The organism is Nocardia thraciensis (genome assembly GCF_054782435.1).
In genome coordinates this window covers 115,344-171,859 of sequence record NZ_BAAGSM010000017.1, presented here as the reverse complement: position 1 = coordinate 171,859, position 56,516 = coordinate 115,344, and the positions used below count along the sequence as shown (strand labels likewise).

The window sequence follows — 56,516 nt, the reverse complement described above, 5'->3', positions numbered from 1 at the left end:
CGCGCCCACCGCGCAGAGCGCGCACGCCCTGTTCGACGCGGTGTTCGGGCTCGGGAGGCCCCGGCACCTGGCCATGGAGCATCCCGACGCCGACGTGATCCCGCCGAACCGATCCTGGTGGGACGCACCGCCGTTGGAGATCGCCCGCACCCTCGCCGAGACCGGGCGTCCCCCGTCGCCCGGCGCCCCCTCCCGCATCCAGCGCAACGACGCGGGCGTCCGGCGGCTGCGCCAGGAGCAGCTGGACAGGCAGCGGGCGCGGGCGGACGCGGCGCGGGCGCTGGCCTCCGCCGACGTGCACGAGCGCGAACTCGACCAGCGCGAGACCGAGGTGCTGCTGCGGCTGCTGGACGCCGCCTCGACCGCGTGGGTGCCGGTGAGCGGACGCGTCGGCGCGAGCACCGGATCCGACAGCGGGGTGACCCTGACCGTCCGCGAGCACACCGGCTCCACCGTCGTGCGCACCTCGCGCGGCCTGCTGCACCTGAACAACCGCAAGCTCGAGGTGCGCGAGAACGGCCGCACCGCAACCGCGTCCCGGCGGTCGTGATGCACGCCCGATCGATCGATGCGCTCGCACTGGACAACTACCAGCGCGCGGCCCGGGTGATCCTCGCCAACCACCTGGTGACCCGCACCTTCCCCGACCGGATCGCGCTGCCGCTGCTCCGGCGCTGGGCCACCGAGCTGCGCGAGGATCTCGCCGAGCTGTTCGGCTACCGGCTCGAGGTCACCGAGACCACCGCCCGGCTGTTCCCGGTGCAGGACCGCCTCGACGCGGACCGCCCCGCGCGCACGCCCGCCGAGCGCGTCTTCGATCGGCGCCGCTACGCCTATCTCGCCCTGGCGCTGGCCGCGCTGGGCCGCGCCGGGGACCAGATCACGCTGTCGGAGCTGGCCGATCAGGTCGCGTCCTATGCCACCCGGGTCGAGGGGCTCGCGCTGGCCACCGACCGGGCCGCGGACCGTGACGCTTTCGTCGACGCGGTCGCCTGGCTGGCCGCGCGCGGGGCCGTGGCGCTGGCCGACGGCGACGCCGGTGGCTGGGCCGCCGACCCGGACGCGGGCGAGGCGCTCTACGACATCGACCGGTCGGTGGTGTTCGCGATCTTCCGGCCGCCCCGCGTGCTGCAGCACCTGCAGAGCGTGCGCGGGCTGCTCACCGACGAATCCGAGGGCGGCGCAACGGGTTCCGTGCCGCAGGCGCGCGCCGCGGCCGCACGCCGCGTGCGCCGGGCCCTGGTGGAGCTGCCGGTGGTCTACACCGAGGAACTACCCGAGGACGAACGCGCGCTGCTGGGCACCGAGAAGCTGGTATCCGAAGTCGAGTTGCTCACCGGGCTGCGTGCCGAGCGGCGCGCGGAGGGCGTCGCGCTGATCGACGTCTCGGGCCGGTTCTCCGACGTGCGCTTCCCGGGCACCGGCACCCTCGCGCAGGTCGCCCTGCTGCTCGTCGGGGAGATCGCGGACCTGGTGCTCGACATCGACAATCCCGTCGCGCGCCGCCCGCTGCCCCCGCCCGGTACCGCGCTGGCCGACCAGCTCGACGCCGCCATTCCGGAGTCGACGGTCTTCGCGCCGCTCCTGGTCGAATCGGAACCCGATGCGGCCGAGGAGGATTCGGATGAGCCCGGCGAGACGACCGAGATCCCGGAACATCCGGTCGTCACCACCGAGTGGGTTCGCGAGACCGTGCAGGCGCTCACCGACCGCTACGGCTCCACCTTCGCCGCCCAGTGGCAGGCCGACGTGCCCGGGCTCACCAACGAGGTCGTGGCCCTGCTCGAGCGCCTGCACCTGATCGAGGTCCTCGACGACGGGCTGCTCGTCCTGCCCGCGCTGGCCCGCTACCGCGGCGCGGTCGTGACGGTCCGCACCCGCGCCGAATCCGAATTGTTCGCCTCCGCAACCAAACTCGGCGCCCACGCACAGGCGACGCCGGAGCCGGTGGCGGCGGTACCGCACAGCGGCGAGACACAGAAGGGGACGGCGTAGCTGATGGAGTCCATTCATGGTGGCGTGCGGTTCGCTCCGACCCGGGCGGGGATCGTCAATCTCTGGGACTACCGCGACCAGGAGTTCTGCTTCGCCGACGGGCGGCTGGTGCTGCGTGGGCCCAACGGTTCGGGCAAGACCAAGGCGCTCGAGGTGCTGTTCCCGTTCGTATTCGACGGGCGGATCGAGCCGCGGCGGCTGAATCCGTTCGCCGGTGAAGAGCGGACGATGAAGTCGAACCTGCTGTACCGCAAACAGGAATCGGCGTACTCCTATGTCTGGATGGAGTTCGCGCGCGGGCGCTGGGCGGATCCGGAGGTCGTCACCGTCGGCATCGGCATGCGCGCCACCCGGTCCAACGACAAGGTCACCCGCTGGTACTTCGTCGCCGACGGCCGGGTGGGCGTGGACTTCTCGCTCATCGGTCCCGACGACCGGCCGCTCACCCGCAAGCAGCTGGCCGAGCAGATCGGCACCGATGCCATCACCGACCGCCCCGTCGACTACCGCGCCGCCATCGACGCCCGCATGTTCGGCCTCGGGTTGCAGCGCTACGACCAGCTCATCAACCTGATCCTGACGCTGCGCCGCCCGCAGCTGGCCAAGAACCTGGACCCGCGCGGGCTGTCACAGGCGCTGACCGACGGCCTGCGGCCGCTCGACGATCAGCTCATTCTCGACGCCGCCCGTTCGTTCAGCGATATGGAGGAGGTCGGCCGCACCCTGGAGGGCCTGGTCCAGGCCGACACCGCGACCCGCGCCTTCGTCGACGTGTATCGCAAATACCTCGGTGTGCAGGCGAAGTCGGACGTCGAGCAGGTTCGTTCCCGCCTGGACACGGTGACCCACAGCAGTACGGCGCTGTTCGCGGCCACCGCGCTGCGCGAGCGCCGCGAGGCCGAACGCGCCGCCGCCGAGGTCCGTGCCGAGGAGGCCGACCGCGCCTACGAGCAGGCCCTGAGCGACCGCGAGACGCTGCAGCGTTCCAGCGCCTACGAGGGCAAGCAGCAGCTCGACGATCTCGCCGACGCAGTGCGGCGGCTGGAGACGTCCGCGGCCGTGCACCGGGACAAGGCGACCAAGGCCCAGCAGGCCGTCGACCAGCGCGCGGGCGAGGCCGAACGCGGCCGCGCGGCGGTCGAATCCGCCGTCGCGGCGCTGTCCCGGGGCGAAGACGAACTGCGTGCCGCCGCCGAGGAGGCCGGGATCTCCTGGGCGGCACTGCCCGAGCAGGCGCGCGCCGAACAGCTCACCACCACGGTGCGCAGCCACGCCGAGGAGCGTGACGCCGACGTGCGCGCGGTGCGCCAGGCGCTGACGTGGGTCGATACGGCCGCCGCCGATCGGGCCCGGGCCGAGCGTGCCGCGCAGCGCGCCGCCGAACAGCGCGATGCCGCGGCCGCCGCGCTGGCCGAGACCGAGGCCGCCGTCACCCTGGCTCGCTCGAATACCGCTGCGGCCCTGCGGGATTGGTGGGAGGAGCAGCGCGACACGCACGCCCCCGTGCGCGAGGGCCTGTACGAGGCGCTGGACGCGGCACTGGCCGAGGCGGGCGCCGACGACGCAACCACCCTCGCCGAAGTGCTGGCCGAACGCACCGAACCGCTCACCGATGAGGTCCGCGCCCGGCGCCAGCAGGCACGCTCCGCGGTCGAGCAGGCCGTGGCCCGCACCGCGCAGCTGCGGACGGAACAACAGCAGGTCGCCGCCGAAAACGACGACGCGCCACCGCCGTTCGCCGCTCGCACCGATGCGCGCGACGACCGTCCGGGCGCACCGCTGTGGCGCCTGGTGCGCTTCGCCGACGCGGTCACCCCGGAGCAGGCCGCGGGCCTCGAAGCCGCGCTGCAGGCCGCCGATCTGCTCGACGGCTGGGTGTGCGCGGAAGCCGAACTGCCGCCGCACGATTCGGACCAGTTCCTGCTGCCGCTGCCATCCGAGGCCCGGCCGTCCGGACGCACGCTCGCGGATGTACTTATCGTGGAAGACGATTCGGCCGATCTCACCGTTCCGAAGCAGGTCGTCGGCGACATCCTGGCCTCGATCTCGCTGACCGACACCGGGGCCGACACCGACTCCAACGCCGGAGCCGGACCCGGCGCCGGGGCTCACCCCAGCGTCGGCGCCGACGGCCGCTTCCGCCAGGGCGTGCAGCTGGGCCGCCACACCAAACCGCACGCGGAGTTCATCGGCGCCACCGCCCGCGCCCGCCGCCGGGAACTGCGCCTGGCCGAGATCGCCGCCGCCGTCGAGGCCGCCGCAGAGGCCGAGCAGACCGCGCGCGACGAGGAGCAGGCCACCACCGCCGAGCTGGCCCGAATCTCGGCCGCCGCCAAGGCATTGCCGCGCGCCAACGCCGTCACCACCGCATTGCGGGCGGTGTCCGAGGCCGCGGGCATGCTGCGCTCGCGGTCGGAGACCGCCGCCCAGGCCGATCGCGACCTCGATCAGGCGGTGGCCGAATTCACCGCCGCCGACAAGAAGGTTCGCTCCGTCGCCGCGGCGCACCGGGCGCCGCGCGATCCGGCCGAACTCGACGCCCTGGCCGCCGCCATCCGGCACTTCGAGAACACCGGCACCGCCCTGCTGCGGCTGCGCGGCGACCACCAGCGCGAGCACGAGCGCGCCCGCGAATCCGACGACCGGCTCGCCGAATCCCGCGACCTCGCCGAGGCATTCGCCGAGGAGGCCGAGGCGGCCCGGGTCGGCTACGAGGAACAGCTGCGCAAGCTCGAGACGCTGCGTGAGGCGCTCGGCGCGGGCGCGGCCGATATCGACCGCGAGCTCGACCAGGCGCGCGAACGCATCGATGCGGCCCGCGCGGAGCAGAAGGCGGCTCGCAAGGCCGCCGCCGACGCCATCGAGGGCGTCGGCACCGCCGAGGGTGCCTACAAGGCCGCGCGCGACTCCCTCGGGACCGCGCTCACCGAGCTGCTCGCCGATGTGAAACAGCTGGCGCCCTATGCCCGCCCGGATCTGCTGAGCCTGCTCGGCGCGCCCGAGGACAGCCGGTGGCCCAGCAGCGACGCGGCGTGGTCCACGCCCGACCAGCTGCTGTACCGGATCGAGACCGCCGGTCCGGGCGGCTCGGGAGGTGCGGCGGCGCAGCCGCGGGTGCTGCCCGACGAGGTCCACGAACTGTTCCAGAATCTTTCCGCCGCAACGGCTTCCGTGCGGGCGGGCGAATCGGTGCGCAAGTCCACCCGCAGCGCGGTGACCGCGGCCCTGCAGGAGTTCGATGCCGCGCTCGCCGCCGCCCGGCAGGACTACCGCCTGCAGTGGGACGCCGCCGACGGGCTGACCGTGGTGCAGGTGCACGACGATCAGGGCGCCGCCGCGCTCGCCGACTTCGCCGACCGCATCGCCGCGGCCCGCTCCGATCAGGAACTGCTGCTGACCGACGCCGAACGCCGCATCCTCGAGGACGCGCTGCTGACGGGTCTGGCGCAGCAGATCCACGAACGTACCAGCGACGCCCGCGATCTGATCACCCGCATGGGCGCCGAGATGAAGCAGCGCCGCATGTCCTCGGGCAATACGATCGGCGTGCACTGGGTGCTGGCCGACAACCTGTCCGACTCCGCGCGCGCGGTGTGCAAACTGCTCGACCGCGACTCCGCCGACCTGTCCCCCGAGGATCTGGCCACCATCCGCGCGCACTTCGCCTCGGAGATCCGCGCCGCCCGCGCCGCGCACCCCGAGCGGTCCTATCCCGAAATCCTCGCCACCACACTGGATTACCGCACATGGCGGGTGTTCTCGTTCACGCTGATCACCGCGGACGGCGCCGAGGACCGGCTCACCGTCGCCCGGCACAGCACGCTGTCGGGCGGGGAGCAGTCGGTCTCGCTGCATCTGCCGCTGTTCGCCGCGGCGCACGTCATGCTCGACTCCGCCGATCCCCAGGCGCCCCGCCTGCTGGCGCTGGACGAGGCCTTCGCCGGTGTCGACGACAACGGCCGCAGCGAATTGCTGGGCCTGTCGGTCGATTTCGACCTGGACCTGTTCATGACCGGCTACGACCTGTGGATCACCTACGACCACGTGCCTGCCTGCGCCCACTACGACCTGGCCCACTCGGCGGCCGAGAACACCGTCAGCGCGACGCTGCTGGTCTGGGACTCCAAGGACCTGCTCGCCGAGCACGACGGATCGGACCTCACCACCGCGTTGGGCTCGCCGAATCGGCGGCGCACGCCACATACGGTCGAGGGCGGCATCACGCTGGACGAAGCGCTGGATCCCGTCTGATCAGACGGTGATGCCGAGCGCGCCCGAGACCGCGGGTCGGATGGTCGGTGACCACCGCGCCATTCCAGTGCCGGTGTTCGGTGAGGTCTCAGTTGATTACGCTACAAATGAGAAGAACTCCTCATTTAGGGGGTGTGATGCGGGCAACCGCACTCGATCCACTCGGCCTGCTCGACCCCGGCACGATTCTCGACCACTGATACCGGCCGCGGGACCCCGTCGGGGTCACATACCGTGCTGCAGCCGCACCCACCACAGTGGCCGCCAGTTCGGCCACTGCCGCGGCCCCTCGTCGCCGCGCAGGCAGCGCACGCGGTACTCCGCCTGCTCCCGGTAGACCCCGTCGCGCGCGGCCGCCCGTGCCGCCGCCACGGCCAGATGCAATTCCCGGATATCGCGCAGGAGGTAGAAACCGGCCCACCGCAACACATCTGCCCCGTAGACCCGGCAGAATTCCTCGTACTGCTGGGCCGTGATCCACCCGAACGAGGTCAGCTTGATCGCCGTGCACACCGCGTCCCACTCCGGCGGGCCGATCGCCAGGCTGTCCAGGCCGCGCAGCAGCACGCGGCCGTCGTCGGCGCGCACCACCGTCCCCGACCGCGCGTCGCCGTGGACAACGCCCCAGGGCAGACCGGCGGGCAGCGCGGCCCAGCGCCACCGCAGTCCGGCCGCATGCTCGGCCAGCCACCGTCGGTTACCGACCTCGAGCGTCCGGCAGGCTCGAATGTGCTGCTCCACCAGCGACAGCGGTTGTATCGGGCCGAGTTCGCCGCCGACCGGCGGGGGCATTCGATGCAGCCGCGCCAAGGCCCCGGCCACCTCCCCCGCCGTGCCCGAGCGATAGGGTGGCAGAGCGCGCCAGAACGTCACCGCGTACCCGCGCACCTCCACCGGCTGCTCGATCGACGAAACGCACCGCACCGCATCGACATCCGAGGATTCCAGCCACCGGGCCAGCGTGAGCACCCGCCGCGCCACCGCGGTCCGCCCGGGAGAATCCACCCGCGCCACGACGTCGCCGGGTAGCCGGACGTACGCCCGGGATCCGGACCGGACCGGCCGCAGGGACGAGGCGTCGACCCCCGCCCGCGAGCAGGCTTGCCGCACCACCGAGACCACCTCGGCACGCTGACCATCCGCGGTTGTCCGCTCCCACGCCACAGCCATGATCTCGCTCGATTATCCGTCGGACCGACCCGTGCCCATGGTCGCACACGGAGCCCGATCACGAAGCGAAGCAACGAAATCCGGCGGCGAGCCGATATCTTGAGCCCGGCTACCCCGAGCCCCGCAGGGCGCGGTCGGCGCGATCGCGTAGGCCGCCGACCGCATCGGCGAGTTCCGGTGAGGCGTGCACCTCGAACTCCGCGCCCAGCGAGACCAGACGGGCGGCGAGCCAGTGCGGGTCGTCGTCCCGCTCGGCCGTCATTCGGCAGCGTCGCTCATCCAGCGAACGGACGGCGCCCGGGTCGTCGCCGAGACGGCCCTCGACGCGGTGTGCGGGCGCGTGGATCGTGACGTCGACCCGGTATTGCGTTGTGCCCCAGTCGGTTCGATGGCCCGCCATGTACGCGGCGGCGTCCGCGGCGGGCAGGGGGCGCGGGGTGAAACGCGCGCCCGTTGCCCGGGATCGCGAGAGGCGGTCGACCCGGAAGCTGCGCCAGGCGTCACGGTCGAGGTCGTAGGCGACCATGTACCACCGGCGGCCCGCCACCGCCAGGCCGATCGGCTCGACATGGCGGCGGCTGTCGTTTCCGGCGGCGTCGCGATAGGTGAACCGCACCCGCTCCCGATTCGTCGCGGCGGCGGCCAGCGCACCGAGCGTCTCGGGATCCGCCAGAGGTCCGTCACCGGCGGACGCGGCGGACGCGGCGCTCACCACGCGGACGCGGCGGCGCAGCCGCGAGGGCAGCACCCGCTCCAGCTTGGCGAGCGCGCGGACCGACGCCTCCTCGATGCCCGCCACCGCTTGGCCCGCGGCCGCGCGCAGGCCGACGGCGACCGCCACCGCCTCCTCGTCGTCCAGCAGCAGCGGCGGCATGGCCGCGCCCGCCGCCAGCCGGTACCCGCCCGCCCCACCCATGGTCGCGTCGATCGGGTAACCCAACTCGCGCAGTCGATCGATATCGCGGCGCACCGTGCGATCGGTGACACCGAGCCGCTCGGCCAACTCGCTCCCCGGCCGGTCACGAGGTGTCTGCAACAGCGACAGCAGCCGCAACAGCCGGGCGGGTGTATCGGTCATACCCAACCCTGACATACGACTAGGACCAAAACAGTCCTAGATGCCTATCGACCTCGAGCGCTGTCCGGGACCACGGCTCGCCCTGCCCGGTTTACCGGGGAGGGTCCGGGACGACGGGATCGGTGGGGACGACCAGGGCCGGCGTGGGCGCGTCCACCTCGGCTGGGCCGGGCTGGGTGTAGCCAAGCCAGCCGGTGCCGACGAATACCGCCACCAGCACCGCGGTCGGCAGATCCAGCAGTAACCAGGTCGGCGAGAAGTTCAGGGCCGCTGCGAACTTCGGGCTGCCGGACGGCCGGGCCGCCCGCTCGATCGGAATCGACCAATAGCCCGCGCCCGAAACCCGCCTGCTCACCGAACCTCCATCGCGTCGCACCTCATCGTGGCGCCCGGCCGTTTGCCAGAACGCCGCCAGCTGTCCAGGATGCTCGACAGCGCCGACCGCCACGCCGGTAATGCGCAGGACAGTCGGCGTGTCAGCCGAAGTGTGCCGACAACCGGCCGTTAGCTACCGCCCGACCGGTCGCATTCGAAGCCATCGCGGGCGCCTGTCGCTCGTCGACCGCCCGGCACCTGCAAGCTAGTGCAACCGGGACTCATCGCGTCAGCGGATGATCCGGCGCGAGACTCGCAGGGCGTCAGCGCACGCTGGCGTCGGGGATGCGGGGCGGGCACTCGCCACCCGGCGCCGTCGCCAATTCGAAGTGCCAGTACTCGTTGTCGAAGGTCCGGCACAGGCCCCAGCGGTTGCCGTTCTCCTCCAGCCAGCGGGCCCCCTCCTCGGGGCCCACATCCACCGCCTTGCCCTGCACATGCGTGGACTCCTCAGGCGGCAACACCCATCGCCGCGCCGCGTCCGGACCGCCGTAGGTCGCCAACCCGTCCTCCCACAGCTCCTGCTGCTGCTCGTGAGTGCGGTAGCCCGAGGTGACCCACAGCGGCACCCCCTGCTCGTGCGCCTCCCGCTCGGCCAGCGTGTAGGCGGTGGCCAGCACCGGATCGAGTCCCGCTGTGCCGGTGGCGGATTCGGACGCGGCGGGCGCCGCGTACGCGCCCGGCGGCACACCCCAGCCACCGACCCCGATCCCGACAACCAGCACAGACCCCGCAACTCCTCGCAACATGCGGACGATCCTAGCCACGCCCGCAGCACCCTCGATGGTGCCCAACGCTTTCGCCTGTCGGGCCCGGCGTGCCGGGTTCACTATGTCCTGGACCCGATCCACGCATTGGGCATCTTTGCCGCAATCCCGGGCCGCGAGCGACCACCTACCGATCGAACACGCATTTTGCCCGTCATCACCTGCTTGTTGCCGACAATTCGCGTGTCCACACCGGCAATCCGCCATCCACCAGCTACCGTTGCTGGCGGTCCGTGGTCTGTGGCCCGACGACGAGGAGGGTGTCATGACTTTTTCGATGACCGCGCACGTACTGGTTCCTCTCGCGGCGGCGGCCGGCGCCGCCGCGGTGATCGCACTGACCTCCTGCTCCCCGGCCCGCACCGACTCCGGCGCCCGCGAGCACTTCGCCACGGCCTTCCGGTCTCGCGGCAGCTGAGCCCGTACCGCGGCGGCTGTTCGTGCCGCATACCTAGGCGCATGACACGGTGACGGCGGACCCGGCATCATGAATTCGATGGCGAAACAAGCGAACCCGGCCGCCCTCCCGCGACGTTCCGTGCTGTTCGGCGCCGGGGCGGTCGCCACCGCCGGTCTCGCCGGATGGCTGTCCCCCGGCACCGCCGCCGCGCCGACGGTGGACGAGAGCGCCTGGGCGGCCCTGCGCCAACAGTCGCGGGGGACGCTGACCCTGCCGGGCGACGGCGAATTCGATTCCGCGACGGCGTTGTTCGACCCGCGGTTCGATACGCGTGCCCCGGCGGCAGTGGTCGCGGCGGCCACGCCCGACGATGTGCGCTCCGCCACGGTTTTCGCACGGGCACACGGGCTTCCGATCGCCGCGCGAGCGGGCGGCCACTCGTACGTGGGCGCCTCCGCCGCCACCGGCGCGCTGATCATCGATGTGCGCGGGCTGCACGAGATCACCCTCGACGGCGAACTGGTGACGGTCGGCGCGGGCGCGACGACCTTCCCCGTCCAGTCGGAACTCGCGCGAACGGGCCGGGCCCTGCCGGTCGGCACCTGCCCCACGGTCGGGCTCGCGGGCCTGACGCTGGGCGGCGGGATCGGCGTCGACTCCCGGCGATACGGCCTGACCTGCGACCGGCTTACCGCCGCCGAGCTGGTCCTGCCCACCGGCGCCACCGCCCGGACGTCGGCCGACGCGCTGCCCGAGCTGTTCTGGGCGCTGCGCGGCGCGGGCGGCGCCACCGGGATCGTCACGTCGATGACCTACCGCACCTGCCCCGCCGCCGCGAAAGACATTGTCCGGCTGACGTTCCCGGGAGATTCCGCCGCCCGGGTCCTGACCGGCTGGGCGCGGTGGCTGATCGCCGCATCGCGATCGGTGTGGGCGAATGTCGAAATATCGGCAGCGGGCGGCAATCTCGGGTGCGCGGTACAGATCGTGGCGGCGGCTGGTGAAGGCGCCAGGGCCGCAACGGAATTGACCGCCGCCACCGCGGTGGTTCCGATATCGGCGGACCACCGGACGCTCGAGCCGCTCGACGCGGCGCTCCGGCTCGGGGGCGGCGCGACGGCCTCCCGCGCCACCAAGGTCGCCGGTTCCGATGTCGTCGCCGACCTCTCCCCCGCCGTCGCCGAGTCGATCGTCGGGATCGTCAGCGCCCGGTTACGCGGCGGCGCAACGGGTTACGTCCTGGTCGACCCGCTCGACGGCGCGGTCCGCGACCTTCCCGCCGAGGCCACCGCATTCCCTTGGCGCAATCACGTCGCCGCGCTGCAATGGATCGTCGAGGCGCCGGACGATCCCGACGCGGCCCGCCGGTGGATCCGCGACGCGCACCGGACGCTGGGCGCGGCCTCGTCCGGCGCGTACGTCAACTACCTCGAGCCGGACGAGATGCCGGAGCGGTATTACGGAGCCAACCTGGCTCGGCTGCGTGCGTTGCGTCGCGCGGCCGATCCCGGCGGCCGACTACACCTCGGCCTCGCGCTCTGAACTCGTACCTGGCGTGGACACGCTACGTCAGACCCGTTCCTTGGACCGGGTGCGCACGCGGAGCGCGATAGGCTTCTGGGTCTCGGCGAAGAAGTCGTTGCCCTTGTCGTCGACCACGATGAACGCCGGGAAGTTCTCGACCTCGATCTTCCACACCGCCTCCATGCCGAGTTCCGGGTACTCCAGCACCTCGACGGATTTGATGCAGTCCAGCGCCAGCCGGGCCGCGGGGCCGCCGATCGACCCCAGGTAGAACCCGCCGTACTCCTTGCACGCCTTGGTGACCTGCGCCGAGCGATTCCCCTTCGCCAGCATGACGAACGAGCCACCGGCCGCCTGGAACCGGTCGACGTAGGAGTCCATCCGCCCCGCCGTCGTCGGCCCGAACGAACCCGAGGCGTATCCGTCGGGAGTTTTGGCGGGACCCGCGTAGTAGACCGCCATATCGCGCATGTACCGCGGCATCGGCTCGCCCGCGTCCAGCCGCTCCTTGATCTTGGCGTGCGCGATGTCGCGCGCCACCACCAGCGGCCCGGTCAGCGAGAGCCGGGTCTTCACAGGGTATTTCGACAGCTCGGCGCGAATCTCGGACATCGGCCGGTGGAGATCGACCTGCACCACGTCCCCGCCGAGGATCGCATCGGTCTGCTCCGGAAGGTACTGCGCCGGTTCACGTTCCAGCTGTTCGAGAAACACGCCCTCGGGGGTGATCTTGGCCAGCGCCTGCCGGTCGGCGGAGCACGACACCGCGATCGCGACCGGACAGCTGGCGCCGTGCCGCGGCAGCCGGACCACCCGCACGTCGTGGCAGAAGTACTTGCCGCCGAACTGCGCGCCGATCCCGAAGGACTGGGTCAGCCGGAAGACCTCTTCCTCCAACTCCAGGTCCCGGAATCCGTGCGCCGACAGCGATCCCTCGGTCGGCAGGTTGTCGAGGTAGTGCGCGGAGGCGTATTTCGCGGTCTTCAGCGCGAATTCCGCACTGGTGCCGCCGATCACGACCGCCAGGTGGTACGGCGGGCAGGCCGCGGTGCCCAGGGAGCGGATCTTCTCGTCGAGGAACTCCAGCATCCGCGTGGGGTTCAGGATGGCCTTGGTCTCCTGGTAAAGGAACGACTTGTTCGCCGAGCCGCCGCCCTTGGCCATGAACAGGAACTTGTAGGCGGGATGCGCCGGATCGCCTGCCGCGGAGTACAACTCGACCTGTGCGGGCAAGTTGGACCCGGTGTTCTTCTCGTCCCACATGGTGATCGGGGCGAGCTGCGAATACCGCAGGTTCAGCTCGGTGTAGGCGTCGAACACGCCGCGGCTGATCCACTCGGCGTCGTCGGCGCCGGTGAGCACGCCCTCGGACTTCTTGCCCATCACGATCGCGGTGCCGGTGTCCTGGCACATCGGCAGGATGCCGCCCGCGGAGATGTTCACGTTCTTGAGCAGGTCCAGCGCCACGAACCGGTCGTTGCCCGACGACTCCGGATCGTCGATGATCTTGCGCAGTTGCGCCAGGTGCGCCGGGCGCAGGTAGTGGCTGATGTCGTGCATCGCCTCGGCGGTGAGCATCCGCAGCACATCGGGTTCGACCCGCAGGAACGTCCGCCCGCCCGCCTCGAAGGTACTGACGCCGTCGGCCGTCAGCAGCCGGTATGGGGTGTCGTCCGCACCGGTCGGCAGCAGGTCCGAGTACAGGAAATCAGGCGCGGACACGTTTCGCACACTCCTCGACGAGGGCCGGGGCGCGCACGCCCACGCAGCCGGGTGAATCCAAGCGAACCGACTCTAACCAGGACCCGATGTCGCGCCGATCTCAGGCAAGCCTAATCTTCATCACCGGTCACATAGGTTGCACCTTCAACATTGTCGGTGTACCTGTCGTTTGGAGTGGTGACTCAGGACGGGGAGGCAATAGCATGACGCATCAGGGACCTGGAGAGGAAACGTGACCGAACCCCGTTGGCTCGACGATCTCGAGATGCGCGCCTGGCTCGGCTTCGTCTTCACGCGCGATCTCATCGCCGCGGCGGTCGGCCGGGATTCGCTGCGCGCCTCCAACCTGACCTACGTCGAGTACACGGTGCTGGCCCGCCTCGCCGACGCCGCCGACCACCGGCGCAGCTTCGCCGAGCTGGCGGGCGTGCTGGAGTGGTCGCAGAGCAGGCTCTCGCACCAGATCACCCGGATGGAGAAGCGCGGTCTGGTCGCGCGCGAGGCCATCCCCGACGACGCGCGGCGCACCGCCGCCGTGCTCACCGCCAAGGGCGCCGAGGTCCTCGACACCGCCGCGCCCGCACACGTCGAGAGCGTGCGCCGCAACATGATCGACGTCTTGGACCGCGATCAGCTGACGGCCCTCGCCGACATCTACGACACGCTGCTGGCCCACCATCGAAGACCGGGTGATCAACACCACGCCGCCGCCCCGGCCCCGTCGGACGGCGCAAACCCGTGACCTTCGGTGTTCCGGCCCGGACGGCTCCCCCTCCGGGCCGCGGGCGGGCCGGGATGACGGGAGGTCAGGTTTGGTTTGCGCCCCATCGGGTATCGGGAAAGACTAGGCTCGTAAAGGCAAGCGATGAGCAGCCGTGTGCGAGCCCACCCGACGAGCAACCGACCTACCCTTCGAAAGGGGCAGGAGTTTCCATGTCCGACGTGTCCATCGGCCTTTCGCCGGATTCGCTGCCGTCCGGCCCGGTCGACACCCTGCTCCCGCAGTTGGTCGAGCACCTGCGGCAGAATCGCACCGAGTTGCGTGAGGAATGGGCTCGTCGCATCGGCGATGCCGCACTACTCACCGCCATGACCCCGGAGGAGATCTTCTCCGAGGCCACCTCGATCTACGACAACTACGTCGAGGCACTGCAGACCGGTAGCGTCGAGGCACTGCAGGCATACGCCCGTGATCTGTCCGAGCGCATCATCCCCCGTGGCGTCGAGACCGACGAGGTCATCGGTATCGTGCTGCTGTTGCGAGATGTGCTGGCACGCAGCTTGTTCGAGAAGTACCAGACCAATTTCGACCTGCTCAAACGCGTGCTCGACGCCTACGAACCGGCCGCCAACCGCATCGCCAACACCGTGGCCATCTCCTTCGTGCAGGAGCGCGAGCGCGTCATCCGGCAGCAGCAGGAGGCCATCCGCGAGCTGTCCACGCCGGTCCTGCAGGTGCGCGAACAACTGCTCATCCTGCCCATCATCGGCATGCTGGACAGCCAGCGCGCCCGGCAGCTCACCGAGCAGTTGCTGCGAGCGATCCGGGCCAACCGCGCGAAGGTCGTCGTCATCGACATCACCGGTGTGCCCTCCATAGACTCCACGGTCGCCAACCACCTGGTGCAGACCGTCGACGCCTCGGGCCTGATGGGTGCCAGCGTCATCATCACCGGCTTGTCCTCGGAGATCGCGCTGATCCTGGTGACCATAGGCCTGGACCTGTCGAAGATCACTGCGGTCGGTGACCTGCAGGGCGGCATCGAGGAGGCGGAGCGGTTGCTCGGCTACGAAGTCTCCCGCGTGACCGATCGCGACGGACGCTGAACCGGGGCGCCCCATGCCGGTACCCATTCTGAAACAGGGCACCTACCTCATCGCGTCCGTGCAATCGGCACTGACCGATGCCGATACCGAGCGGCTGCAGGACGACTTGATGAAGTACGTCAGCAAGTACCGCGCGCAGGGCATCATCGTCGACGTCACCGCGATCGACGTGATGGACTCCTTCGCCGCCCGCTCGCTGCGCACCATCGTGCACATGACCAAGCTGCGCGGCGCGCAGACGGTCATCGTCGGCCTGCAACCCGAAGTGGCCTTCGCCATGGTGCAATTGGGCCTCACCTTCGAAGATATGCACACCGCTCTGGACCTCGAGGAAGGTTTGGCCTGGCTCAACAGAAAGTTCTCCGCCCGCCACCAGCGAGATGGTTCGTGACCGTGACCTCCGACAACGTGGTGATCGCGGTCAAGATGTCCAACGACATCGTGACCGCTCGTCAGGCCGGTCGAGAGCTGGCGGCCAAGCTCGGCTTCACGCTGACCGACATCACCATGATCTCCACGGCCATCTCCGAAGTCGCGCGCAACATCACCAGTTACGCGGGTACCGGGGAGATTCGCGTGACCGTGGAGGATCGCGAGGGCAGGCGCGCCCTCGTCGTGCAGGCTCAGGACCAGGGCCCCGGCATTCCGGACATCATGCGGGCCCTGGAGGACGGATTCTCGACCGGGCGCGGTCTCGGACTCGGCCTGCCGGGGGCGCGGCGGCTGATGGACCGGCTGCTCGTGGAGTCCACGCCCGGGCAGGGCACGCTGGTCGAAATGTGGAAGTGGGCGCCCGCCGGTGCATGAGGACGGATTCATCGGCGCGGTCGAATGGGCGGTCGCGGGTCGCGCGCTGCCGGGTCAGAAGATTTCCGGCGACCGTTCCGTGGTCCTCGACGCCGGTGGCGGCGCGGTGCTGTTCGCGGTGCTCGACGGCCTCGGGCACGGGTCGGCCGCGGGCGAGGCCGCCGACCGGGCGACGCAGGTGCTGGCGGAGAATCGGGCCGAACCACTCGACGTGCTGATGGTGATGTGTCACCGGGCCATGTCCCACACCCGCGGCGCGGCGGTGTCGCTGGCGCTGTTCAGCTCCGAGGACCAGTTGCACTGGCTCGGCGTCGGCAACGTGGAGTGCCGGGTGGTGACGGCCGGCCCCGGTCGGCCGGTCCTCCGGTCGACCGCGCTGCTCACCGGCGGCATCATCGGCTACCTGCTCCCGCAGAACCTGCAGACGCAGACCGTCTCGGTGCGCCCCGGCGACCTGCTGCTGATGTCCACCGACGGCATCGTCGACGACTTCGTCGAGAGCATCGACCTCGCCAAATCGACCGCCGACATCACCGCCGACATCCTCGGCCGCCACGCCAAGGACACCGACGACGCGCTGGTCCTGGCGGCCCGGCACCGCGGCCACACGGACCCGATGCCGTGATGGCCAGCGCGACCACTGAACCGTCATCCCGGCGCGCTTCTGTCCGGGACGGATTCCGGCCACAAGCGTGCCGGAACGACAGGGGGGCACCGTGAGCGCCGTGCTGGCGGCGTTTCGGGATGCCTACTCCAATGCGCTGCGGCTGCATCTGGATTCGCCGACGCAGAACACCCTCGCCGAGGGGTACGAGCTCGGGCGTCGCGCGCTCGTGGAGGGCGTGAGCATCCTCGATCTCACCGAGCACCACTTCCGGTTGCTCGGCCGCGAGGGCCTGCTCGCCAAGGGCGGCGCCGCCCGGGGCGGAGCGGCCGACGGCAGCACCCGCTCCGAGGCCGCGCTGGAATTCCTGCTGCAGACCCTGGCCGCGCTGGACGTGGCCACCCGCGGATTTCTCGACAGCACCCGCAGCTACGAGATCCAGCGGCTGCGCGCGGACGATCTCGAGGGGCGCGACGCCTTCCGCACCGCGCTGGTCGAATCGCTGCAGGACGGCTTCTTCATCGCCGACGCGCACGGCACGCTGACCGAGGTCAATTCCGCCTTCGGCGCCCTGACCGGCTACGGCCCCGACGGCGCGCCCTATCCGCTGCCGCATCCGTGGGTGTCCGAGGACGGCGGGAAGTATCCGGATCTGGGCACCGAGGCCGCCCGCTTCGTGATGCCGGTGCGCCATCGCGACGGACGGCGGCTCTGGCTGGCGGTGAGCACATCGTCGCTGGTGAAACCGGAGGACGACGAGCGCATCTTCGTCGGCACGATTCGCGACGTCACCGCCGAGCACGACGCCCAGGCGCGCGATCAGGCGGTGTCGCGGCTGGCCACCGCGGTCGCGGCGGCCACCAGCGTGGTCGAGGTGCTGGCGGTCGGGCTCGAGGAGCTGCGCCGCGCGATCGGGGCCGAGACGGCCGTGGTGTCGGTGTGGCCGAATCGCCAGACGGGGCCGGAACTCTATGTGTCCGGGCCGGTTTCGGGCACCGGCACGGCGGCGGAGCCCGACGAACGCATCCATGCCACCGAATCATCCGATGACCGGGAGGCGGCTGCGGTCTCCCGGCAGGTGCTCGACGCCCGGGCCCGCGCGCTGCTCGACCGCGCGCGCACGCGACCCGGGCGGACCATGTTCGCGATCCCGGAGGGCGCCTCGACCTCGGAGGGCATCGTGGCGCCGCTGGGCGAGACCGGCGATGCCGCGCTGTGGCTGCGCTTCGCCGCGCCGCGCGCCATCAGTCCCGGCGACTGGGCGCTGTTCTCGCTGCTGGTCGGGCATCTCAGCCTGGCCGTGCAGCGGGCGCGCAACTTCGACCAGGCCCGCTCCACCTCGCTCACGCTGCAGCGGGCCATGCTCGGCCCGATCGAGCTGCCGCCGCGGTTCTCCGTGCACTACGAACCCGCGCTGCCGCCGCTCGAGATCGGCGGCGACTGGTACGACGTGGTGCAGCTGCGCGACGGCACCATCGGCGTCGTGGTCGGTGACTGCGTCGGGCGAGGCCTCTCGGCGGCGGTGGTGATGGGCCAATTGCGTTCGGCGGCAAGGGCTCTGCTGCTCCGCGGTGCGGGCCCGGCGCAACTGCTCGCCGAGCTCGACACGGTCGCGGCCCGGATACCCGGGGCCATGTGCACCACCGTGTGCGCGGCGATCCTGGACCCGGTGCGCGGCCTGATCCGCTACTCCAGCGCCGGGCATATGCCCCCGGTGCTGGCCGATCCCGACGAGAAGGGACGGCTGCTGGAGGGCGGCCGCGCGGTGCCGCTGGCCACCTTCGATCCGCCGCGGCGCCCGGAGGCGACCACCGCGCTGGCGCCGGGCTCGACGCTGGTGCTGTTCACCGACGGACTGGTGGAGCAGCGCGGCATCGATATCGATATGCGCTTCGACGACCTCGCCGACGAATTGTCCGGCGCCGCAGCACATCAGCCGCGCGAGGTGGCCGACGCGGTGCTGTCGCGGCTGCGTCCGGCGGCCGGATACGACGACGACGTGGCCATGGTGGTCTACCGGCAGCCGCCGCGCCCGCTGTACATGGACGTGCCCGCCGAACCGGGGCGCCTGGCCGCCGTGCGGCGCGGACTGTCCGCCTGGCTCGCCGCGGCCGCCGTCCCGGCGGAACTGTCGGCCGATCTGGTGGCCGCCGCCAACGAGGCGTGCAGCAACAGCATCGAGCACGCCTACCTGGACACTCCTCCGGGTCATATGGTGCTCACCGCCGACTGTTCGGTGGACCAGGTCACGATCGAGGTCGCCGATACCGGCGTGTGGCGGCCGCTGCCCGAGGACCCCGGCCCGCGCGGCCGCGGCATCGCCATGATGCGCGCGCTCACCGACGAACTGATCATCGATCATCAGGGCGTGGGGACGCGGGTGCGGATGATCGTGACGCTGCCCGCCGTCTCCTTCTCGGCGGCCGCCCGGGTGTGACGGCGCGCACCCGTCGGCCCGCCGGTCGGTCACAGACGAGACACTCCGGCGCATTCCCGCCAGCGATTCGGCCACAATCCGCCGAACACCTGGAATACCTGGGGTTTTCGCCGCGAGGAAGACTACGAAACGCCAACCAATCGGGCGACGATGCAGCGCGGACGGCGGGTTCATGGCAGATTGTCTTGATGTGACCAACACTTCCGGAGACGCGAATCCCCTCGCCGACGCGATGACCACCTCGGTCTCGGTGCACGACGAAGCGACCGTCCTGACGGTGGCCGGTGAGGTCGACCTGGCGACCGCACCCGCGCTGGAGAACGCGATCGAGGCGACACTGGGCGGCAAGCCCGCGGCCTTGATCATCGATCTGGCGCAGGTGACCTTCCTCGCCTCCGCCGGGATGGCCGCCCTCGTCGGCGCGCACCAGCGGGCCGGGCAGTCCACCCGCATAGCGGTGGTCGCAGACGGCCCGGCCACCAGCCGCCAGCTCAGAATGACCAACCTGGACCAGGTCTTCACCCTGCACTCCAGCCTGGACCAAGCACTGGAGGACCTGCGCCCCTGATTCCGGCCGAAAGCGCCCCGGAAATAATGGAGAGGGGCGCGTCCGGCATCCCTTTCCCGGCGAGCTGTTGGCCGGGATCCATCCGGGCGCGGGTCAGATCAGGTCGCGCAGTTGCTCTATCAGCCTCACGCGCTCGCCGGGCGTGCCTGCCAGCGGCACCACGTTCAACACGGTGACCCCGGCCTCGCGGAATGCCGCGATCCGCTCCTTGACGAAACCGGCGGAACCGATCAGCGAAATGTCTCGGACCAGGTCGTCGGGCACGACCTTGGCGGCCGCCTCCTTCTCACCGGCCAGGTACAGCTCCTGGATCCGGTCGGCCTCGGCGCCGTAGCCGTATTTGGTGGCCAAGGTGTGGTAGAAGTTCTTGCCCTTGGCGCCCATGCCGCCGATGTAGAGCGCCAAGTGCGGCTTCACGAACTCGCGCAGACCCTCGACGTTGTCGCCGATGGCCAGCGCCGGACCGGCGTAGACCTCCAGATCAGCCAGCGCCGCATCGCGTTCGGCCTTTCCGGCCGCCAGCGCGTCGCCCCAGATATCCTGCGCCTTCTCCGGCAGGAAGAAGATCGGCTGCCAGCCCTCGGCGACCTCCGCGGCCAACTCGACGTTCTTGGGACCGAGCGCGGCCAACAGCACCGGGATGCGTTCGCGGACAGGATGGTTGATCAGCTTGAGCGGCTTGCCGAGCCCGGTCCCGCGATCGGCGGGCAGCGGGATGGTGTAGTACTTGCCGTCGTGCTGCAGGCGCTCGCGCCGCCACACCTTGCGGCAGATCTCGATGACCTCGCGGGTGCGCCCGATCGGGGCGTCGTAGGGCACGCCGTGGAAGCCCTCGATCACCTGCGGGCCCGACGCGCCCAGACCCAGGATGTAGCGGCCGTCGGAGACGTAGTCCAGGCCCGCGGCGGTCATCGCGGTCAGCGTCGGGGTGCGCGTGTAGAGCTGCAGGATTCCCGAGGCCAGTTGCACGCGCTCGGTCTTGGCGGCCAGGTAGCCCAGCCCGCTGACCGCGTCGTAGGAGTACGCCTCGGGCACGAAGGCGATGTCCAGGCCCGCCCGTTCCAGATCGGCGACCTCCGCCGCCACCTCTTTGAACCCGCCCGCATAGTTGATGCCCAGTCCGATACGCATCGGATATGCAACTCCTTTCATATGCAACTCGTTTAGTACTACCTCGAGCCGGTCTGTCACCGCAACGGCTCCGGCACTGCCTCGACCCGAAGCATGGCATCCCGCCCGCGAACGAGTCCTGCGCGGTCCGGCATCGCGCCCGGCACGCGATCCGGCCGTGCCTGTCGACGGCCGCGCGGCGGCGGCCGGTACGGTTGTCGGCGAACCGTACGCCCAGCATCCAAACGGGAGGCCCCGCAGCATGTCTCAGGACACCGCGCCGTCACAGGACACCACGACCTTCGGGGAGTCGACGATCGGCCGGTACCTGGACGATCTGGCGGCCAAGATCCCGGCGCCCGGGGGCGGCGCGGTGGCCGCGCTGCACGCCGCGCAGGGGGCCGCGCTGGTGGCCATGGTCGCCCGCTACACCACGCGGGCCAAGGATGCCGACAACCGGCCGGTGGTCGACCGCATCATCGCGGCCGCCGACGCCGCCCGCGGGCGCGCGCTGACGCTCGCCGACGCGGATGCCGCCGCCTTCACGGCCGTCGGCAACGCCTACAAGCTGCCCAAGTCGACCGACGCCGAGACCACCGCCCGGGCCGACGCCATCACCGCGGCCCTGCTGCAGGCCGCCCGCGTCCCGGCCGCCGTCGTGGCCGAGGCCGACGAAATCCTCTCGCTGGCAACCGATCTGCTGCCGATCGGCAACCCGAACGTCGTGACCGATATCGGCGCCGCCGCCGATGCCGCCCGCGCCGCCGCGACCAGCTCGCAACTCAACATCGTCATCAACGTGGCCTCCCTCAGCGACGGCCACGGCGCGGAATTCGCCCCCGTGCTGCGCACGATCGACGAGATCGTCGCCCGCGCCGACGCGCTGCACGCCGACGTGGTCGCCGCCATCACCGGCTGAGGTCCCGGCTGACGCCGGGATGACAGGGAGCGCCGGGTCGGAATGACAGGGAGCGCCGGGCGGAAGAAGGTGGCTCTCGCAGGCCGTCAGGGCCTGGCGTGCCGCTCGAGCCAGTCGAGGGTGACCTCCCGGCCCACCTCGGCGCCCGTGTTGAGGACCTCGGCATCGAATCCGTGGTCCAGGTACGGCAGTTCGACGTAGCGGTTCGCAATACCCGCTGCGGTCAGGCGGTCCGCGAATTCGGCTGTGTGCGAGGCGAAGACGAGGTGATCCCCGCGCCCCTGGAACAGCAGCGTCGGCGGGGCGGCCGGGGTGATCTGGGGCGCGGAGTCGGTCGCGGCGTAGCGGTCCGGATACTCCGAGGCGGGGCCGCCGACGTATTCGCGGGCGACGTGTTTTCCCTCCGCGCTATCGCGCTCCGACGCCGCCAGATCCACCGCGGGGTACACGGCCACGACCGCGCGCACCTTCGGTATCTCCGCCGCGCTGCCGCAACTCGGCCGCAGGCGCCCGGCATTCGCCTTGTACGCGACATTGATCGCGAGGTTGCCTCCCGCCGATCCGCCGAAGGTGGCCACGCGGTGCATATCCCACCCGTACCTACCCGCGTTGGCGGCGGCCCACGTCATCGCGCAGCCGACGTCCGCGTCCTCGGTGTTCCAGCGCAGGTTGCCGGTCTCGGACAGCCGGTAGTCGACATCGAGCACGGCATAGCCGCGACCGGCGAGCCAGTGGTTGTACGGCGAGGGTCCCTTGCTGCCCGCGATGAATCCGCCGCCGTGGATGTTCACCACCAGCGGGACCGGCGCGGCACCCCGCGGCGGCAGGTACAGATCGGCCCGCATGCGCTCGCCGTCGAGGGTCGCGTAGGTGACTGTCTCGTTCGGCACCTTCCCGGCGGACACCAGGGGCAGCGGCGCGAACAGCGTCCACTCGCCGGTGGCCGCGTGCGCCGACAGCGCCAGCCCGACGCTGGTCACCAGGCACAGCACCAGCCCCACCGCCGTCGCCGCGGCCACCGACCCGGACGGCCACGTGCGCCGCAGGCGGATCGCCGACAGCGCCGCGCAGACCGCGACCGCCGCCACCACGATGTTCCACGAGCCGAAGTAGTCGCGGAACCAGCCGATCGAGAGCACCGTGGCCTGCAGCGGGCGCACCTGCAGCAGCGGCCCCGTCCACGAGACCGGCACCAGGGCGAGCAGTTGGGCCAGGACCGTGTACAGGCCCAGCAGCACCGCCACCGCCAGCAGCAGCATCCGGACCGGCGACCACCATCGCCGTTTCGGCCGCGTTCCGGACTCGGCGCGCTCGGTCACGGCATTCGTCTCCTGCTGGCCCGGCAACACGATCACCGATGCTACGGAGGCGTCCCGCCGCGCGCGCACCGACGGTCCCTTATGTCCGGTTACGACGCAATACAACGGGTACGCCCTTAACAGACGGCACGCCGCGAGAGATGTTGCGACAGGCCGCGTTTTGATCACGAACCGGATACGTTCCGGCTCGCTACATGATCATGAAGTACTAAAATGAACATCTCGAAACCACACCACCTGAGGGGGTGGATCCATGTGGAACGTGATTCGACATCTGTTCCTGGCTATCGTGATCGCGACGCTCGCCGCGGTCACCTCCGGCACGGCGGCGGCGATCCCCGCCGGTGATGCCCACTCCGAATTCCGCACCGCCGTCGGCGGCACCAACGCGGACGCCGATATGTCCAATTTCTCGTTCACCGTGACCCTGCCCAGCGGTGAGTCGCGGACCATGCCCGCCTCGATGGGCAAATCCGGCTACGAGACGCCGACCGGCACCTTCACCGTGATCGAGAAGGCCCGGAGCACCACCTTCGATTCGCGCACGGTCGGGATACCGCTCAGCAGCCCGGAGGGCTACCTGCTGACCGGCGAATACGCGGTGCGCCTGACGTGGGGCGGCGTCTTCGTCCACTCGGCACCGTGGTCGGTGGACTCGCAGGGCTACGCCAACGTCAGCCACGGCTGCATCAACCTGTCCCCCGACGATGCCGCGTGGTACTTCGCCAACGTCAACGTCGGCGATCCGGTGACCATCCACTGGTGAATCCCGTGGCCGCGGGTCAGGGCAGCCGCGGCCACGCCTTCGCCGCGAGCGCCTCCGCGGCGCGGCAGGCGTCGTCCTGGTTCCCGTTCGCGGTCTCGACCAACAACGACGCGTTCTCCACCAGCGTTGTCGTCACACCACACGCGGCCAGCAGCACGACGACCACGATCGACAGCGGCAGGATCATCTCGCGCCGCGGGGATACGGACCGATCGCCGTGCGGCTGCGTCATGAACTCCCCTCCACGCCCTGGGCCCCGGACGATACCGCCATCCGGTCCGAACCGGCGCGCCGAGGACGATATCGAGGCCGGGCTGGCCAGGCGAGTAGTTCCGAAGTCCGGTCGGGTTGTTGGTCCTGGCCCGGACGGCTGCGAGGTTGTCCTGGTCGGTCCGGCCAATCGCCATGGAGGGAAGACCTGCCATCGTGGGTACGGGCGGGTCAGCGAAGAATAGGGCTCATAAGGTCAAGCATCAGCCGGTTCCCCCAGTCGTTGGTGAAAACGGCGCTCATGCCCTCGTAGTGCACTCTGATGAACGGGTTGGAGTGGAACATCACGGCGACCCACTGCAACGAGTCGTCGGTGTTGAGACGTGCGAGGTAGCCGATGTTGCCCATTCCGCCGCCCCCGCCAGACATCCGCCCTGAGCCGTTCGGTAGCGGGCTCTCGAAGTAGGTGTCCACCCCGTCGATACCGTGCTCCTCAATGGCCTGTGCCACGTCGAACGGTCCTCCGATACGGAAAGGAATCGGCTGCCCGGCATCCGGGTGGTATGCCCCCGGACCGTCAACATGCAACTCCAAGCCGGTGTCGTCGGGCCGGTACAGCCCGTCACGGAGCGGCATCTGCCTGGCCTCCCAGAGGCCCTCGACCATTCCCATCGCCGATCCCACCGTGTAGACGCGTTAGTGCCGAAACCTGGCTGTGCGCAAAGGCAGAGGGTGTCCAAGATCCGGTTGTGACGATCCGACCTGAACACCCTCTTGACCGCACTCTACGTGAAGACCGACGACGAGATCGGCGGTATCCGGCGTACCGGCAGACCGCCTTACTCAGCGACTCCGAACTCGCCTGTCCGGCAGTGGCCCAGGCCGTGCTCGGCTTTCACTCCGAGGCCCGAGGGCTGCGTTTCGCCCACGTCCACCTGCGCGGCATGTTCCCCCACCTACCGCAGCCACCGAGCTACAACAAGCGGCTGCGTGCAGCGCTCCCACTGGTCGAACGGGCCATCCGGCTCCTCGCCGCGGACACCGCCTTCTGGTTCGACAACGTATGGATCACCGACTCCGCCCCCGTGGAGTGCGGCCGCTCACGGCCCACCGTCAAGCGCTCCAACCTGGCGGGATGGGCCGCCTACGGCTACTGCCGATCGCACAGCCGCTACTATTGGGGACTGCGGCTGTTTTTGGTGTGCACCCGGCGGGGATGCCGATCACCTGGGCCCTGGCCAGCCCGAAGGTAGACGAGCGCGAGGTACTGGCCGCGATGCTGGACCGGGAACCTCAGCTGACGGCCGACCGGCCGGTCTACTGCTGATCGCCGACAAGGGTTTCGCCTCCCGTGAGTTCGAGGCCGGCCTGACCGCACGGGGAGTCCAACTGCTGCGACCCAGCTTCAAGTGGGAGAAGTCCCGCCCGGGCGAGGCGCTGCTGAAGTCGGTGCGTCAGCTGATCGAGTCGGTCAACGACACCCTCAGAGGCCAGCTCGACCTCGAGCAACACGACGGACGGACTCGAGGGCGTCGCCGTTCGCGTTGCCCAGCGGATCCTGGCGATGGCAGCAGCCATATGGCACAACTACACCACCGGCGCGCCCATCACCAGGTCACTGATCGCCTTCGACCACTGACGACATCGGAACTACTCGTCTAGGCCGTGCGGCCGGTCTCCGCCGCCCGCACCACGTGCCGCATCAGCAGGGCCGTGGTCACGGGGCCGACGCCGCCGGGGACCGGGCTCAGGGCACCGGCCTTGCCGTCCACCGAGGCCGCGTCCACGTCGCCGACGATGCCGCCGTCCGGGCCCTCGTTGGTGCCGACGTCGATGACCACCGCGCCCTCGCGGACGTGCTCGGCGGAGATCAGGCCCGCGCGCCCGGCGGCGGCGACCACGATATCGGCGGCCGCGGTGACCGCGGGCAGGTCCGCGGTGCGGGAATGGCATACGGTGACCGTCGCGTTCTCCGCCAGCAACAGCTGGGCCAGCGGCTTGCCGACGACGTTCGACCGGCCCACGACCGCCACGTGCCGCCCGGCCAGCGGAACGCCGTGGTGCTTCGCCAGCTCGACGACCGCCTCGGCCGTGGCGGGCGGGAAGCTGGGCAGCCCGCTGGCGAGCAGGCCCAGCGACAGCGGGCTCACGCCGTCCACGTCCTTGCCCGCGGCGATGGCGGAGCTGACGTCGTGGAGCCCCACCCCCGGCGGCAGCGGGGTCTGCAGCATGACGGCGTCCACGGCCGGATCCGCGCTCAGCTTCTCCAGCTCCGCGCGGATCGCGTCCGCGGTCGCAGCGGCGCCGAGATCGGTGGTGTCACAGGCGATTCCGAGCTTTCCGGCGGCGCGCTGCAGCGACTTCACATACCAGCCGCTGGCCGGATCATCGTTGGCTACCACCAGGACCAGCCGCGGCGCGGCCCCCTGCGCGGTGAGCGCGGCGGCGCGCTGCTCGGTATCGGCCCTGAGTGCGGCGGCAAGTTCCTTGCCGGTCAGCGAAGTCGTGTCCACGGGCACCCACCCTATCGGGCGCCGCGCAGGTCACGACGGCTGGCGTGGCCGCTATCGCTACCGCCCCGCTACCGCGTTACAACTGGATATCTCACACCTCCAAATCCTCGCCGGCCCGCCGGGCCACCGTATCGTTGGCTCGATTGTTCTCGAGCCAATTGCCAGCAACACGCGCATGACCCCGTTCGCTCGGAAAGGTGTCGACTGCAGTGAAAATCGCAAGGCGTTTCGGATATCTCGCCGCTTCCTCGGCGGTGGCCCTCATGCTCGCCGGGCCCGCCGCCGTCACGGCCACCGCCGCCGAAGGCCCGGCCCCCCTCTACAATTCCGCCCAATCCAACTTCCTCAACGGCAACGATCCCGCGGGGCTGGCCGATCTGCGGCAGCTGCTGGACGATACCCCGGACGACGCGCAGGCCCTCGCGCTGCAGGCCGTCTGGTCGGACTACGTCGGCGACCTCGTGGGCCGCGAGGCCGCGCTGAACCGCCTCGGCGGCATCGACGGCGCCATGGCCAACGGGACGCGGAACCTGCTGGGCGCCATCGGCGCCGCCGTCGGAACCCTGCCCAATCCGCTCCCGGCGCTGATCGGCCCGCAGACCGGCATCGTGGTGCTCGGCTACGGCCTGCTGCCCGACGGCTCGCTCCGCCCCGAACTGGTGAACCGGTTGCAGGCGGCATGGCTGCAGGCGATCGCCGCGCCGGGGTCCCGCATCGTGGTCACCGGCGGCAACCCGCAGAACGGCGTCCCGGAGTCGGTGGCGATGGCGGGATGGCTGATCGGGCACGGCATACCGGCCGACCGGGTGCTGGTGGAGGACCGCGCCGGATCGACGGTGCAGAACGCGCTGTTCAGCACCCGGATGCTGCGGGACAACGGCCTGACGAGCGCGGTGGTGGTGACCTCCCCGAACCACATCCGCCGCGCGGTCGCGGATTTCATCGTCGCCGGAATCCCGGTGGTGGGCGCGATGACCTCGACCGATCAGCTGGTGTCACAGCTGCCGCCGCCGAACAAGGCCGCGCAGCGCGGCATCTACCTCGACGCCACCCGGACCTTCCTGCTGCCGTCCACACGGTGAACCGCTTGTCGGCCGGTGGACAATGATCCGGTGACCGCACCCCACCCGGAGTCCGTTGTCGCCGAACTGCGCGCCGCGGGCTGCGTATTCGCCGAGGACGAGGCCGCCCTGCTCACCGCCGCGGCCTCGTCCCCCGACGAGTTGGATGCCCTGGTGGCGCGGCGGATCTCCGGCATACCGCTGGAACATCTGCTGGGCTGGACCGACTTTCGCGGTCTGCGGGTGGCGGTGGCGCCCGGCGTTTTCGTGCCCCGCCAGCGCACCGGATTCCTCGTCGAGCAGGCGGTCGCGCGAGGGCGCACCGGGAGCGGCCGGGTCGTGGTCGATATGTGCTGCGGCTGCGGGGCGCTCGGCCTCGCGGTCGCCACCGAGTTGGCCGCGTTCGGAGTGGCCGTCGAACTGGCCGCGAGCGATATCGACCCCGCGGCGGTGGCGTGCGCCCGGCGCAACCTCGAACCGCTCGGCGCCCGGATCTCTCGCGGCGATCTGTTCGCGCCGCTGCCCGCGGACCTGACCGGCCGCATCGACATCCTGCTCGCCAACACCCCCTACGTGCCCACGGCCATGATTGCCCGGATGCCGCCGGAGGCGCGCGATCACGAACCCCGCTCGGCCCTGAACGGCGGCTCCGACGGTCTGGACATCGTCCGCCGCGTCGCGGCCGCGGCCCCGTCCTGGCTGGGGCCCGGCGGCCACGTCCTGGTCGAGGCGAGCGGGAAGCAGGCGCCCGTCGCCGCGGAAATCTTTGCCCGGCAAGGTCTCACCCCCGCGATCGCGCACTCCGAGGAACTCGACGCCACGGTGGTCGTCGGCACCCGGCCGGTAGCCGCCTGACGTGCTCGCCGGGATGACCCGTGGCCTCGAGCATCCCGGCTTCCGGCTCGACCGTCTCTGACGCCCGCCGACACCGATGGGCGAAGCGGCTCATGTGCATCCGCCCACCGGCGCCGGTTGTATCCGAGACAGTGCCCGGCGGGCCATGCGGCGACCACCGAGCACCATCCAGGTATTCGGAGCAGTCGTCGCGGCGGATGCCGCCCGATCGGATCCGGTCTCATCGACCGGCCGCACACCCGATCTCCTTCGCCGCCGCGGCCCGGCCGAGCAGCGGCCGCGACAGCAGCGCCGTGGCCGCGGTGACGAGCAACAGCACGATGATGTAGCCGGAGAACAGCGCCGGATGCCCGGCGAACTGCTGCTTCAGGGCGGGCGTCGTACCGCCGAAGATCGCGGCGGTGACGGTGTACGGCACTGCCATCACCGTCACCCGGTAGCGGGCCGGAGCCACCATCGCCGTAGCGCCGGGCAGGGTCGCGGCCAGGGTCACCACACAGACCGATCCCACGATCACCAGTACCCAGTACGCCATCGGCGTGGCCGAGTTCAGCAGCACCTGCATGGGCAGCGTCGCCAGCGCCGAAGCGATTGCCGCACCGGCGATCCAGCGCATCGGGCCGACCCGGTCGGCGAGGGCGCCGAACACCGGCGCCGCCGCCATATACGCCAGTTGAGCCACCACGCCCGCCCAGAGCACCTGGCTGTCAGGCAGTTTCAGGACCGTGATCGCGTAACTCGTCGGCGCGCTGACCCACAGGTAGTACGACGACAGCGTGCCCGCCGTGATGCCCGCGACGGCCAACGACGGGCCGAGCAGCGCGCGCCAGTCGTGGCGCCACCGGACCGGCCGGTCGGACTGCTCGCGGTCGAGCGTCTCCGGAATGGTGCGGCGGGCGAACAGAAACACCAGCGACAGCACGGCGGCGGCGAGGAACGGTATGCGCCAGTAACCGTCGCGCAGCGCTTCCGCACCCATGCCGGTCACCAGCCCGGCCACGAACAGGTTCGCCGAGATCGTGCCGAGGCCGTAGAAGATCGAGTACACGCTGGTGCCGAGCATCCGCCGCCGCGGCGGTGCGGATTCGTACATATACGCCTGCGCGACCGCCTGCTCACCGCCGAAGGAGAACCCGAGCACCAGCCGCCACACCAGCAGCAGGATCGGCGCCGCCGCGCCGATGGCCTCCCGCCCGGGCGTCAGGGCCATGCCCAGCGTCGCCACCCCGGCCAGTCCGATGGACAGCACCAGCGCGGGCTTGCGACCCCGCCGGTCGGCGAGCTGTCCCAGCACCAGCGCCCCGATCGGTCGGATCAGGAATCCGACGGCGAACAGGCCGAATCCGTAGAGCACGGACCGCTGCAGGTCGCCGCCGAAGAACTGCGGCGCGAAATAGGTCACCAGAAGCGCGTACAGAGACCATTCGTAGGCTTCCAGGGCGGCGCCCGCGGCGGAGGCGGTGATGCGGTGGGCCGAACGGGCTCGCGTGGCTATCGATGTATTCATGAGCGGGGCTAACTTTAACACCGTTCAAGTTCGGTGTTTACCTGCATCTTCACTTGACGGCCTCGCGTAGCGTCCGGAACTCCGCGGCGAGGGCGTCGAGGGTGTAATGCGCATTGAGCCCGCTCGGGTTCGGCAGCACCCACACCTCGGTATCGCCGAGCGAATCCGGTTGGCGCCCAACGGTTACGCGGGGGCGTCCGAAGGCCGTGCGGTACGCGCCGATACCGAGTACGGCGAGCGCCCGGGGGCGATAGCGCGCCACCCGCTCGACGAGCGCGCGACCGCCCTCGCGCAGTTCGTCGGCCGTCAGCTCGTCGGCCTTCGCCGTGGTCCGCGCCGCGACATTGGTGATGCCCAGCCCGAACTCCAGCAGCTCGCCCTGCTCGTCCGGCCGCAGCAGGCGCGGGGTGAACCCGGACCGGAACAGCGCGGGCCAGAACCGATTTCCCGGCCGGGCGAAATGGTGCCCGGTCGCGCCCGACCACAACCCCGGATTGATCCCGCAGAACAGCACCCGCAGCCCGGGCGCCACCACATCGGCGATCGCCTTCCCTTGCGCGGCATCCAGATCGGCGGGCGTGGGACGAGGGGGCTTCGGCATCCGCTCAGTGTGCCCGACGTCCCGGCACACCCGCTGTTCCACCACATCCGACAGCGCGCACCCACTACAGGCTGTAGTTGACCGTCGACTACCATCGGTGCGTGCTGTCTCGCGCCTTCATGCGATTGGTCGACCTGCTGCCGCTGCCCTCGTTGCGAGTGCAGCGGCTCATCGCGGTGGCGGTGATCCTGTCGCAGGCGGGCATCTCGGTCACCGGCGCGGTCGTCCGCGTCACCGCCTCCGGGCTGGGCTGCCCGACCTGGCCGCAGTGTTTCCCGGGGAGCTTCACGCCCGTGGCGCACGCCGAGGTGCCGGTGTTGCACCAGGTCGTCGAGTTCTCCAACCGCCTGCTGACCTTCGCGGTGACGCTGTGCGCGGCGCTGATCGTGCTGGCCGTGCTGCGCGCCCGACGGCGGCGCGAGGTGGTGATCTACGCGTGGCTGATGCCCGGCGGCACCGTGGTGCAGGCCGTGATCGGGGGTGTCACCGTGCGCACCGGCCTGCTCTGGTGGACGGTGGCGGTGCATCTGCTGGCCTCGATGGTGATGGTGTGGCTGGCGGTGCAGCTGTTCGCCAAGATCGGCGAACCCGACGCGGGCGTCGAGGTGACGCAGGTGCCCGCGCCGCTGCGCTGGCTGACCGTACTGAGCGCGATCGCGTTGTCCGGCACGCTGATCGCCGGAACCCTCGTCACCGGGGCCGGTCCGCACGCGGGCGACAAGAGCATCGAGCGGCAGGTCACCCGGCTCGAGGCGGAGATCGTGCCGCTGGTCCACCTGCATACCGACATGCTGATCGCCTACCTGGCGCTGCTGGTCGGCCTGGCGTTCGGCCTGGCCGCCGTCGGCATGACGCGCGCGATCCGCACCCGGCTCGTGGTGCTCATCGCGCTGGTGTGCGCGCAGGGCACCGTCGGCGTGGTCCAGTACCTCACCGACGTGCCCGCCGCACTGGTGGCGATTCACGTCGGGGGCGCCGCGGCCTGCACCGCGGCGACGGCCGCGCTGTGGGCGTCCATGCGCAGCCGCGAACAGGTCGGCGCGGCGGCCAGGTCGAGCGTCGCACACGCCGCCTCCTGAGCGCGGAGCGGCGTCGCCGAGTTTGGCGCGTTCGGACCGAGGTTGGCGTATTCCGCTCTCCCCCACCGGCATACCGGCCCCCACACTGAACACGGCTGCCGCGACCGGGGTGTGGTCGCCCAGCCAGGGTTGTCTCGCACGCCGCCCCCCAGCTCGCCATCCCTGCGGAGCGGCTGTGAGACGTGGGTTGGTGCGCGGTAGGTGTGTGTTTGCCGCGCCCACCCCTGCTCTACTCTTGCCGATGCGGCAGTGCCACAACGTCTTCCGGCCTGATACGGCACCCCGCACGTCCGCCGGAAGCGAACCTGTGCCTTCGGTGTCCTCCGGTCGAGCCCCGCGATACGTGCGTCGCAGCGCGGCCAAGACTTTGCCCGCACACGGCATCCGGCGATAATCCATTCATGCCGACCTACGCGTACCGCTGCCGAGAATGCACCGAGACATTCGAACTCGTGCGCCCGATGAACCGGTCCGCCGAACCCGCGCCGTGCCCGGGCGGCCACGCCGACACCGTCAAGCTGCTCAATGCGATCTCGCTGACCGGCTCGGCCAGCGGCACACCGACGTCCGCGGCCCCACCCACCGGAGGCGGCTGCTGCGGCGGCGGCTGCTGCGGCTGACCCGCTTTCCCGCACTCCGCCCTTCGGGCCCGGGTCAGGCCGTGGCGTTCGGCCCGATCCAGGCGTCGAACAGGCGGTCGACGGCGCCGGTGGCCAGCTGGGCGGCCAGCCAGCCGTTGACCTCGGCGGCCAGCAGCGGATCGTGCTTGCGCAGCAGGAACACCTTGCCGAAGGAGTCGAACGGCCGCTCCGGATGCAGCACCGTCAGCTCCGGATGCGTGCGCACGCGATAGCGGCCCTCGACCGAATCGGTGGCGAAGACATCGGCGCGACCGGCGGCGATCTCATCGAAGATCGTGACGTTGTCCGGCCACAGTGTGAGCTGCGCGTCCGGGAAGTTCTTGCGCGCGAACTCCTCGTTGGTGCCGCCGCGGTTGACGATCACCCGGACCTGGGGCCGATTGATCTGCTCGACGGTGGCGAACCTGTCCGCGTCGGCGGTCCGGGTGATCGGGGCCTTGCCGTCGGTGCCGTAGGTGACCGAGAAGTCCGAGAAGGCCCGCCGCGCGGGCGAATCCGAGATGCCGCCGACGGCGACGTCACAGTTCAGGGCGCCGAAATCGGTCTTCAGACCCGTCCAGGTGGTCGGCACGAACTGGATCGGGCGGCGCAGCAGATCGGCCAGTCCGCGCGCCAGATCGATGTCCACGCCCCGGAATCCGCCGTTGCCGTCGTGCACCGAATACGGCGGGTAGTCGCCGGTCGTACACACCCGCAGGGCGGGTGAATCCTGGGCGCTCGCCGGAACGGCCACGGCCACAAGGGAAATCACACCGGCGGCCAGCGCCGCCGCGATATGTCCAACTCGCATGTCTCCTACTGCTCAGCGCTCGTTGCGCGCCTTCGGGAAGCGGGTCTGGTGGGCGACCCAACCGGCCATCTTCGCCCAGTGCCCCTTGGCCGGGGTGACGATCGAGGTCAGCTCACGGTCCCAGTGCTCGGTCTCCGACAGCCCGTCCACGGTCTCCACCAAGGCCTTCGCGGCGGCCAGATCGTCGACGACGCGGTCGCCGAGCACCCCGTCGGAGCCGACGAGGGTCACCCGGACGCCCGCGCGGCCGACGGGCTGCAGCACGGCGGTGGCGGAACCGCCGTGCTCGGCGACGAACTCCTTCGCCGAGTCGATGATGGAGGGCGACAGCTTCGTCGGGGCGGCTGTGGCGGTTTCGCTCATGATCGTGAGTTTACCGTCCAGTAGGTTCCGGTCCACCGCCCGGCGGGAATGATCACACCGCGGCGGGTGTAGAACGTTGTCATGCGCGCCATTCAGGTTTCCGAGCACGGTGGACCCGAGGTCCTGCGGTCGGCCGACGTACCGGAGCCGCACGCCGGGCCCGGGCAGTTGCTGGTGGACGCCGAGGCGATCGGCGTCAACTTCATCGACACCTATATCCGGACCGGGGTCTATCCGCACGATGTGCCTTATGTGCCGGGTTCCGAGGGCACGGGCGTGGTCGCGGCGGTCGGTCCGGACGTGACCGAGTTCGCCGTCGGCGATCGAGTGGCGTGGGCCGCCGCGCCGGGCAGCTACGCCGAGCAGGTCCTGGTACCTGCCGCGGTGGCGGTGCCGGTTCCGGCCGGTGTCGAGGCGCCGGTCGCGGCGTCGGCGCTGCTGCAGGGCATGACGGCGCACTACCTGATCGAAACGATCTACAAGCCGGAACCGGGCGAGACGGTGCTGGTGCATGCCGGCGCCGGAGGCGTGGGGCTGCTGCTCACCCAGATGGGCGCCGCCCGCGGCGTGCGGGTGATCACGACCGTGTCCACGGACGAGAAGGAGGCGCTGTCGCGCGAGGCGGGTGCGACCGAGGTGCTCCGCTACGGCGATGACCTGGCGCAGCAGGTGCGCCAGCTGACCGACGGGGTCGGCGTCGCGGCGGTCTACGACGGCGTCGGCCGGGCCACCTTCGACGCCAGCGTCGACTCCCTGCGCGTACGCGGCATGCTCGCGCTGTTCGGGGCGGCCAGCGGGCCGGTGCCGCCGGTGGACCCGCAGCGCCTCAACCGCGCCGGTTCGCTGTTCCTGACCCGTCCGACGCTCGCCCACTACACCCGCGACCGCGCCGAATTGCTGTGGCGCGCAGGGGAAGTCTTCGACTCGATCGCCGCCGGGACGCTGCGGGTCCGCGTCGGCGCGACCTACCCCCTGACGCAGGCCGGGCAGGCGCACCGGGATCTGGAGGGCCGCAAGACAACCGGCTCGATCGTGCTGCTCCCCTGAGCCGTCGGTAATCCAGGCCGGTGAGGCCGCGGCAGACGGAACGCGTCAGCGGGCTCGCCGAGTTCGGGGTCCGGGTCGACGACCCCGAGCCGACGCGCGCGGTGTTGCAGGGCTATGTCGACCGGCTCTCCCGGCGCACCGACCTCGTGCTCGGAGAGCCCGTGTGATCCACCGTGTGGCGGCCGAATATCCGCCTGGCGCAGCGTTTCCGGGAGGAACGGGTGTTCCTGGCCGGAGACGCCGCCGCCCGGACGGCTATCTGGCCTGGCGCGTGGACTCCTGGGCGGGCGCGGGGCAGGAGGGTGTGCGTCACGCCGGGCCACCCGTAAAAATCCGGCACCCGCTCGCACGGTCGCTGTGTCGATGCTGGATGATCTGTGCTGCTGCGCAAGCCGATTCGTCCCTTTCGCCGTACCCTCGTACGGTGATCGGGCGCCCAGCGCGGCCGAACGACTACGCACCGATCAGGGGTTGATCAGGATGTTGGTGAAGGTCCGCAACGACGACCCGTCGCGGCTGTCCAGTACCGAACGGACGGTGGTGAACTGGTTGAAGTCGTGGACCGGCACGCACGCGCTGTCCGGTATCGCGGTGGTGCCGGCGCACGGCGCCGACCTGATCGTATGGACCCCCACCACCTGTGTCGTGGTCGTGGTGAAGGGTTTCACCGAGCGGATGAACGGCGCGCTCAACGCCGCCGATACCGCGCCGTGGACGGTCGACGGCCACATCGCCCCACTCGAGGGCGTGCGGGACGGCACCGAGCCGATGGCCGAGGTCCGGGCCCGCACCGCCGAGATCGAGCAGCTGCTGCGCGGTGCGCCGGGTCGCGAGCACGTCGCGGTCATGGGCATCGTGCTGGTGATCCCGCAGCTCGGCACCCGGGTCAGCCTGGAGAAGGGGCATCTGCCGGAGGGGCTGGACGTGGTGGTCGGCGACGGCCCGTCCTCGCTGCGCGCCTACTTCACTCGCATCTCGGGCGGTGGCGACTCGGGCGCGACCGGTGCGGCGGGCTCGCCCGCCGGACCCGCGCCGGGCGATCACGCGGCCTGGGATGCCGCCCAGGTGAGCCAGGCGCTCGGTGCCCTCGGCTTCGCCGCCGCCGCGACCTATTCCGATCTGACCGCCGAGGGCTTTCCGCCGCCACGCGGCGATCGCACCAGGTCCCACCCGGCCCCGGAAACGCCGGTCCCGGCCCCGCCGGGAGCACCACCGCCCACACCGCCGGGCTCCGGCGCTCCGATCCCGCCCCCGCCCGGCGGGGCCGCCCCGATTCCGGTCCCGGGCGGGGCTTCCGCCGCGCCGGGCACCCGGTCCGGACCGCGCGAATCCACATCCCCACCAGCGGGTTACGGATATTCCCAGCCCGCCGCGGCGGGCTATCGCGATCCGCAGCGCGAGCCCGGCGCAGCAGGAGGCTACGGCCCGTCGCAGGGCGAGTCCACCGCCACCGCACGGGGTTACGGCTCGCCGCAGCGCGAGTCCCGCTCTCCCGCACCGGGTTACGGGTCGTCGCCGCGAGAATTCGCCCCCTCACCGGGTTACGGCGGTCAGCAGCGTCCCTACGCGTCCGCCGCACCGAGTTACGGGTCACCGCAGCAGTCCTATTCCTCCCCCGCCCAGCCGTATTCGGTCCCCTTCGAGCCGCGCCCGCCCAAACCGGTGCGCCCGCGCGGCCGCGGATATGTTCCACTCGTCCTCCTGGCCCTGCTGGTCCTGATCCTCGCGGTCGCCGCCCTGTGCACCGTCGGATCCGACGACGAGCCCAGCACACCGGCGCCCGCCCCGGTCACGACCGCGACCACCGTCCCGCGCACCACGACGCCGGACCCGACCGTTCCCCCGGAAACCCCCGGCCCGGCCTGCTTCCCGCTGCAGCCCGACTGCCCGGCGGAGTAGGTCGGTTCAGCCGAAGAGGGTGCTGCCGAGGGTGTGCCAGCCGAGGACCGAGTCGACGGCCAAGCCGCAGAAGACCACGGCGAGATAGTTGTTCGACTGCAGGAACAACCGCAGCGGCTTCACCGATTCGCCCCGGCGCACACCGGAGTACAGCTGATGGGCCATCAGCAGGAACCACGCGCCCGCGGCGATCGCCACCGCCGCGTACACGACGCCGGTGGCGGGGATCAGGGCCAGCGTCGCGGCGACGGTGAGCCAGGTGTAGATGACGATCTGCTTCGTCACCGCCTGCTCGGTGGCGACCACCGGCAGCATCGGCACGCCCGCCGCGCGGTAGTCCTCCTTGTAGCGCATGGCCAGCGCCCAGGTGTGCGGGGGCGTCCAGAAGAAGATGACCAGGAACAGCACGAGCGCGGGCCAGCCGATATTCCCGGTGGCCGCCGACCAGCCGACCAGCGCGGGCATGCACCCGGCCGCCCCGCCCCACACCACGTTCTGCGAGGTGCGGCGCTTGAGGCCCAGCGTGTAGACGAAGACGTAGAACAGGATCGTCGCGACCACCAGCAGCCCGGAGAGCAGGTTCGCCTGCCACCACAGCCACGCGAAGGATCCGGCGCCGAGCACCACCCCGAACACGAACGCGTTGCGCGTGGGCACGGCATCGCGCGCCAGCGGCCGCTTCGACGTCCGCTTCATCACCTTGTCGATATCGGCGTCGGCGACGCAGTTCAGCGTGTTCGCGCTGGCGGCGCCCATCCAGCCGCCGAACAGCGTGGCGAGGATAAGCCGGATGTCGATATGCCCGCGGTCGGCCAGCAGCATGGTGGGGATCGTGGCGACCAGCAGCAGTTCGATGACCCGCGGCTTGGTCAGCGCGATGTAGGCCAGCACGCGGCGAGTCAGCGCCGACAGCGGACCGGTGCCGGTCACACGGTCGGCCAGCGCCGTCGCGGAGGAGCCATGCGCCGCGCCCGGCGTAGCCGTCCTCATCCTGCGCACGGCCGGAGCGAATGCGGAGGTACGCCCACCCGGCTGTTGCCCAATCCGCACTGTCTCTCCTCGCAGGTGGTGCATCGATCCGGTCTCGGGAATCAGCAGCGCGAAGCGCGGCGCCGCAACTACTACAGGCGATGGTAGACCCACGCGCGTTGTGGCCCAGCACCCACCCGCCGCGAATACGCCGGTGCCACAGCGTTCGTGCGCGATCGCCCGACCTCGGGAGGCGCCGCCGACACGCCGCGACACACCCTGCGGTCGCCGCGCGGGCCCGTCGTCGGCGGGTTCCCGCGTGCAGCCGTTCGGTCGGCCTCTAGGGTGGTGGTATTCCACCACGCCGCACCGAACCGCACAGTTGACGAGAAGGTCAGGAGAACCTCGGTCGTGTCAGTCACAGACGACATCCGCGCCCTCACCCAGCCGAACCACCCGGTCGACTGGACCGATCTGGACACCAGAGCCGTCGACACCATCCGCGTGCTCGCCGCGGATGCCGTGCAGACCGCCGGTAATGGGCACCCCGGCACCGCGATGAGCCTGGCGCCGCTGGCGTACACGCTGTACCAGCGGGTCATGAACTACGACCCCGCCGATCCGGACTGGGTGGGCCGCGACCGCTTCGTGCTGTCGTGCGGCCACTCCAGCCTCACCCAGTACATCCAGCTGTACCTCGCCGGTATCGGCCTGGAACTGGATGATCTGAAGAACCTGCGCAAGTGGGGCTCGCTGACTCCCGGCCACCCGGAGTTCCGGCACACCCCCGGCGTCGAGATCACCACCGGCCCGCTCGGCCAGGGCCTGGCCTCGGCAGTCGGCATGGCGATGGCGGCGCGGCGCGAGCGCGGGCTGTTCGACCCGTCGGCCGCGCAGGGCGAGAGCCCGTTCGACCACTTCATCTACGTGATCGCCTCCGACGGCGATATCGAGGAGGGCGTGACCTCCGAGGCGTCGTCGCTGGCGGGCACCCAGCAGCTGGGCAACCTGGTCGTCATCTACGACGACAACAAGATCTCCATCGAGGACGACACCACCATCGCCCTCACCGAGGACACCGCCGAGCGCTATCGCTCCTACGGCTGGCATGTGCAGGTCGTCGAGGGCGGCGAGGATGTCGTCGCCATCGAGCGGGCGATCGGCGAGGCCCAGGCGGTGACCGACAAGCCGTCGTTCATCCTGCTGCGCACCATCATCGGCTACCCGGCCCCGGACAAGATGAACACCGGCGCCGCCCACGGCGCCGCGCTGGGCGCCGACGAGGTGGCCGCCACCAAGACGGTCCTCGGCTTCGATCCGGCCAAGTCGTTCGAGGTCGACGACGCGGTCATCGCGCACACCCGCCGCAATGCCGCCGACCGCGCCAAGGCCACCCGGGCCGGCTGGCAGGAGCAGTTCGACACATGGGCGCGGTCCAACCCGGACAACAAGGCGCTGTTCGACCGCGTGCAGGCGCGCAAGCTGCCCGAGGGCTGGGCCGACGGCCTGCCGACCTACGACGTCGACCCGAGCGGCGTCGCGACCCGCAAGGCGTCCGGCAAGGTCCTCGCGGCCTTGGCGCCAGTGCTGCCGGAACTGTGGGGCGGCTCGGCCGACCTGGCCGAATCCAACAACACGACCATGCCGGACACCCCGAGCTTCGGCCCGGAATCCATCTCCACCGGCATGTGGAAGGCCAACCCGTACGGCCGCACCCTGCACTTCGGCGTCCGCGAGCATGCCATGGGCGCGATCCTCAACGGCATCGCGCTGCACGGTCACACCCGCCCGTACGGCGGCACCTTCCTGGTGTTCTCCGACTACATGCGCCCCGCGGTGCGCCTGGCCGCGCTGATGCGGATCCCGGCCATCTACGTGTGGACCCACGATTCGATCGGCCTCGGCGAGGACGGCCCGACGCATCAGCCGATCGAGCATCTGGCCGCGCTGCGCGCCATCCCGGGCCTCAACGTGGTCCGACCCGGCGACGCCAACGAGACCGTGCACGCCTGGCGCGCGGTGCTGGAGCTGGAGAGCGGCGACCACCACTCGCCGTTCAGCGTCTCCGAGACCCCGCATATCGACGGCCCGTCGGCGCTGGCGCTCACCCGCCAGAACCTGCCCGTCGTCGAGGGCACCAGCTACGAGGGCGTCCGCAAGGGCGGCTACATCTTGGCCGAATCATCCACCGGCACACCGCAGGTGATCCTGATCGCTACCGGTTCCGAGCTGCAGCTCGCGGTCGAGGCCCGGACTACCCTGGAGGCGCAGGGCGTGGGAACCCGCGTGGTTTCGATGCCGTGCGTGGAGTGGTTCGACGCGCAGGACCAGGCCTATCGCGACGAGGTGCTGCCCCCGGCGGTCCGCGCCCGCGTCACCGTCGAGGCGGGCATCTCGATGCCGTGGTACCGGTTCGCCGGTGCGGACGGCCAGATCGTGTCGATCGAACACTTCGGTGCGTCGGCCGATTACAAGACCCTGTTCCGCGAGTTCGGCCTCACCGCCGACGCCGTGGTCGAGGCCGCTCAGCGCTCGCTCGACAAGGTGAAGGGATAAAGCCAATGGCACAGAACGAGAATCTCGCCGCACTGTCCGCGGCGGGAGTGTCGGTGTGGCTCGACGATCTGTCGCGGGACCGCATCCGGTCCGGCAACCTCGCCGAACTCATCGCCACCCGCGGCATTGTCGGGGTCACCACCAACCCGACCATCTTCCAGGGCGCCCTGAGCAAGGGCCACGCCTACGACGAGCAGGTCAAGGAGCTGGCCGCGCGGGGCGCCGACGTCGAGTCCGCGATCCGCACCATCACCACCGACGACGTCCGCGCCGCCTGTGACGTGTTCGCCGAGACGTTCGAGGCCTCCGGCGGCGTGGACGGCCGGGTGTCGATCGAGGTCGACCCGCGGCTGGCCTTCGACACCGACAAGACCGTCGCGCAGGCGGTCGAGCTGTGGAAGATCGTCGACCGGCCCAATCTGTTCATCAAGATCCCCGCGACCGAGGAGGGCCTGCCCGCGATCACCAAGGTGATCGCGGAGGGCATCAGCGTGAACGTGACGCTGATCTTCTCGGTGGCCCGCTACCGCAGCGTCATGGGCGCCTACCTGGACGGCCTGCGCAACGCCAAGATCGCGGGGCACGATCTGGCCCGGATCCATTCCGTCGCTTCGTTCTTCGTCTCCCGCGTGGATACCGAGATCGACAAGCGGCTGGAGGCGCTGGGCACGCCGGAGGCGCTGACGCTGCGCGGCCAGGCGGGAATCGCCAACGCGCGCTTGGCCTATGCCGAGTATCAGGACGTCTTCGACGGCGGCAAGCACACCTCCACATTCGCGCACCTGTCCTCGTCGGGCGGCAATCGGCAGCGTCCGCTGTGGGCATCGACGGGTGTGAAGAACCCGGACTACTCCGACACCATGTACATCACCGAGCTGGTGGCGCCCAATACGGTGAATACGTTGCCGGAGAAGACACTCGAGGCCTACGCCGATCACGGCGAGCTGCGCGGCGATACCGTCTCCGGCACCGCCGCGGCCGCCCAGGAGGTCTTCGACAAGCTCGCCGCCATCGGCATCGACCTCGACGATGTGTTCCTCGTGCTCGAGCGCGAGGGTGTCGACAAGTTCGAGAAGTCGTGGGAGGAGCTGCTGTCCGCGACGGCCACCGAGCTCCAGAGCGCCGGGGGCCAGTAACCGCGATGGCCCGCGACGAATCGACGGCCGCCCCGGGGAATCCGCTCCGCCAGGAGCGGGACAAGCGGCTTCCCCGGATCGCGGGCCCGTGCAGCATGGTGATCTTCGGCGTCACCGGTGACCTGTCCCGCAAGAAGCTCATGCCCGCGATCTACGATCTCGCCAATCGCGGCCTGCTGCCGCCGGGGTTCGCGCTGGTCGGCTTCGCGCGCCGGGACTACGCCGACGAGGACTTCGCGCAGGTGGTGCTGGAGGCGGTGCAGCAGCACGCGCGCACGCCCTTCCGGCAGGAGGTCTGGGACCAGCTGTCGGAGGGCATCCGGTTCGTGCAGGGCACCTTCGAGGACGACGCCGCCTTCTCCCAGCTGGCGGCGACGCTCGAGCAGCTCGACCACGAGCGCGGCACCGGGGGCAACCACGCCTTCTATCTGTCGATTCCACCCAACGCGTTTCCCCTTGTGCTGCAACAGCTCTCGCGGACAGGGCTGGCCAAGCCGCCGGATCCCGGGCCGGGCGCGCCGAAGCCGTGGCGACGGGTGGTGATCGAGAAGCCCTTCGGCCACGACCTGCGCAGTGCGCAGGAACTCAACACGCTGGTGAACCAGGTGTTCCCCGAGGAGACGGTGTTCCGCATCGATCACTACCTCGGCAAGGAGACGGTGCAGAACCTGCTGGCACTGCGCTTCGCCAACGAGATGTTCGAGCCGATCTGGAACGCCAACTACGTCGACCATGTGCAGATCACCATGGCCGAGGACATCGGATTGGGCGGGCGCGCAGGCTATTACGACGGCATCGGCGCGGCCCGCGACGTCATCCAGAACCACCTGCTGCAGTTGCTGGCGCTGACGACCATGGAGGATCCGGTCAGCTTCCATCCCCGGGCGCTGCAGATCGAGAAGATCAAGGTGCTCTCGGCGACGAAGCTGGTGGAGCCGCTGGACCAGACGACCGCTCGCGGCCAGTACACCGCGGGCTGGCAGGGCAGCGAGAAGGTGGTGGGTCTGCTCCAGGAGGACGGGTTCGATCCGCGTTCGCGCACCGAGACGTACGCGGCCATCACGCTCAATGTCGACACCCGGCGCTGGGCGGGCGTGCCGTTCTATCTGCGCACCGGAAAACGCCTGGGCCGCAGGGTGACCGAGATCGCGGTGATGTTCAAGCGGGCGCCGCACCTGCCCTTCGACGAGACCATGACCGAAGAACTAGGTCAGAACGCGCTGGTGATCCGGGTGCAACCGGACGAGGGCATCACGCTGCGCTTCGGGTCCAAGGTGCCCGGGTCGAGCATGGAAGTGCGCGACGTCAATATGGATTTCAGCTACGGCGAGTCGTTCACCGAATCGTCGCCGGAGGCCTACGAGCGGCTGATTCTCGACATGCTGCTCGGCGAGCCGTCGCTGTTCCCGGTCAACGAGGAGGTCGAATTGTCCTGGCGCATCCTCGATCCCGTGCTCGAGCACTGGGCGGCCGACGGCCGACCGGAATCGTACGAGGCGGGCACCTGGGGCCCGTGGTCGGCCGATGCGATGCTCGCCCGGACCGGGCGCGAATGGCGGCGGGCATGATCGTCGACATCCCCGCCACCGATACCCGCTCGGTCGCCAAGCGGCTGGTGCAGCTGGCCGAGAGCAACGGCGTCATCACCACCGGCCGGGTGCTGACGCTGGTGGTGTGCACGCTGGACAGCTCGGAGGCCGAGGGCGCCATCGACGCGGCCAACGACGCCAGCCGCGAACATCCCTGCCGCGTCATCGTGCTCGCGCGCGGCGACCGGTTCGCCGAGACCAGGCTGGACGCCCAGATCCGCGTCGGCGGCGATGCGGGCGCCTCCGAGGTGATCGTGCTGCGGCTGCAGGGCGAGCTGATCAACCACGAGAACAGCGTGGTCATCCCGTTCCTGCTGCCGGATACGCCGGTGGTGGCGTGGTGGCCGCGCGGCGCGCCGGTGTATCCGTCCAAGGATGCGGTGGGGCGCTTGGCGATTCGGCGCATCACCGACGCCACCTTCGCACCCGACCCGCAACAGGCGATCAAGGGGCGGGTGAAGTCCTACGCGCCGGGCAATACCGACCTGGCGTGGAGCCGCATCACCTACTGGCGCGCACTGCTGGCCGCCGCGCTCGACGAGCCCCCGTACGAGGCGGTCGAATCGGTGACGGTCTCGGGGCTGCGCGAGGAGCCCGCGCTGGACGTGCTGGCGGGCTGGCTGGCCGCGCGACTGGACTGCCCGGTCCGGCGGCGCACCGGCGAGTTGAAGGTGGAGCTGCACCGGCCCACGGTGTCGATCGTGATCTCGCGCCCGCAGACCGGGCGCACCGCCACCCTGTCGCGCACCGGCGAACCGGACAAGCGCTTCGCGCTGGCGCGCCGCGAAACCAAGGACTGCCTGGCCGAGGAGTTGCGCCGATTGGACGACGACGAGATCTACGCCGAGGCGTTGTCGGGTATCGACAAGGTCATCTACGAGTAAGCGGCGCGGACCGAAGGAGTGACCCATGAGTGAACCGGTCGTCGAGGTATTCTCCGGCACCGACGATCTGGTCGCGGCGGCGGCCGCCCGGTTCGTCGCCGTGGTGACCGAGGCGCAGGCGCTGCGCGGGTCGGCGTCGGTGGTGCTGACCGGCGGCGGCACCGGCATCGGCCTGCTCGAGGTCGTGCGCAAGGCGCCGGGGGCCGTCGACTGGTCGCGGCTGGACGTGTTCTGGGGCGACGAAAGGTTCGTTCCCGCAGGCGATCCCGAGCGCAACGAGCGGCAGGCGCGGCAGGCACTACTGGACCACGTTCCGGTGGACCCCGCGCGCGTGCACCCCGCCGCCGCCTCCGACGGCGAGTATCCGGATCCTGTCGAGGCCGCGGCGGAATACTCGGCGGCCGTGCACGCGCACCTCGCCGAGCACGGGGCGTTCGATCTGCACCTGCTCGGCATGGGCGGCGAGGGGCACGTGAATTCGCTGTTCCCGCACACCGACGCGGTCCGCGAGACGCACGAACTCGTCGTGGCCGTGACGGATTCGCCGAAACCCCCGCCGGTGCGGATCACCCTGACCCTGCCGGCCGTCCGCCTGGCCCGCCACGTGGCGGTGGTGACCGGCGGCGCCGCCAAGGCGGAGGCGGTGGCGGCCGCCCTCGCGGGCGCCGCCCCGGTCGACCTCCCCGCCGCCGGTGCCCAGGGCAGCGCGACCACCACCTGGCTGCTGGACGAGGCCGCGGCGGCACAGCTCAGCCGCTGACCAGCCCATTCGCAGGGTGATCCGCAGTTGCTCGGGGAACAGAGCAAGAAAGCGCGGGTAGGGTCGACGCGGTGGACGAGGCGATCAAGGATCTGAGATCGGTGCGGTATTTCCTGCCGCGCCCGGTCCCCCGCACCGTTGTCGAACAGATCGTCGATGTGGCGCGCTGGACCGGTTCGGCCCGTAACCGCCAACCCTGGCGGTTCGTCGCTGTCACCGATCCCGATGTGCGCCAAGAGCTTTCCCGTGCGGGGAACTTCGCCCTCCACCTCGCCGACGCCCCGCTGGCGCTGGTCCTGCTGTCGGCGGACAACGGCTTCGCCGATACCGAATTCGACATGGGTCGCGTCGCGCAGTCGATCTGCCTGGCCGCGCACGAGCACGGCTTGGGCACCTGCCTGACGACCTTCCATCCCGACGAGAACGTCCACGACGCCGCCCGGCTCGTCGCGGCCGAGCGGGGCTGGCTGCCTCGCCACGCCATCGCGACGGGCTATCCCGACCCCGCCCGCCGCGCGGCTCCGACCGCCATACCCCGCGGTCGCCTGGACACGTCCGCCCTCCTCACCTGGATCTCCTGACCACCCTGGCCCGCACCGCCGCCGGCCTCGCCCCCGCGGACACACCACAGCATGCGAACGGCGCGGCGTCGGCGGACAGCTACGGCCGCAGGTTCAGCTTGTCCAAGTGGTTCGTCAGGAAGGTGTTCACGGCGTCGGTGCGTTCCAATTGCACCAGATGTCCTGCGTCCGGGACCTTTTCGACGGCGCGGAGATCGGGGACGTGTGCGCGGAGGGTGGCCAGCGGGTCGCGACCGCTGAAACCCTCCATGTCCGGGTCGTTCTCGCCGTAGAGGAAGTGGACCGGGACCGGGACCTCGGTCGGCAGGTCGGCGGTGAGCTCCCAGTTGCGATCCAGGGCGCGATACCAAGTGAGGCCGCCGGTGAACCCGGTGCGCTCGAATTCCGTTGCCAGCGTGTCCAGTTCGGATTCGCTGAGCCAGCTCCACGGGAGCGGTGGCGCGTCGGGCAGCACGTCGAGATAGCCCAGACCCGGCGGGTTCTTCCACGTGTCGAGGTAGTGATAGTCGCCGCTCAGCGAGTAATAGACGCGCTCCAGGAACTCCCGCGGCCGCGCGGCGAGTTCGGCGTCGGCCACACCCGGCGTCTGAAAGTAGGACAGGTGCAGGAAGTGCCGTACGGCCGCCTTGGTCCAGAACGCCGACGGGGGCTTAGGCGGGCGCGGGGCGAACGGATTGTTCAGCACGAACACCGCCGCCACCCGCTCCGGTGCGCGCAGCGCCAGCTCCCACACCAGTTGCGCGCCGAAATCCAGCCCCGCGAATACCGCGCGCTCGGCCCCGATATCGTCCAGCAGGCCGAGCAGATCACCGATCACCGCCCGGTTGGTATGCGCCTCGACCCCCTCCGGCGACTCGGTACGGCCGTATCCGCGCAGGTCAGGGGCGATGGCCCGATATCCGGCCGCGGCGACCGCCGACAGCTGCCGGTGCCAGACGAACCAGCCGTGCGGGAACCCGTGACAGAAGACGACCGGATACCCCTCCCCCTGCTCGGCGACGTGCATCCGGGCCTCGCCTGTTTCCACGAACCGATGTGTCGGCTCCACTTCGCCTCCCAAAGACTAGAACGTGTTCTCATTTCACGGTAATGTCCCGGAGTCGTGAACGGAATACTCACCGGACGGGTCGCCGTCGTCACCGGCGCCAGCCGCGGCATCGGCAAGGGCATCGCACTCGAGCTCGGGGCGGCGGGCGCGACGGTGTACGTCACGGGACGCTCCGCGACGCCCGGGCAGCTGCCCGGCACGGTCGCCCAGACCGCGGCGGAGATCGGCGAACTCGGCGGCACCGGCGTGCCGTTCGTGTGCGATCACCGCGACGACACCGCCGTCGCCGACCTGTTCGCCAAGGTCCGCGCCGACCACGGCCGCCTCGACGTGCTCGTCAACAACGTCTACAACGCCCCCGCGTCGTCGCGCTGGCTGGGCAAGCCGTTCTGGGAGGTGCCGCCCGCCGCCTGGGATGAGAGCTTCGATATCGGCGTGCGATCCCACTACGTGGCAAGCCATTTCGCCGCACCGCTGCTGATCGAGTCCGGCGGGCTGATCGTCAGCGTCTCCTCCCCCGGCGCCGAGCACCACACCCACAACACCGTCTACGGGGTCGCCAAGGCCGCCGTCGACCGGCTCACCGCGGATATGGCCCACGACTTCGGCGATACCGAAGTCACCGCCGTCTCCATCTGGCCCGGCATCGTCGATACCGAACTGCTGCAGATGGTTCCGCCCGGCCCCGACGGCCGCCGCCTGATCACCCTGCCCGGCGAGGGCACCTTCGATCTGGATGAGGCCGAATCCCCGCGCTTCCCGGGCCGCGCGGTCGTCGCCTTGGCGGGCGACGCGAACCGCCGTCAACGCACCGGAAGGGCCTGGCGCGTGGCGACTCTCGCATCAGAGTACGGGTTCACCGACATCGACGGCCGGGTCCCGCGCGTGGGATAGCGGCAAAACGCGCCCCGAGCTGCGGTTCAGACGACCCCAGGGAGGCTTACCCACGCTGGGAATACCCGATACTGAGCAGCACACGGAGAACGCCGCCGGCACCGGCGGCCCTGGACGAGTGGGAGTACAGATGGTGGTCGCGAGTCCACCGGCACAGGACCCCATGATCTCAGGATGCCGGGAGGCCGGATGACGACCCCGGACAAACTGGTCAAAGATGTCGAGAGTCTGGAACTTCCGAAGATCGCGAGCCCTGGCCTACAGTCCGTCATGGGGATGGCACAGGAGGCGATGTCGGCATCGATCCTGCTGTTCGCCGCGGGCCAGAAGAGCGACCAACCCGACCTCATACATTGGATGAGCGAGCGAAAGCTGCTCAGCGACAAAGGCCTCGACGCCCCTCCGGGCGAATCCGTGATGGCAACGGATTACAGCAATCACCAGAACGAGATCGATGCCAAGAAGAAGGAGATGGATTTTCAGGGCAATGCGGTGCGGGACCGGGTTCAGGCGACCGGAGAACTGTCGAGCACGACATTGCAATCGCTCGACAGCACAATCGGAGGACTCGCCGCCGAACTGGGCGGGATCGAGTCGCGCAAGAACGACAAGGGCGAGCTTCAACCGCTGACGCCCGCGGACGAATCGCGCGCGCTGCGCGCCATAGTGCGGGCTGTAAGCGACGTTCACGAGGCTGTCCAGAACGCCCACGAGACCGCGGGCAAGCAGGCGAGAGATATCGACAATTCGCGACCGTACTTCCCCGGCCCGGTCGGCTCCAGTCCCCCCGCGCCGACGCCCTGGAGCAGCAGCGCCACCTACAACACGGACGGGAAAGGCACCGTCGACGGCATTCTCAACAATGTGCGGGGCGAGCTGGGTACGCGGGAGGGGGCCGGGGATTCCCTGCCGGGCAAGCCGTACAACATCAATGACGCCTGGTGCGCTTCCTTTGCCAGCTGGGCGTGGGACAAGGCGGGCTACGACGTCAATTGGACGAACAAGAACTACGTTCCTGCCATCTGGGCCGACGCGCAGAAGATGGATTTGGCGCGAAACATCACGGAGGCCCAGCCCGGCGACATGATCATCTTCGACTGGAACGGCGACGGGCGACAGGACCACGTGGGGATCGTCGAATCCCGCGACGGCGACAAGATCACCACCATCGAGGGCAACTCCAGCGATATGGTCAAGCGCAACAACTACACGATAGGCGAGTCCAGCCTGGTCGGTGTCGTCAAACCGCCGCCGACGAACAGCGTCGCCGCCTAGTAGCGTGTGTATCTCGCCGTCGCGGGCGGCCCGCCCTCAGGCGACCTCGAGGAACCGCTGCACCGAGCGCGACGGCGCGGGCTTGGTCCGCCAGACCAGGTAGACGCGCGACGACGGCGCGGCGGTCACGTCGACGTAGGCCACTCCGGGATGCGGTGCGCGGGTGCGAGCCAGTTCGGGCACTCCGCCGATGCCGCGCCCGGCGGCCACCAGCTCGAGCCATTCGTCGAAATTCGTGCAGGCGACGATCTCCCGCGCGGGATCCGGCTCCGGCCAGGAGTTTTCGTCGGTGGTCCCGGACACCGTGTTGACCACCAGGGGATAGCGCGCCAGATCTCCCCAACTCAAGTCGGTCGCTCCGGCCAGCGGCGACGAGGTGTATACCGCCAGCACCCGACGCTCGGTGCCGATCGTGCGCGCGGCCATATTCTTCGGCAGCCGAATATCCTTGCGGTACAGGGCGATATCGATGGTTCCGGCCGACAGGGCGACGATCGGGTCGTCGACGCGATGAATCTCCACGTGCCCACCGACCGATTCGAACCGGGTCCGTGCGGCGCCGAACCAGCCGTCGGGCAGCAGCCACGCGAACCCCACCGCCACCCCGGAGCGCAGCTGCAGGTCCGCCACCACCGAGTCGAGATCGGCGAGGATGCGCCGCGCGTGGGTCAGAAATTCCGCGCCCTCCGCGGTCGCCCTCGAAGCGCCGCGGCGTCCGATCGATGAGGCGGCAGTCCAGGATGCGCTCGAGTTGCTGGATCGTGCGCGACAGCGACGGTTGCGCCAGGTGCAGCCGCTGCGCGGCGCGGGTGTAGTTCCGCTCCTCGCACGGCACGGCGAAGGCCCGCAGATGTCGCAGCTCCAGCTCCATGCACACAGGGTATACATGGTGCACAGAAAGCATTTCACCAGATCGTTCGCGACGCTTACCGTCGTGACGGTGACAATCGCGGCACCTCGACAGCAGAGCCTGGCCCCGGCGATACGAGCCGCGGCCGGTTTGGCGGCGGCGATGGGGATCGGCCGCTTCGCCTACACCCCGCTGATGCCGGTGATGATCGACGCCGGGCGGATCGACGCGCACGCCGGCGCGGTCATCGCGGCCGCCAACTACGCGGGCTACCTGCTCGGCGCGGTACTGCTGGCCCGCCGCCCGGAATGGAACAGCCGCAACCTGTTTCGGCTCGCGGCGGCGGTGCTGGTGGCCAGCGAGGCGCTGATGGCCTGGCCCGCACCCACCGCGGCGCCCGTCGTGCTGCGCCTGGTCGCCGGAGTCGCCAGCGCGATCGTGTTCATCGGCTGCGCGGGTATCGCGGCGCGGTGCGAAAACCGCAGGCGTGCTGCGGGTATCGCGTTCTCCGGCGTCGGCTGCGGGATCGCGCTCACCGGACTGCTCGCACTCGTGGCCCGGCCGATCGTCTCCTGGCAGGCGATGTGGCTCGGGGCGACCGCCCTGACCGCGCTGTTGCTGTTGCCCGCGCTGCGGCTCGACGTCCTACCGGGCGCCCGCGCCGTGGCCACCGCGGCCCGTTCGCTGCGCGCGTGGCGGGCGCTGCTGGTTTCCTATTTCCTGGAGGGCCTGGGCTATATCGTCATCGGCACGTTCCTGGTCGCCGCCGTGAGCACGCCCGGGCGCCCGTCGCTGGGCACGGCGATGTGGGTGGTGGTCGGTCTCGCCGCGGCCCCGGCGACGGTGCTGTGGGGTCTCGCGGCCCGACGCTGGACGCCGGTCACGGCGCTGATCGTGGCCCTGCTGCTGCAGGTGGGGTCGGCGGCGCTGCCCGCCGTGTCCACGGGCGTGAGCGCGGCGGTGGTGTCGGCGGCGCTGTTCGGCGGGACGTTCATGGGGATCGTGATGCTGAGCATCGAGGTGGGCGGCGATCTCGCCGGCCCCGGCGCGGCGGCGGCGCTGACCGCCTGGTACAGCTGCGGACAGATGCTCGGGCCGCTGGCGGTCGCGCCGGTGCTCGGGTCGAGTTACGCCGCCGCCTTCGCGATCGCCGCCGTGGTGCTGGGGCTCGCGACAGCGGCGGCGCTGCCGGTCAGGCGAACTTGATCTCGAAGCCGATGCCGAGGATCGCGATCAGCCACACGACGCCGATGAAGATGGTGATGCGGTCGAGGTTCTTCTCGACGACGGTGGAACCCGACAGGCTCGACTGCACGCCGCCGCCGAACAGGCTGGACAGGCCTCCGCCCTTCGCACGATGCAGCAGCACCAGCAACACCAGCAACACGCTGGTGATGATCAGGAGGATATCCAGGAACATGCGCATGCCCGACAGTTTAGGCGGTCGCCCCGGCGGCGCCGGTCAGGGGTGATGAGCAGGGGCACCGGGCACGCGCCGTGCCCTGGCCCGGCCAGCACCCGCCGGTAGTATCGCGGCATGTCGGCCACCCTGCTGCGATTGGTTCCGCTCCTTGCCGTGCTCGGTCTGGCGGCAGCCTGCTCGGGCAACGGCGACACCGACGCGCCCGAGCCCACGCCGATGGGGCGTTCGTTCGTCTCCACCAAGGTCGAGGGCACGCCGATCCCCGGCGGCGGACCGCTGCGACTCACCTTCGCCGACGGCCGGGTATCGGCCAACTCCGGCTGCAATACCGGCAGCGGTCCGGCCAGCTTCGACGGCGACGTCCTGCGGGTCTCGGGCATGGCCACCACGCTGATGGCCTGCCCCGACAACAAGTCCGGCGCCGACGGCTGGCAGACCGACCTGCTGCAGTCCGCGCCGAAGTGGCGGCTCGCCGACGACACCCTCACGCTGACCGGCAACGACATCACCGTCACGCTGCTGGACAAGAAGGTGGCCCAGCCGGACCGGCCGCTCACCGGCACCGAGTGGACGGTCACCGCACTGCTGCGGCCCGATGCGCAGGTCCGCTCGCAGGTCCTCGACGACGCGCACCCGACGCTCACCATCGCCCCCGACGGACAGGTGAGCGGCAGCGCGGGCTGCAACCGGATGATGGGAACGGCCGACATCGCAGGCGGTGACGTCACCTTCCGGGTCGGCACCACTCGGATGGCGTGCGCGCCGGAGGTGATGGAGGTCGAGCGGCAGGTGCTGGAGGCGCTCGACGGCAAGACCACGGCCACGATCGACGCCGACACACTCACACTGCGCAATTCGGGCAACAACACCGGACTGGTGCTGCGCGCCCAGTGATTCCGGCCCGCTTCCGGCCGCGGGGCAACATCATGGGAGGCGTGATCAACGAACGGGAAGCAGAACTCGATCGGCGGTTCCGCACCGACGTGGCGGCGGCGACACCGGGAATTCGCTGTGCCGCAGAAGATCCGGTCCACCGAGGCTATCCCTATACGGCCGCGGACTGCCTGCGCTACTTCGACGCGAAGGCGACCAGCAGACACCTCGATCTGGCCGCGCGCCACCTGAGCGCCGCCGGGCGCGGCTACTACAGCATCGGCTCGGCCGGGCACGAGGGCAATGTGGCCGTGGCGGCCGCCCTGCGGGCCTCGGATCCCGCGCTGCTGCACTATCGCTCGGGGGCGTTCTTCCTCTATCGCAGCCGCCAGGCGCGCGGGTCGGATCCCGTGCGCGATGTCTTGCTCGGAGCGGTGGCCGCGGCCGCTGATCCGATCTCCGGTGGGCGCCACAAGGTCTTCGGCGGCAAGCACGCCGCGGTGATCCCGATGACCTCGACCATCGCCTCGCACGTGCCGCGTGCGGTGGGCCTGGCATTCGCGCTGGGCCGCGCCGACCGGCTGGGCCGGTACACCGAATGGCCGCCGGACGCGGTGGTGCTGTGCAGCTTCGGCGACGCCTCCGCCAACCACTCCACCGCCGCCGGGGCGGTCAATGCCGCGATTCACACGGCGCACCAGCGGATCCCGATGCCGGTACTGTTCGTGTGCGAGGACAACGGCATCGGGATCAGCGTCCCCACCCCGCCCGAATGGATCGAGCACGCGTACGGATCACGGCCCGGTATGCGGTATTTCAGCGCCGACGGCTGCAATCTGCTGCAGGCGCTGTCGGTGTCGGCGAAGGCGGTGGAATGGGTGCGCGAGCACCGGGAGCCCGCCTTCCTCCGGCTGCGCACCGTGCGGCTGCTGGGACACGCGGGCTCCGATGTCGAGTCGGCCTACCGCCGGTCCGCCGACATCTCCGGCGATATGGAGCGCGACCCGCTCACCGCGACGGCCCGCCTGCTGGTCACCGCGGGCGTCGCCGACGCGACCGAGGTGATCGCGCGGTACGACACCATCGGCGCCTACGTCGCGGAGGTAGCGGAAAGCGTTGCGCGCGAGTCGAAGCTGACCACCGCCGCCGCGGTGACGGCCCCCGTGGCCCCCACCCGCCCCGGCCAGGTTCGCGCGGACGCCCTGCGCACCGAGCCGCTACCGCAGGACCTGCCCGAGGCCGGGATCGCGACGGACGGCGCCACACCCCATGCCGACACAGGGGCCGATGGCACGAAAGGGGCTGAGCCACAGCGTAACCCGGCATCGACCCGCGACTCCGACGCCCGCCGTGGCATTCCGGTAACCCTGGCGCAGGCCGTCAACGGCACGCTGGCCCGGGTTCTCGAGCGCGATGACGATGTGCTGGTCTTCGGCGAGGATGTCGGGCGCAAGGGAGGGGTCTACGGCGTCACCAAGGGGCTGCAGCGAACCTTCGGGGCGCGACGGGTTTTCGACACCCTGCTCGACGAGCAGAGCGTCCTCGGCACCGCGCTCGGGGCCGGGCTCGCGGGGTTCGTGCCGATCCCGGAGATTCAGTATCTCGCCTATCTGCACAATGCGCTCGACCAGATCCGCGGCGAGGCCGCCACGCTGCAGTTCTTCTCCACCGGGCAGTACCGCAACCCGATGGTGGTGCGGGTCGCCGCCTACGCCTACCAGAAGGGGTTCGGCGGTCACTTCCACAACGACAATTCCGTTGCGGCACTGCGGGATATCCCGGGTGTGGTGGTCGCGTCACCGGCCCGCGCCGACGACGCGGCCGCCATGTTGCGCACCTGCGTCTCGGCGGCGCGGGTGGACGGGCGGGTGTGCCTGTTCCTGGAGCCGATCGCGCTCTACCACACCCGCGATCTGTACGAATCCGGCGACGACGCGTGGCTGGCCGATGCCGCCGGGGAGCCCGTCGACATCGGCAGCGCCCGAATCTACGGCGAGGGAACGGATCTCACCATCGTATCCTTCGCAAACGGCGTCCCGATGAGCCTGCGCGCCGCACAACGCCTGTCCGAGCAGGGAATTCACGCCCGCGTCCTCGACTTGCGCTGGCTCGCACCGCTTCCCGAGCGGGATCTACTACAACACGCCCGCGCCACCGGCCGAGTGCTGATCGCCGACGAGACACGCCGCAGCGGCGGCGTCTCCGAATCGGTGTGCGCCGCCCTCCTCGACGCCGGATTCGACGGCCGCATCACCCGAGTCACCAGCACCGACAGCTTCGTCCCCCTCGGTCCGGCGGCAAACACCGTCCTCCTGGACGAGACGACCATCGAAACCGCGGCCGAAAAGCTGGTCACCAGCCCGTGAGCCCGGCCCCCACCCGACCGCCAGCGTTCAGCGGGTGACGACGCTCGTGGGGAGTGACGCGAACCCCCGGTTGTTGGAGGAGTGGATGCGGCGCAGGCCCTGCGGGTCGATGTCGTAGTCCGAGATCCGGGCCACGATCTCCTGCAGGGCGATGCGCAGTTCCAGCTGGCCGAGGTTCGAGCCGAGGCAGTGGTGGCGGCCACTGCCGAACACCAGCGACGCGCCCGTGTCCCGGGCCAGGTCGAAGGCGTCGGGGTTCGGGAACACCTCCGGGTCCCGGTTGGCCGAGCCACTGATCAGCAGCATCCGCGCCCCGGCGGGGATGCGGACCCCGTGCAGCTCGATCTCCTCGGTGGCCGTGCGCAGATTCGACTGGGTGGCCGGGTCGTAGCGCATGCCCTCGGCGATCCAGTCCTCGAGGCGGCCGGCGAGCGCCTGCCGACGCTGCTCGGGATGCTCCCACGCCGCGTGCCAGAGGTTGCCGAGGGTCAGCATGACCGTCTCGCTACCGGCCCCGACCAGCAGGATCAGCACGCCCACGATCTCCTCGGGTGTCAGCCGGTCGTCCCCGTCGGCGGCGTCGAGCAGATCCGACAGCAGATCGTCGCCGCGCTGGCGGTGGCGCTCCACGGTCAGTTCGGTGTAGTAGCCGACCAGGGCGCCGATCGCCTGCATCGCCTCCGGGCGCAGGTCGGTGGACTCCTCCTCGGTGTACATGATCTCCATGCCGAGTTTGCGCACCATGTCCCGGTCCGCCGCGGGCACTCCGACCAGCTCCGAGATCACCTCGGTCGGGAACGGGGCCGCGAATTCCGACATCAGGTCGAAACTGCCCCGCGCCAGCAGCGGCTCCAGCAGGCCGCGGGCGATCTCGCGCACCCGCGCTTCCAGCGACTGCACGCGATGCTGGGTGAACGCCCTGGTCACCAGGCCGCGCATGCGGGTGTGCTTGGGCGGGTCCATGGCCACGAAGGAGAAGAACCGCTCGGCCTGCGGACCCCAGAACGCGGGCTCCATGCGCAGCCCGTTGGCGCTCGAGAAGCGCTGCGAATCGCGCAGCGCCGCAAGCACATCCGAGTGCCGCGACAGGGCCCAGAAGTCGTCGGTCTCGTTGCGGTAGACCGGGGCGTGCTCGCGCAGCCGCGCGTAGTACGGGTACGGGTCCGCGTGCACGTCGAAATCGTAGGGGCTGTACTGCAACTGCATGGCGAGCCTTCCGAGCGGTGCGACAGGGGGCGCTACCGTTTTTCCCACTGCTAGCTGACATGATCACAGTAGTCGAGAGGAATGAGAGCATCGTGGAATCCGAACAGGCGCCGCCCGGCATCGATGTGACCAAACCCCACCCGGCCCGCCGGTACGACTACTGGCTCGGCGGCAAGGACAACTTCGAGGCCGACCGGGAATCGGCGGAGATGGTGGCCGAGGCCTTCCCGAGCATCCAGTTCGCCGCGCTGGAGAACCGCGCGTTCCTGCGCCGCGCGGTCACCTACCTGGCGCAGCAGGCGGGCATCCGGCAGTTCCTCGACCTCGGCGCCGGGCTCCCGACCGCCGGGAACGTGCACGAGATCGCGCAGGATGTCGCGCCCGAGTCGCGCATCGTCTACGTCGACAACGACCCGATCGTGCTCATCCACGCCCGCACGCTGCTCAACAGCAGCACGGCGGGCCGCACCGCCTACCTCGAGGCCGACGTCCGCGAGCCGGGGCGCATCCTGACCCACCCGGACCTGCTGGCCACCCTGGACCTGACCGAGCCGGTGGCGCTCATGCTGGTCGCCGTCATGCATTTCATCACCGACGAGCACCGGCCCTACGAGATCGTTCGAGAACTGTGCGCGGCGCTGCCGTCGGGCAGCTATCTCGTGATGTCCCATGCCACCAGCGACCATCTCACCGCCGAGGACCTCGCCGAGAGCGACGAGGCCAATCGGCGCAGCGGCATCCCGTTCCGGCTGCGGTCCACCGCCGAGTTCAGCCGCTTCTTCGACGGGCTGGAGGTGGTGCCGCCGGGCATCGGCTCGATCATGTCCTGGCGACCGGAGGGCTGGAAGGCCCATCCCCGGCCGGAAGCGGTGTCGATGCTCGGGGCGGTCGCGCGGCTGCCCTGAGCCACCCACACCAGGACAACAACAAGCCCCCCACGCCGGGACAACGAGGAGCGGCCCACGCCGGGGCATCGAGAAGCGGCGGGACGACGACGGCCCGGCACTGGCTGGGCAGTACCGGGCCGATTTCGGCTGTCCCGCAACCGCTTACGGCAGCGGGCCGCCCGCGGCGATGGCCGAGAGGGTGGCGAACTCGTCGCCCTTCAGCGAGGCGCCGCCGACCAGTGCGCCGTCGATATCGGTCTGCGCGATCAGCTCGCCGACGTTCTTGGCGTTCACCGAGCCGCCGTACAGCACCCGGACCGCCGCGGCGATCCCGGGATCGGTCAGCTCCGCCAGCTCGGCCCGCAGCGCGCCGCAGACCTCTTGCGCGTCGGCGGGCGTGGCCACCCGGCCGGTGCCGATCGCCCACACCGGCTCGTAGGCGATGACAACCTTCGAGATCTCCTCCGCCGACAGGCCTTTCAGCGACCCGCGCAGCTGCTCGAGGTTGTACTGAACGTGCGTCTGCGCCTCGCGGACGCCCAGGCCCTCGCCGACGCACACGATCGGCGTCATCCCGTTGTCGAGCACCTTCTTGGCCTTGGCCGCCACGGTGGCATCGTCCTCGGTGTGGTACTGCCGCCGCTCCGAATGACCCACCACGACGAACGAGCAGCCCAGCTTGGCCAGCATGGCGGCGCTGATCTCGCCGGTGTAGGCGCCCGCGTCGTGCGTCGACACGTCCTGCGCGCCGTAGGTGACCAGCAGCCGGTCGCCCTCCACCAGCGTCTGCACGCTGCGGATGTCGGTGAACGGGGGGATCACCGTGACGTCGACCTTGGCGAAGTACTTGTCCGGCAACGCGAAAGCGATCTTCTGCACCAGGGCGATCGCCTCGAGGTGGTTGAGATTCATCTTCCAGTTGCCGGCGATCAGCGGCTTGCGTGCCATCATTCCTCCAGAACCGCGATGCCCGGAAGTTCCTTGCCCTCCAGGTATTCCAACGACGCGCCGCCG

At 70.3% G+C, this 56,516-nt stretch carries 54 protein-coding genes and 3 pseudogenes (2 of these 57 cut by a window edge); 35 read left to right on the top strand and 22 right to left on the bottom strand.

All coding sequences use genetic code 11. From position 1 onward, the window contains the following. The 3 genes in view from ACYVLQ_RS08645 to ACYVLQ_RS08635 are tightly spaced (at most 3 nt apart) and all read left to right on the top strand, a layout consistent with a single transcriptional unit that may run on beyond the window. A protein-coding gene (locus tag ACYVLQ_RS08645; protein ID WP_460697011.1) for a TIGR02677 family protein crosses the window boundary here: on the top strand, positions 1-550 show its final stretch. The gene continues 953 nt to the left of window position 1, outside the view; the window shows 550 of its 1,503 coding nt (coding positions 954-1,503); the start codon falls outside the window, past its left edge; it ends in the stop codon at positions 548-550. Next, a complete protein-coding gene (locus tag ACYVLQ_RS08640; RefSeq protein ID WP_460696862.1) occupies positions 550-1,995 on the top strand; it encodes a TIGR02678 family protein in 1,446 nt (481 codons plus the stop codon). Before ACYVLQ_RS08645 ends, ACYVLQ_RS08640 begins: the two co-directional genes overlap by 1 nt. Before the next feature lie 3 nt (positions 1,996-1,998). Further along, a complete protein-coding gene (locus tag ACYVLQ_RS08635; protein WP_460696861.1) occupies positions 1,999-6,246 on the top strand; it encodes a TIGR02680 family protein in 4,248 nt (1,415 codons plus the stop codon). 225 nt (positions 6,247-6,471) lie between these two features. Here ACYVLQ_RS08635 and ACYVLQ_RS08630 read toward each other — a convergent pair whose 3' ends face one another. The 4 genes from ACYVLQ_RS08630 to ACYVLQ_RS08615 all read right to left on the bottom strand — a co-directional run bounded on the left by ACYVLQ_RS08630 (position 6,472) and on the right by ACYVLQ_RS08615 (position 9,618). Next, positions 6,472-7,416, bottom strand: a complete 945-nt coding sequence (locus ACYVLQ_RS08630) for an aminoglycoside phosphotransferase family protein (protein ID WP_460696860.1) — start codon at positions 7,414-7,416, stop codon at positions 6,472-6,474. 109 nt (positions 7,417-7,525) lie between these two features. Then, a complete protein-coding gene (locus ACYVLQ_RS08625) occupies positions 7,526-8,494 on the bottom strand; it encodes a helix-turn-helix transcriptional regulator (RefSeq protein WP_460696859.1) in 969 nt (322 codons plus the stop codon). A 91-nt stretch (positions 8,495-8,585) separates the two neighbouring features. Further along, the gene (locus ACYVLQ_RS08620; protein WP_460696858.1) at positions 8,586-8,849 is read right to left on the bottom strand and encodes a hypothetical protein; all 264 of its coding nucleotides are present in this window, start codon (positions 8,847-8,849) and stop codon (positions 8,586-8,588) included. Between the two features lie 283 nt (positions 8,850-9,132). Further along, positions 9,133-9,618: a M15 family metallopeptidase gene (locus tag ACYVLQ_RS08615; RefSeq protein ID WP_460696857.1), complete on the bottom strand. Its 486-nt coding sequence runs from the start codon at positions 9,616-9,618 to the stop codon at positions 9,133-9,135. A gap of 283 nt (positions 9,619-9,901) precedes the next feature. Here ACYVLQ_RS08615 and ACYVLQ_RS08610 point away from each other — a divergent pair, with 283 nt between their 5' ends. Both ACYVLQ_RS08610 and ACYVLQ_RS08605 read left to right on the top strand, forming a co-directional pair. Beyond that, complete coding sequence (locus ACYVLQ_RS08610) at positions 9,902-10,054, top strand: hypothetical protein (RefSeq protein WP_460696856.1); 153 nt, start codon at positions 9,902-9,904, stop codon at positions 10,052-10,054. A 78-nt stretch (positions 10,055-10,132) separates the two neighbouring features. Beyond that, entirely contained in the window at positions 10,133-11,578 is a 1,446-nt protein-coding gene (locus tag ACYVLQ_RS08605; protein ID WP_460696855.1) for an FAD-binding oxidoreductase, read from the top strand. Positions 11,579-11,605: 27 nt separating this feature from the next. Here the strand turns inward: ACYVLQ_RS08605 and ACYVLQ_RS08600 are convergent, their stop codons facing one another. Then, positions 11,606-13,282 (bottom strand): fumarate hydratase, encoded by a 1,677-nt coding sequence (locus ACYVLQ_RS08600; protein ID WP_460696854.1) that lies wholly within the window; start codon positions 13,280-13,282, stop codon positions 11,606-11,608. Positions 13,283-13,514: 232 nt separating this feature from the next. On the opposite strand from ACYVLQ_RS08600, the gene ACYVLQ_RS08595 reads away from it, so the two are divergent. The 7 genes from ACYVLQ_RS08595 (at position 13,515) to ACYVLQ_RS08565 (ending at position 19,525) form a co-directional block, all read left to right on the top strand. Further along, positions 13,515-14,024 carry a MarR family winged helix-turn-helix transcriptional regulator gene (locus ACYVLQ_RS08595; RefSeq protein ID WP_460696853.1) on the top strand — a complete coding sequence of 170 codons (510 nt, stop codon included), beginning with the start codon at positions 13,515-13,517 and terminating at the stop codon, positions 14,022-14,024. A 191-nt stretch (positions 14,025-14,215) separates the two neighbouring features. Next, on the top strand, positions 14,216-15,109 hold the full coding sequence (locus tag ACYVLQ_RS08590; RefSeq protein WP_068018381.1) for an STAS domain-containing protein: 894 nt from the start codon (positions 14,216-14,218) through the stop codon (positions 15,107-15,109). A gap of 13 nt (positions 15,110-15,122) precedes the next feature. Further along, the gene (locus tag ACYVLQ_RS08585) at positions 15,123-15,500 is read left to right on the top strand and encodes an STAS domain-containing protein (RefSeq protein WP_068018384.1); all 378 of its coding nucleotides are present in this window, start codon (positions 15,123-15,125) and stop codon (positions 15,498-15,500) included. Between the two features lie 35 nt (positions 15,501-15,535). After that, complete coding sequence (locus ACYVLQ_RS08580; protein ID WP_068018556.1) at positions 15,536-15,916, top strand: ATP-binding protein; 381 nt, start codon at positions 15,536-15,538, stop codon at positions 15,914-15,916. Continuing rightward, a complete protein-coding gene (locus ACYVLQ_RS08575; protein ID WP_460696852.1) occupies positions 15,909-16,541 on the top strand; it encodes a SpoIIE family protein phosphatase in 633 nt (210 codons plus the stop codon). The genes ACYVLQ_RS08580 and ACYVLQ_RS08575 overlap by 8 nt, the downstream gene beginning before the upstream one ends. Before the next feature lie 91 nt (positions 16,542-16,632). Then, positions 16,633-18,957 carry a SpoIIE family protein phosphatase gene (locus tag ACYVLQ_RS08570; protein WP_460696851.1) on the top strand — a complete coding sequence of 775 codons (2,325 nt, stop codon included), beginning with the start codon at positions 16,633-16,635 and terminating at the stop codon, positions 18,955-18,957. 190 nt (positions 18,958-19,147) lie between these two features. Next, complete coding sequence (locus ACYVLQ_RS08565) at positions 19,148-19,525, top strand: STAS domain-containing protein (RefSeq protein WP_460696850.1); 378 nt, start codon at positions 19,148-19,150, stop codon at positions 19,523-19,525. Between the two features lie 93 nt (positions 19,526-19,618). Here ACYVLQ_RS08565 and ACYVLQ_RS08560 read toward each other — a convergent pair whose 3' ends face one another. After that, positions 19,619-20,677, bottom strand: coding sequence for an LLM class F420-dependent oxidoreductase (locus ACYVLQ_RS08560; protein ID WP_460696849.1), 1,059 nt, complete (start codon positions 20,675-20,677; stop codon positions 19,619-19,621). Positions 20,678-20,897: 220 nt separating this feature from the next. On the opposite strand from ACYVLQ_RS08560, the gene ACYVLQ_RS08555 reads away from it, so the two are divergent. Beyond that, complete coding sequence (locus ACYVLQ_RS08555) at positions 20,898-21,554, top strand: cyclodeaminase/cyclohydrolase family protein (RefSeq protein WP_460696848.1); 657 nt, start codon at positions 20,898-20,900, stop codon at positions 21,552-21,554. An 86-nt stretch (positions 21,555-21,640) separates the two neighbouring features. Here the strand turns inward: ACYVLQ_RS08555 and ACYVLQ_RS08550 are convergent, their stop codons facing one another. Next, complete coding sequence (locus ACYVLQ_RS08550; protein WP_460696847.1) at positions 21,641-22,903, bottom strand: alpha/beta hydrolase fold domain-containing protein; 1,263 nt, start codon at positions 22,901-22,903, stop codon at positions 21,641-21,643. Between the two features lie 319 nt (positions 22,904-23,222). Here ACYVLQ_RS08550 and ACYVLQ_RS08545 point away from each other — a divergent pair. Next, positions 23,223-23,639, top strand: a pseudogene (locus ACYVLQ_RS08545) (L,D-transpeptidase); the annotation flags it as partial. A gap of 16 nt (positions 23,640-23,655) precedes the next feature. Here the strand turns inward: ACYVLQ_RS08545 and ACYVLQ_RS08540 are convergent. Beyond that, positions 23,656-23,871, bottom strand: a complete 216-nt coding sequence (locus tag ACYVLQ_RS08540; RefSeq protein WP_460696846.1) for a hypothetical protein — start codon at positions 23,869-23,871, stop codon at positions 23,656-23,658. 209 nt (positions 23,872-24,080) lie between these two features. Continuing rightward, positions 24,081-24,521 (bottom strand): hypothetical protein, encoded by a 441-nt coding sequence (locus ACYVLQ_RS08535; protein WP_460696845.1) that lies wholly within the window; start codon positions 24,519-24,521, stop codon positions 24,081-24,083. Positions 24,522-24,611: 90 nt separating this feature from the next. Between ACYVLQ_RS08535 and ACYVLQ_RS08530 the strand changes: the two are divergent. After that, a pseudogene (locus ACYVLQ_RS08530) lies at positions 24,612-25,488 on the top strand (IS982 family transposase). A 19-nt stretch (positions 25,489-25,507) separates the two neighbouring features. On the opposite strand, the gene ACYVLQ_RS08525 reads toward ACYVLQ_RS08530, so the two are convergent. Continuing rightward, positions 25,508-26,362 carry a bifunctional 5,10-methylenetetrahydrofolate dehydrogenase/5,10-methenyltetrahydrofolate cyclohydrolase gene (locus ACYVLQ_RS08525; RefSeq protein WP_460696844.1) on the bottom strand — a complete coding sequence of 285 codons (855 nt, stop codon included), beginning with the start codon at positions 26,360-26,362 and terminating at the stop codon, positions 25,508-25,510. Positions 26,363-26,571: 209 nt separating this feature from the next. Here ACYVLQ_RS08525 and ACYVLQ_RS08520 point away from each other — a divergent pair, with 209 nt between their 5' ends. Continuing rightward, positions 26,572-27,444 carry a YdcF family protein gene (locus ACYVLQ_RS08520; RefSeq protein WP_460696843.1) on the top strand — a complete coding sequence of 291 codons (873 nt, stop codon included), beginning with the start codon at positions 26,572-26,574 and terminating at the stop codon, positions 27,442-27,444. Between the two features lie 30 nt (positions 27,445-27,474). Further along, positions 27,475-28,278 (top strand): putative protein N(5)-glutamine methyltransferase, encoded by an 804-nt coding sequence (locus ACYVLQ_RS08515; protein WP_460696842.1) that lies wholly within the window; start codon positions 27,475-27,477, stop codon positions 28,276-28,278. A gap of 220 nt (positions 28,279-28,498) precedes the next feature. Here ACYVLQ_RS08515 and ACYVLQ_RS08510 read toward each other — a convergent pair whose 3' ends face one another. Together ACYVLQ_RS08510 and mug are read right to left on the bottom strand one after the other, a co-directional pair. After that, positions 28,499-29,785, bottom strand: a complete 1,287-nt coding sequence (locus tag ACYVLQ_RS08510; protein ID WP_460696841.1) for an MFS transporter — start codon at positions 29,783-29,785, stop codon at positions 28,499-28,501. A 49-nt stretch (positions 29,786-29,834) separates the two neighbouring features. Further along, the gene (mug, locus tag ACYVLQ_RS08505) at positions 29,835-30,386 is read right to left on the bottom strand and encodes a G/U mismatch-specific DNA glycosylase (RefSeq protein ID WP_460696840.1); all 552 of its coding nucleotides are present in this window, start codon (positions 30,384-30,386) and stop codon (positions 29,835-29,837) included. Between the two features lie 101 nt (positions 30,387-30,487). On the opposite strand from mug, the gene ACYVLQ_RS08500 reads away from it, so the two are divergent. Continuing rightward, entirely contained in the window at positions 30,488-31,465 is a 978-nt protein-coding gene (locus ACYVLQ_RS08500; protein ID WP_460696839.1) for a COX15/CtaA family protein, read from the top strand. Between the two features lie 401 nt (positions 31,466-31,866). Beyond that, the gene (locus tag ACYVLQ_RS08495) at positions 31,867-32,085 is read left to right on the top strand and encodes an FmdB family zinc ribbon protein (protein ID WP_460696838.1); all 219 of its coding nucleotides are present in this window, start codon (positions 31,867-31,869) and stop codon (positions 32,083-32,085) included. A 34-nt stretch (positions 32,086-32,119) separates the two neighbouring features. On the opposite strand, the gene ACYVLQ_RS08490 is transcribed toward ACYVLQ_RS08495, so the two are convergent. Together ACYVLQ_RS08490 and ACYVLQ_RS08485 are read right to left on the bottom strand one after the other, a co-directional pair. Next, complete coding sequence (locus tag ACYVLQ_RS08490) at positions 32,120-32,896, bottom strand: transporter substrate-binding domain-containing protein (protein ID WP_460696837.1); 777 nt, start codon at positions 32,894-32,896, stop codon at positions 32,120-32,122. Between the two features lie 12 nt (positions 32,897-32,908). Further along, on the bottom strand, positions 32,909-33,259 hold the full coding sequence (locus tag ACYVLQ_RS08485; RefSeq protein ID WP_460696836.1) for a hypothetical protein: 351 nt from the start codon (positions 33,257-33,259) through the stop codon (positions 32,909-32,911). An 81-nt stretch (positions 33,260-33,340) separates the two neighbouring features. Between ACYVLQ_RS08485 and ACYVLQ_RS08480 the strand changes: the two genes are divergently transcribed. From ACYVLQ_RS08480 to ACYVLQ_RS08465, 4 genes are all read left to right on the top strand, one after another. Beyond that, on the top strand, positions 33,341-34,306 hold the full coding sequence (locus ACYVLQ_RS08480; protein ID WP_460696835.1) for a quinone oxidoreductase family protein: 966 nt from the start codon (positions 33,341-33,343) through the stop codon (positions 34,304-34,306). Positions 34,307-34,326: 20 nt separating this feature from the next. Continuing rightward, positions 34,327-34,473 (top strand): hypothetical protein, encoded by a 147-nt coding sequence (locus ACYVLQ_RS08475; RefSeq protein ID WP_460696834.1) that lies wholly within the window; start codon positions 34,327-34,329, stop codon positions 34,471-34,473. A 6-nt stretch (positions 34,474-34,479) separates the two neighbouring features. After that, entirely contained in the window at positions 34,480-34,635 is a 156-nt protein-coding gene (locus tag ACYVLQ_RS08470; protein WP_460696833.1) for a hypothetical protein, read from the top strand. Positions 34,636-34,786: 151 nt separating this feature from the next. Then, complete coding sequence (locus tag ACYVLQ_RS08465) at positions 34,787-36,205, top strand: hypothetical protein (RefSeq protein ID WP_460696832.1); 1,419 nt, start codon at positions 34,787-34,789, stop codon at positions 36,203-36,205. A 6-nt stretch (positions 36,206-36,211) separates the two neighbouring features. Here ACYVLQ_RS08465 and ACYVLQ_RS08460 read toward each other — a convergent pair whose 3' ends face one another. Then, positions 36,212-37,195 carry a heme o synthase gene (locus tag ACYVLQ_RS08460; protein WP_460697010.1) on the bottom strand — a complete coding sequence of 328 codons (984 nt, stop codon included), beginning with the start codon at positions 37,193-37,195 and terminating at the stop codon, positions 36,212-36,214. Between the two features lie 390 nt (positions 37,196-37,585). Between ACYVLQ_RS08460 and tkt the strand changes: the two genes are divergently transcribed. The 6 genes from tkt (at position 37,586) to ACYVLQ_RS08430 (ending at position 44,680) form a co-directional block, all read left to right on the top strand. After that, positions 37,586-39,730 carry a transketolase gene (tkt, locus tag ACYVLQ_RS08455; protein WP_460696831.1) on the top strand — a complete coding sequence of 715 codons (2,145 nt, stop codon included), beginning with the start codon at positions 37,586-37,588 and terminating at the stop codon, positions 39,728-39,730. A 5-nt stretch (positions 39,731-39,735) separates the two neighbouring features. Then, a complete protein-coding gene (tal, locus tag ACYVLQ_RS08450; protein ID WP_460696830.1) occupies positions 39,736-40,866 on the top strand; it encodes a transaldolase in 1,131 nt (376 codons plus the stop codon). Between the two features lie 5 nt (positions 40,867-40,871). Beyond that, positions 40,872-42,434, top strand: coding sequence for a glucose-6-phosphate dehydrogenase (gene zwf / locus ACYVLQ_RS08445; RefSeq protein ID WP_460696829.1), 1,563 nt, complete (start codon positions 40,872-40,874; stop codon positions 42,432-42,434). Continuing rightward, on the top strand, positions 42,431-43,339 hold the full coding sequence (gene opcA, locus ACYVLQ_RS08440; protein WP_460696828.1) for a glucose-6-phosphate dehydrogenase assembly protein OpcA: 909 nt from the start codon (positions 42,431-42,433) through the stop codon (positions 43,337-43,339). Before zwf ends, opcA begins: the two co-directional genes overlap by 4 nt. 25 nt (positions 43,340-43,364) lie before the next feature. Beyond that, on the top strand, positions 43,365-44,099 hold the full coding sequence (gene pgl, locus ACYVLQ_RS08435; RefSeq protein WP_460696827.1) for a 6-phosphogluconolactonase: 735 nt from the start codon (positions 43,365-43,367) through the stop codon (positions 44,097-44,099). Between the two features lie 71 nt (positions 44,100-44,170). Then, complete coding sequence (locus ACYVLQ_RS08430) at positions 44,171-44,680, top strand: nitroreductase family protein (protein WP_460696826.1); 510 nt, start codon at positions 44,171-44,173, stop codon at positions 44,678-44,680. Between the two features lie 79 nt (positions 44,681-44,759). Here ACYVLQ_RS08430 and ACYVLQ_RS08425 read toward each other — a convergent pair whose 3' ends face one another. Further along, positions 44,760-45,686, bottom strand: a complete 927-nt coding sequence (locus tag ACYVLQ_RS08425; RefSeq protein ID WP_460697009.1) for an alpha/beta fold hydrolase — start codon at positions 45,684-45,686, stop codon at positions 44,760-44,762. A gap of 96 nt (positions 45,687-45,782) precedes the next feature. On the opposite strand from ACYVLQ_RS08425, the gene ACYVLQ_RS08420 reads away from it, so the two are divergent. Then, the gene (locus ACYVLQ_RS08420; RefSeq protein ID WP_460696825.1) at positions 45,783-46,622 is read left to right on the top strand and encodes an SDR family NAD(P)-dependent oxidoreductase; all 840 of its coding nucleotides are present in this window, start codon (positions 45,783-45,785) and stop codon (positions 46,620-46,622) included. A gap of 189 nt (positions 46,623-46,811) precedes the next feature. Next, positions 46,812-47,897, top strand: coding sequence for a CHAP domain-containing protein (locus ACYVLQ_RS08415; protein WP_460696824.1), 1,086 nt, complete (start codon positions 46,812-46,814; stop codon positions 47,895-47,897). 36 nt (positions 47,898-47,933) lie between these two features. On the opposite strand, the gene ACYVLQ_RS08410 is transcribed toward ACYVLQ_RS08415, so the two are convergent. Continuing rightward, positions 47,934-48,527, bottom strand: coding sequence for a LysR family transcriptional regulator substrate-binding protein (locus tag ACYVLQ_RS08410; RefSeq protein WP_460696823.1), 594 nt, complete (start codon positions 48,525-48,527; stop codon positions 47,934-47,936). A gap of 130 nt (positions 48,528-48,657) precedes the next feature. After that, positions 48,658-48,768, bottom strand: a pseudogene (locus tag ACYVLQ_RS08405) (LysR family transcriptional regulator); the annotation flags it as partial. A 69-nt stretch (positions 48,769-48,837) separates the two neighbouring features. Between ACYVLQ_RS08405 and ACYVLQ_RS08400 the strand changes: the two are divergent. Next, positions 48,838-49,953 carry a YbfB/YjiJ family MFS transporter gene (locus ACYVLQ_RS08400; RefSeq protein WP_460696822.1) on the top strand — a complete coding sequence of 372 codons (1,116 nt, stop codon included), beginning with the start codon at positions 48,838-48,840 and terminating at the stop codon, positions 49,951-49,953. Here the strand turns inward: ACYVLQ_RS08400 and secG are convergent. After that, positions 49,940-50,173, bottom strand: coding sequence for a preprotein translocase subunit SecG (gene secG, locus ACYVLQ_RS08395; protein WP_280267264.1), 234 nt, complete (start codon positions 50,171-50,173; stop codon positions 49,940-49,942). The genes ACYVLQ_RS08400 and secG overlap by 14 nt on opposite strands. Before the next feature lie 111 nt (positions 50,174-50,284). Between secG and ACYVLQ_RS08390 the strand changes: the two genes are divergently transcribed. Beyond that, complete coding sequence (locus tag ACYVLQ_RS08390; RefSeq protein WP_460696821.1) at positions 50,285-51,064, top strand: META domain-containing protein; 780 nt, start codon at positions 50,285-50,287, stop codon at positions 51,062-51,064. Positions 51,065-51,105: 41 nt separating this feature from the next. After that, the gene (locus tag ACYVLQ_RS08385) at positions 51,106-53,409 is read left to right on the top strand and encodes a thiamine pyrophosphate-dependent enzyme (RefSeq protein ID WP_460696820.1); all 2,304 of its coding nucleotides are present in this window, start codon (positions 51,106-51,108) and stop codon (positions 53,407-53,409) included. A 27-nt stretch (positions 53,410-53,436) separates the two neighbouring features. On the opposite strand, the gene ACYVLQ_RS08380 is transcribed toward ACYVLQ_RS08385, so the two are convergent. Continuing rightward, positions 53,437-54,615, bottom strand: a complete 1,179-nt coding sequence (locus ACYVLQ_RS08380) for a cytochrome P450 (RefSeq protein ID WP_460696819.1) — start codon at positions 54,613-54,615, stop codon at positions 53,437-53,439. 92 nt (positions 54,616-54,707) lie between these two features. Between ACYVLQ_RS08380 and ACYVLQ_RS08375 the strand changes: the two genes are divergently transcribed. Continuing rightward, complete coding sequence (locus tag ACYVLQ_RS08375) at positions 54,708-55,520, top strand: SAM-dependent methyltransferase (protein ID WP_460696818.1); 813 nt, start codon at positions 54,708-54,710, stop codon at positions 55,518-55,520. A gap of 144 nt (positions 55,521-55,664) precedes the next feature. Here ACYVLQ_RS08375 and tpiA read toward each other — a convergent pair whose 3' ends face one another. Then, positions 55,665-56,450: a triose-phosphate isomerase gene (tpiA, locus tag ACYVLQ_RS08370; protein ID WP_460696817.1), complete on the bottom strand. Its 786-nt coding sequence runs from the start codon at positions 56,448-56,450 to the stop codon at positions 55,665-55,667. Then, positions 56,450-56,516: the end of a phosphoglycerate kinase gene (locus ACYVLQ_RS08365; protein WP_460696816.1), read on the bottom strand. 1,145 nt of this gene lie beyond the right edge of the window; the window shows 67 of its 1,212 coding nt (coding positions 1,146-1,212); its start codon lies beyond the right edge, outside the window; the stop codon is at positions 56,450-56,452. Before ACYVLQ_RS08365 ends, tpiA begins: the two co-directional genes overlap by 1 nt.

Bases quoted from the DNA above. Each gene is read 5' to 3' on its own strand.
- ACYVLQ_RS08640 (WP_460696862.1), top strand. From the start codon at position 550: ATGCACGCCCGATCGATCGATGCGCTCGCACTGGACAACTACCAGCGC.
- ACYVLQ_RS08485 (WP_460696836.1), bottom strand. From the start codon at position 33,259: ATGAGCGAAACCGCCACAGCCGCCCCGACGAAGCTGTCGCCCTCCATC.
- ACYVLQ_RS08415 (WP_460696824.1), top strand. From the start codon at position 46,812: ATGACGACCCCGGACAAACTGGTCAAAGATGTCGAGAGTCTGGAACTT.
- ACYVLQ_RS08425 (WP_460697009.1), bottom strand. From the start codon at position 45,686: ATGCACGTCGCCGAGCAGGGGGAGGGGTATCCGGTCGTCTTCTGTCAC.
- mug (WP_460696840.1), bottom strand. From the start codon at position 30,386: ATGCCGAAGCCCCCTCGTCCCACGCCCGCCGATCTGGATGCCGCGCAA.
- tal (WP_460696830.1), top strand. From the start codon at position 39,736: ATGGCACAGAACGAGAATCTCGCCGCACTGTCCGCGGCGGGAGTGTCG.
- ACYVLQ_RS08580 (WP_068018556.1), top strand. From the start codon at position 15,536: ATGTCCAACGACATCGTGACCGCTCGTCAGGCCGGTCGAGAGCTGGCG.
- ACYVLQ_RS08605 (WP_460696855.1), top strand. From the start codon at position 10,133: ATGGCGAAACAAGCGAACCCGGCCGCCCTCCCGCGACGTTCCGTGCTG.
- ACYVLQ_RS08540 (WP_460696846.1), bottom strand. From the start codon at position 23,871: ATGACGCAGCCGCACGGCGATCGGTCCGTATCCCCGCGGCGCGAGATG.
- ACYVLQ_RS08635 (WP_460696861.1), top strand. From the start codon at position 1,999: ATGGAGTCCATTCATGGTGGCGTGCGGTTCGCTCCGACCCGGGCGGGG.
- ACYVLQ_RS08480 (WP_460696835.1), top strand. From the start codon at position 33,341: ATGCGCGCCATTCAGGTTTCCGAGCACGGTGGACCCGAGGTCCTGCGG.
- ACYVLQ_RS08630 (WP_460696860.1), bottom strand. From the start codon at position 7,416: ATGGCTGTGGCGTGGGAGCGGACAACCGCGGATGGTCAGCGTGCCGAG.
- opcA (WP_460696828.1), top strand. From the start codon at position 42,431: ATGATCGTCGACATCCCCGCCACCGATACCCGCTCGGTCGCCAAGCGG.
- ACYVLQ_RS08615 (WP_460696857.1), bottom strand. From the start codon at position 9,618: ATGTTGCGAGGAGTTGCGGGGTCTGTGCTGGTTGTCGGGATCGGGGTC.
- ACYVLQ_RS08495 (WP_460696838.1), top strand. From the start codon at position 31,867: ATGCCGACCTACGCGTACCGCTGCCGAGAATGCACCGAGACATTCGAA.
- ACYVLQ_RS08555 (WP_460696848.1), top strand. From the start codon at position 20,898: ATGTCTCAGGACACCGCGCCGTCACAGGACACCACGACCTTCGGGGAG.
- ACYVLQ_RS08490 (WP_460696837.1), bottom strand. From the start codon at position 32,896: ATGCGAGTTGGACATATCGCGGCGGCGCTGGCCGCCGGTGTGATTTCC.
- tpiA (WP_460696817.1), bottom strand. From the start codon at position 56,450: ATGGCACGCAAGCCGCTGATCGCCGGCAACTGGAAGATGAATCTCAAC.
- ACYVLQ_RS08625 (WP_460696859.1), bottom strand. From the start codon at position 8,494: ATGACCGATACACCCGCCCGGCTGTTGCGGCTGCTGTCGCTGTTGCAG.
- pgl (WP_460696827.1), top strand. From the start codon at position 43,365: ATGAGTGAACCGGTCGTCGAGGTATTCTCCGGCACCGACGATCTGGTC.
- ACYVLQ_RS08460 (WP_460697010.1), bottom strand. From the start codon at position 37,195: ATGAGGACGGCTACGCCGGGCGCGGCGCATGGCTCCTCCGCGACGGCG.
- secG (WP_280267264.1), bottom strand. From the start codon at position 50,173: ATGCGCATGTTCCTGGATATCCTCCTGATCATCACCAGCGTGTTGCTG.
- ACYVLQ_RS08380 (WP_460696819.1), bottom strand. From the start codon at position 54,615: ATGCAGTTGCAGTACAGCCCCTACGATTTCGACGTGCACGCGGACCCG.
- ACYVLQ_RS08560 (WP_460696849.1), bottom strand. From the start codon at position 20,677: ATGAAAGGAGTTGCATATCCGATGCGTATCGGACTGGGCATCAACTAT.
- ACYVLQ_RS08465 (WP_460696832.1), top strand. From the start codon at position 34,787: ATGTTGGTGAAGGTCCGCAACGACGACCCGTCGCGGCTGTCCAGTACC.
- ACYVLQ_RS08510 (WP_460696841.1), bottom strand. From the start codon at position 29,785: ATGAATACATCGATAGCCACGCGAGCCCGTTCGGCCCACCGCATCACC.
- ACYVLQ_RS08590 (WP_068018381.1), top strand. From the start codon at position 14,216: ATGTCCGACGTGTCCATCGGCCTTTCGCCGGATTCGCTGCCGTCCGGC.
- ACYVLQ_RS08610 (WP_460696856.1), top strand. From the start codon at position 9,902: ATGACTTTTTCGATGACCGCGCACGTACTGGTTCCTCTCGCGGCGGCG.
- ACYVLQ_RS08585 (WP_068018384.1), top strand. From the start codon at position 15,123: ATGCCGGTACCCATTCTGAAACAGGGCACCTACCTCATCGCGTCCGTG.
- zwf (WP_460696829.1), top strand. From the start codon at position 40,872: ATGGCCCGCGACGAATCGACGGCCGCCCCGGGGAATCCGCTCCGCCAG.
- ACYVLQ_RS08535 (WP_460696845.1), bottom strand. From the start codon at position 24,521: ATGGGAATGGTCGAGGGCCTCTGGGAGGCCAGGCAGATGCCGCTCCGT.
- ACYVLQ_RS08390 (WP_460696821.1), top strand. From the start codon at position 50,285: ATGTCGGCCACCCTGCTGCGATTGGTTCCGCTCCTTGCCGTGCTCGGT.